Consider the following 44,586-nt stretch of genomic DNA (forward strand, 5'->3'; position numbering starts at 1 on the left):
ACTTACTTAGGTGCTGAACGCGCTATACCTAACTATAATGTAATGGGGCTTGCTAAAGCGTCTTTAGAAGCGAATGTGAGATACATGGCAAATGCAATGGGTCCTCAAAGTATTCGTGTTAACGGGATCTCTGCAGGACCAATTAGAACTCTTGCTGCATCAGGAATTAAAGATTTCCGTAAGATGCTCTCTCATTGTGAATCTGTCACGCCTATCCGCCGCACAGTAACTATTGAAGACGTAGGTAACTCTGCTGCTTTTTTATGTTCTGATCTAGCAGCTGGTGTAACAGGCGAAATATTACATGTTGATGGTGGATTTAGTATCGCGGCAATGAATGAACTTGAACTGAAATAAGTTTTAGTTAGATTATTGCTATATGATATCAAACCGATAGAAACAGTAAGTTGACTATCGGTTTTTTTGTTTATTCATTTGCATTTGTCTCATGACTTCAGTTAAATACTCTTAATAATAGGTTCTTATGTTTCAAAATAATCCTCTGCTCGCACAATTAAAACAACAGTTGCATGTTTCTACGCCTATGGTCGAAGGAATCGTTAAAAGTACTTCTAAGGCCTTTGGTTTTTTAGAAGTAGATGCCCAGACAAGCTACTTCATCCCTCCGCCACAAATGAAAAAAGTCCTACATGGAGATAAGGTAAGTGCAAAAATAGAGACCGAAAATGGAAAAGAATTTGCAAAATTAGAAGCGCTTATACAACCCTCATTAACTCGTTTTATTGCAAGAGTACAATTTGAAAACCAAAGATTAGCAATTATTCCTGATCATCCCCAGCTTAACACCCCTATCAACGCAAAATTAGCTTTAACAGGTAAAAATAGCTTTGAGATGGCTTGTCATGAAAAATCCATAGATCCTACTAAAACTCAATTAAAAAATGGTGACTGGGTGGTAGCAACCTTGGTCGGGCATCCCCTAGGGCTAATATATGATAGTGATTCTCCTGCCCAAAATAAAAATAAACAACTGTTTTTCTTTGCAGAAATTACAGAATTTATCACATTCAGTGACGATCCTCTTGCACCATGGTGGGTCACTTTAGCTGAACAGGATTTGCCAAGAACTGCACCTATCTTACCTGATGATATTCATAGTCTGTTGTCAGAAGAAAGAAGTCTTGACGCACTATTGAATAATGGACAATTTGAAGATTTAAGTAATGACTGTTTTTTTACAATTGATAGTGAATCCACCGTCGATATGGATGATGCCCTTTTTGTAACGAATGTAGATAATATTTTAAAACTCACTGTCGCCATTGCAAACCCGACTGAATTTATTCCATCGGGATCAGCTATAGATGAAATCGCTAAGCAAAGAGGTTTTACCTGTTATTTGCCAGGTTTTAATGTCCCTATGCTACCAAGAGAACTTTCTGATAACCTCTGCTCTCTCATACCAAATAAAATGAGACGCGTACTCGCTTGTGAAATGAGTATTGACGAATCTGGCGACATCACAGATTATCGTTTTTTTAATGCCGTCATTGAATCTAAACATAAACTAAGTTATACCAACGTCTCTGATTATCTTGAAATGCAAGGTGATTGGAAACCAAGCAACTTAGTATTACAAAAACAAATAAGTCAATTAGCAGAATTTGCCAAGCGCCGCCAAGCATGGCGTGAAAAAAACGCACTCATTTTTAATGATAAACCAGAATATAAATTTATTCTCGGTGACGATGGAACAGTATTAAGCATTGAAATTGATGAACGTCGTATTGCCAATAAAATGGTTGAAGAGTCTATGCTCGCAGCAAACTTATGTGGTGCAGATTTTCTAGAATCTAAACTCGGATACGGTCTTTTTAATGTCCATGAAGGGTTTGATAAAGAACATATTGAAGCCGCAGTAAAAACTTTGGCCAATTATAATATTACTTGTGAATGCGATTCGTTATTAACACTGAACGGTTTTTGTGACTTGAAAAGAAAACTCGCTTTGGAACCAACTGAATTTATTGATAGCCGGTTAAGACGTTTTCAAACCATGGCGGAAATAAGATTACAGCCTGGCCCTCATTTCGGATTAGGATTTAAAGGTTATGCAACTTGGACATCACCTATTCGTAAATATTCAGATATTATTAATCATCGATTAATTAAATCTATATTAGCACAGGAAAAACCGGATGCTATAGAGGAGAGTCTATGTGATCATCTGATGATCAGAAGAAAAATCTCTAGACAAGCCGAGAGATTTATTGCTAATTGGTTGTATGCGATTTATCTTGAACCTTTTGCTGGTAAAGATGAGCTTTTTAAAGGAGAAATTATTGATATTAACCGTGCAGGTATGCGTGTTAAATTAATTGATAATGGTGCCGTTGGCTTCATTCCAAACTCGTTCCTTCATTCGAATAGGGATGAAATTGCTTCTCTAGTAGAAGATGGCTATATAGAAATAAAAGGCGAAAAAGTATTTACTAGTGGACAATCTATAGAGGTAAAAATTCACGAAGTACGCAAAGAGACACGTTCAATAATATTTTCAACCCAAACGAAATTTTCATAACAAAAAAACAACAATCATCTGTGGATGCAACATTTAACTCTCAGATGATTGTTGGAATAAATAAAAATTTAAATAACTTAAAAAAAGTACTTTCTTCGTAACCTATCACTTACTTCCACTGGATTTAGAAACAAACATAAAACAATTTCTTAAGCTTAAGAAAAATTCAATGGACAACAATCCATCCTTTTATCATCAATATTTTAATTACTCAATATCTAATTACTTAAATTGTTAATAATCTAAACCTCATGCGAAAATTCAGTTTATTTTCCCTTTGACATAGGACCATCTGCTGTTGGAAATGGACAAGTAAAATCATAATCATCACAAAGAGTATATTTTAATAATTCTTCATTTCGTTTTTGAGTTATTTTAGTTAAGCATTCGGAATATATCACAGGTTCTATAGATCCTCCATAAACGCTATGTGCTGCAATCTTACATTCAGCATCGCGAAACTGAATCCAAAGACGCTGCGATTTTTTTAATTTATCGAGCAGGCTTACGTCTGCCATGCCACGGTTATGTTCGTTATCCTGCATGGCATCTGACGTCTTTAACCTTGAAACGATAATACTATACAATTGATTAAGTTCAGCATCTGCCTCTTTAAATTGCATATTAGCACATTCATTCATGTAAATTGGTTTGGTGTCGTCGTCACAGTTTATCTCGGCTTGTACATTCAAAGAAGATAAGAAAAGCAGCGCTATCAGAAAATAAAATGTTTTACATTTAAGTTTTTGCAATTTATTCATTAAAGTTGTCATTTGTCCTTTGTCATTTGTCGTAGTATATCTTGGCTTAAATCCCCTTTGATAGTACAAATAAATGAAATTTTATTTGTATTCTATTAAGTAATAATTTTCACGGTTTTTATTTAAAAGCAATGATTAGATAATACCAAAAAGAGATTTGAATTATTCTAAAGATAAAAGTGATGTCATAACTCGAAGCATTGTAATATCTTTAAGAGGCTAAAAAAATAGTAGTAGCTTTGCAAGCTTCTTAAATCCTCGCACTTATCGCACAAGGATTTTAAAATTTAATACGAAAAACCACCATCATTTAAGACTTAACGATGTGCGTTCCGGTTTCTTCTTTAAGTGCAGGAAGTAATTTTTCAGGTAAGGTAATAATAGCCGCTTTACCACCTGACTGCACAAAACTGATTGCCGCATCAATCTTTGGTAGCATGCTTCCTGCTGGAAAATGCCCCTCTGATTTGTATTGTTCTACTTCAGCTATCGTTACTTTATCTAGGCTCTTTTGTGTAGGCTTACCAAAGTTAACAGCGACTTTCTCAACACCTGTTGTAATCAACAAAATATCAGCATGCAAGGTTCTTGCCAAAAGTTCAGTAGATAAATCTTTGTCAATGACCGCATCAACCCCTTTAATTCTTCCTGGATTTGCTGAATCTTTAATAACAGGAATGCCACCACCACCAATTGCAATTACAACGATATCCTTTTGAATTAAACTCATAATAGAGTTGAGTTCAATTATACCTTGAGGTTTAGGTGAAGGAACTACTCTTCTATACCCTCTGCCTGAATCTTCAACAAATTGCCACGTTGGATTTTGTTTAACTAATTCATCTTTTTCAGCTTCTGTAAAAAATGAACCAATTGGTTTACTTGGCGCCTTGAATGAAACATCATTTTCATCCACTTCAACTTGAGTAAGTACTGTAACAACGTCACGCGCAACATTTCTTTCTGCCAATTCATTTTGCAAACACTGCTGTATTAGATAACCAATACCACCTTGAGTATTAGCAACACAATTGACTAACTCAAGAGGCGGAACGTTCGCTTGTGCTTGTGCAATTTCAGAACGTTGCAATTCTAATCCAACCTGAGGACCGTTACCATGGGTTAACACCACGTTATATCCTTGCTCGATTATATCTACAATAGGTTTAACCATGTTTTGTATTGCTAATAACTGGTGTCCAACACTTTGCGAAGCATTATCCGTAATAATACTATTACCACCAATTGCTACAACAACGGTTTCTTTCTTAGCTACAGTCATGAAAACTCCTTCCTAAATAAAGTTAAACATAAAACACGTTAAATTTTGGTATAACGTTTTGAAATTTCGTTTGCCGCTTCTTTTACAGAATGTATTGCAAGATTTGTCTTTTCATCATTCATTCTAATCAACGGGCCTGAAACAGAAATAGCTGCAATGATTTGATGATTTTCATCATATACAGCAGAAGCAACGCATCTGAGGGATAAAAATTGCTCCTCATTATCCATTGCATACTGCAAATTTTTGACTTTTCTTATTTCATCAATCAACTCAGGCACAGTCTGCAATGTATTACTTGTATACTTTTCAAGAGTATATTTTTCACCGAATACTCCCTTCAACTCTTCATCTCGATAATTAGACAATAATATTTTGCCTGCTGCCGAGGCATGTATAGGCAGTTTTGAGCCTATAGGAGAAACCATTCTCATAATTTCTAAACACTGAACTTGCCCAACTAATACAGCTTCAAGTACACTGTCATCCATAACACATATATTGACAGTTTCTCCCATACGAAGCATCAAGTGCTTCATAACAGGAGTTGCAATTTCAAGAAGATCTCTTGTCCTTGCAAATGCACTTCCAAGATGAAAAAGTTTACCACTAACCAACCAACGCTCATTAGCTAAATCTTGGTAAATTAGTCCCTCTAATTCTATTGTCTTTAATAAACGGTGTGTTGTTGAATTTGCTAGTCCAACTTTATTTGCAAGTTCTGTAAGTGTTAATCCATGATTTGAACGCGCTATGGCTTCAATGAGTTGAATTCCTCTTGATAAAGATTGTACCATCGACTGACTTACTCCCTTGTTCAGTTTGATTAATATTCATCTATCACCATACTAGTTAAAAATCATAAAAGGAGTAGCAATAATTATTTACTTAAAATCTCTTTTTACTCTTTTTTTAGCTTGCTTTTAAATAGCGGGCGATTAAATCCAATGAGTAAAGCACAAATAAATAAAAAATAACCAATTGAGATCCATATGCCCGATTGATATAAAAGTATAGCACTTATGCTAAGGAGTAAAATAGCAATAAGTCTTCTTATTGCGACTATATTCACATGATTCAATTTCAAATGATCACCTTATAAATAATTTTGAATAGAACACTAAAATTTCTTACTCACGCAAAAATTCGTGTAAGTATACCGATGATAATCACTAAAAAAACTATAAAAGGCAACAATTTTTTTATGATATTACCCTCTTGTCCTAGAATACCTGCTGTTGTTACTCCAAGCAATAAATTTGAAGGTGAAATCATAGTCCCCACCGCACCACCACCTGTTTGTGCTGCGAGCAACAGAGCAACATTTTTACCCGTAATTTCAGCCATTGAGGATTGAAATTCAGCAAATAAAATATTTGAGCTCACATTACTAGATGACATAAAAGTTCCTATCATACCAACAAGTGGTGTAAAGTAAGTATAATAGCCACCAGTAACAGTAGCAGTGCCTAGGGCGAGAACCCCAATTTGATTACTTCCATTCATGACTTTACTCATTATCAATAATAACATAATTGATAAGGCAGGAGGTACGGACTTTTCAATCGTTACCCTGAGCATTTTTGATGTTTCTGCCTTTTTAATCAAACCTTTTGCATAAAAAAATATATAAGTAATCAAAGCAGATACCAACAAAAAAAATCCGGAATGGGTAAACCAAGCTACCTGCCCATAAATCTCTATTGCGGGATTTTCAAATCCATACCCTGTAGTCGTTCTTGCAAAGGACAGACTCATGGTAAATTGTCCTAAATATTTTTTTATCGAAGGAACAATTAATACAATCGCTGAGAGAAAAACTAACACAAGATAAGGTAATAATGCCTCAAAAAAACTAATTGAGGTCGATTTTGTATCATTATTTGTTGCAAAAGTACGGTCACTAGCCACATTCTCTATGCGGCATGGTATTGATTTCCCTTGATAGCAAGGAAGTTTTGCTATCAAAAAAATCACGCCCAGTGCTATAGTACTAGGTACAACAGCACTCAAAGCGCTAAAGTAATGGGAGGTGATCATTTGTCCTACAAAAAAAACACATCCCAAGATCACTATGGCAGGAAACCCATGTTTTATTGCCCTCATTCCGCCATAAATATAAGCAATAAGAAATCCAGAAAATGACACTACAATTCCGGTAAATAGCGTAGTCCAAAGTGCTGTCTCTAGATATAAAGGGCTTGTTGGATTTATTCCTATTTGTTGCATCAATGCCTGCCAGCCTAATCCTAAGGTGCCAAAAGTACCCGCCCAAGAATGTCCTATCAAAGGAATAGCGACTGCATAAAAAGGTCTAATACCAATGCCTATAAGTATCGGAGCTGTCACTGCAATAGGCACACCAAATCCTGAGGGCCCCTGTAGAAAACTGGCAAAACACCAGCCAATGGCTAGCACTTGTAGAAACCTATCTGGGATCATTTGTGTAAGAGCTTGCTGAATCGATTTAAAGGCATTAACTTTAAGACTTAATTCATATAAAAAAATGGCTGGAATAATCACCGCGATAATAGAGAGACTGTTCCATACCCCTTTCGTTATTTCGACGCTCAATGTCAAAATCGGTGCTTTAAAAACAAAAAAAGCGGTTATTAACGTCGTTATTAGCCCAAAGATAGCAGCATCTACTACTGCCCACTGTCGGATAATGAGCAGATAAAGCAACAACACGATCGGCAAAATAGCCGCCGACCATGTTAATAAACTGACAGGGGTCGTCATTTAAGATACCTTGCTGCGAATGCTTTAAGTGCACTAACCATGATAGCCATAGGCGGTGTCACTATACCAGCTCCGACTTGCCCAACACCCGCCATTTTATGTGCTACTCCCGTATTGATGATAGGTAATAATCCTGTAGCTACCACCTTACGTATATCGATACCAAGTGCTACTCCTGCAAAATCCATAGTCGGTATGGGTAAATCATTATTAAGTCCCGTCGCTATTTCTCGCATTGATTCAGTGTATTTAAAGGCTTCATAGACACTTTCTGCCCCTACAAAGCGTACTACAGCTGGCGCAGCTCCCATTGCCATTCCCCCTATGCCATAACACTCAACAATAGCAGAATCACCCATATCAGGGTTCGCATCTGCTTCACTATACCCTGGAAAATAAAGTGCATTAGGTTTAAGACATGGCGCTTCGAACCATTCTTTACCCAGACTACTGACGTTAATACCAAAATTGACGCCATTACGGCTCATTGCAGTTAATACTGTACAATATGGAATATCTCTTACAGTATCTGCAATTGCTTTAGTTGCAGCCATAGCAAGATTTAGGAAAAATTGTTCATTTTTTTTAGCAACGAATTCCACAATATCTTTTGCATGTTCATTACCCTGGGTTGCTTCAGTTAATTCCCCACTGATTTGACGATAAAAAAGCAAACTTGCAGCGACATTACGTTGATGCATCTCATCTCCCATCGTCAATGCTTGAGACATTATATTTTTAAGGTTTATACCACCAGAAGCTATTAATGCTTTATCTAAAGCAGGTGCTAATACTTTTTCTAACCAATGTAAGCGTTCAATGACTTCAGTTCCATTCGCACCAAAACGCATTACTTTACCAATGCCCTCATTAATAGTGGAATAGGCCTTATTGCCATAGGTTTCATTTTCAACTTCAAAGAGCGGCATAGAATAAGATATCATGCCTGTCATCGGACCTACACATTGATTGTAATGATTAGGACCATAAGTGATTTCTCCACTTTGCATTAATTTAATGGCTTCGTCATCAGTCTTTGCTAAACCCTCATACTTTAAAGCTCCAATAAAGGCGCCCTGCATCGGACCACACATCTCCTCCCATGCAATCGGTGGTCCAGCGTGATAAATGCTCTTTTTAGTCATTCCTGGGATGACTTCATGTGCATAACGAATTCTCTTGAGCACTGGCTGGCCTGCTCTCATTTTATCAAATGCTTCGTTATTGGCTTTATCAATGAGACTGTCACCTTTTTCATCCACCAGTTCAGTGGCTAAACGGAATAAAATATTTATCAATTCCGTGTCACCTTGCGCAGGAGGTTTCCAATCTAAATTAACATGAGGTATTTCATTTTTTTCAAACGCGTGTAAAAAACTATCAACCCCTAGATTTATGACATTTTGTCCAGACATGTTCTATACTCCTTTATTATTTATTTACAACTACACGACAAGCCCAAGTCGCAGCAATAGCATTACTTTCAAATACACGAACTCCTGCATCGGCAAGCTGATTGGCTACGGTTTGACGTGCTGGAATATCCTTTTCTGTTCCACATACCGAAACTACAACTATTTTTTCATCACTTTTCCCTTTCGACAGCTTTTTAGCTCTTTCTAAGGCTTTAACAAATGCCTCAGCTTGCCCTTCTGCAGCCCCAAAACCAATCACTAAATCAGCAATAACAACAGCAACATCTTCATCTAATAAAGTGTTTACTAAATGTTCCATTCTCAGTTCAGGTGCCATCATAGGGTGAGGTCTACCTACAGTAAATTCATCATCTCCAAAGTCCCAAAAACAGTTACCTACACTCGGCATAGAGGCCGTAACCGTATTAAATCCTGCGACTGAAAGGTTGGAATAAAGTTCTTTTCCAATAATTTTACCTGCTATTTCAGCCGATTCTTGGCATAAGGTACCACCACTGAAAAGTCCTCGAATATACTTACCTTTGGGTTTTGCTAAATCAGGTAAAAGGCTGAATTTTTCTTTGGTATTCAAACCATGATGAGCAAGCTCTGCGAGTAAACAAGCAAAATCAGTTAGGTTCTCAGCATAAGGAACGTTTGCAGCTTTTTCAGTATCGTAATTTTCAGCACCTAAAAAATGAACTGCTACTTTTTTACTCGCTTTGCTCGCAAGCTCAATTAAACGCGTACGGGTTTTAGCTCCGGGAGGCTTACCAACAATACCGATAATTTTAGTTGTTTCATCTGCAATTAAACGCTCAAACGCACTTATGGCGGTTATTCCTCCAATTTCGTCTTTGAGATCTCGTCCGCCTGTTCCATACGCTTGGCTAATACCTACTCCCAACCTATCTAACAAACATGTCACTTCTTGTAGTCCAGTTCCAGATGCTCCAATTACCCCGACTGGTCCTTTACCGATGGTATTAGCAAATGCATATGGCACTCCATCAATAATAGCAGTCCCACAATCAGGTCCCATTACTAAGCACCCTTTACTTTTAGCCAATTGCTTCAAGGCTAGTTCATTTTCAAGTGAAATATTATCACTATATAAAACAACATCGCAGCCTTTTACGACAGCTGTCGCTGCTTCATACTGTGCGTAATCGCCAGCACAACTAATAAGTACCGTTGTTTTGCCTTCGAGCTCATTTAAAGCCTTGGTAATGGTAGTGGGAATTTCTTTACCTGCTTGCCCTTGTTTTTTAGGAGCTGCATCAAGTAATTCCTGAACTTTTGCAAGACAAGTTTCGATGATGTCCTCTTTCGCTCTCACAGCAATCGCTAGATCATCAGCTTTGGCTTGGTTTATTTCATCAGTCAACAACCCTGATGTTTTATATAAATCCTTATTTCTATCTGTGGCCATCATTGCTGAAATTTGCTCTGCTCCACTTTCTTCTTTTGCTTGTACAGATAATTTCATTAAAAATACAGAATCTCTGTAGGTATCCTTAAGGACAATTGATTTGACAACTGACATTTAAATCCCTCTCTAATATCAACTAATGAACCGTATCAACTTGATGTTAATACTTTTATTGCCACTCCTGTAGCAAATAACGTGAAACTTATCTAAACAAGATAAATCCTACAAAAAAATTGAAATACCTTTTTAATTATTTATTACCTTAATTATTACCTTTTTAGTTATTGCCTTTTTAGTTATTGCCTTTTAATGACTAAAGTGGCAAACCACGTCCCAACCAAAGCATCTATTCCAGAGCTATGCCCAATTTTTTGTAAAACGACTAATGATGCAATAAATTCTTCTTGTTCATTCATTTTGTTAAGTGTGAGTTTTACACCTTCTACTTGTGCAGCTGTTTTCAGTAATCGAGCGAAATTGCTCATGCAATCAGTTAAGGCAACGGAGAAATATCCCTCTAATGCACTATTCAAGAAGGCTTGGCTAATACGATTTGTATTTTCTTTAATATTATGAGTTATAGATACCGTCATATCTAATAACTCTGTTTGCCCAAAGTAGCGTAAACCTGCTATAAAGCCTACAATAAAATCATCTCCAGCAGGAGTTAACCCTTCACCATGCCCTATTAATTGGTTTAATCCTGTTGAAATGTAGGGTTCATGTTTCAATATTGCCCCCAAATACAACCACCGTAGTGCACTTAAGATCTCAATTAAATAAGCACTGTTCAGGCTATCATGCTGATAATTTTTCCTTGTAAAATTAATGAATCTATTCTCTAAAGCTAGATCTATAAGGGCATCAAAATAGCGGGCAACGCTTGCTCTTGCAGTAGTAATATTTAGAGTACCCTTCGCAAAGCGATCAAATAAAGGTGCATTAATCAGAATGGGAAGTAACTTTCCAAGGCCTATAGTTGAAATTCTATTCATTTCATCACTCAGCTCATCACTGTATATTGCTGTTGGAAATTCTGAAAATATATTAATGTGCCAACGGTTTCCCAACGATAAAAAACAGTCCTTCGTTTTCATCTCACTAGTCTGCAAGCTAATCCTTCGATCTAATTTGCATGTTGTGTCTACCAATTCTAATGAAATCAAAATATTTTCATGCATTTTTTCAGTACAATAAGCCAAAAGTGTATCAAAGTCAGAAATCCGGATAGATAAACTACTCAATGAAATTCTATCAGGTGTGAAGCAAATGATTTTTTTATTGCCAGAAACTTCCATGCAATATATCGCTTTAGAAAAACAAGCCAAAACTTTTAATTGTTTAAACTCACTCAAGTTTACATAATTGGATATATCAACAATTCTCATTTACTCACACCTTACTTTAAATAGTTAGATAACTTAGTTATTTGTAAGTTATACCACTATTGCTGGTGTTTTAAAATAAAACGACCTTGAGTATTTTCAATTACTCCACGATAAATGTCATAAATAACCTCGCCACGTCGAATTGTTTTGATAATTTGGGCATTGATGGTTCTGCCTACATAAGGACTTAACTTATGACGATATTCTAAATCTTCATGCTTCAGTGTGTAGGAGGAATTAGGTGCTATGATTGCAATATCTGCATCTTTACCTAATGCGATACTGCCTTTATTTCTGAGCTTAAATCTGTTAGCTGCATTTGTCGCCATGAGCTTTGAAAAATGGACTAGTGACATACCTCTTTTTTGTACCGCTTCATCAAACATTAAATCTAGACTATTTTGAACACCTGCAATGCCACCCCATGCTTCCATCATATTTCCCTCCTTCATATGAGGTAGGCAAGGAGAGTGATCTGAGCCCAAAAAGTCTATTTCTCCTGCAAATAATTTATCCCATAACCGCTTTTGATTATTTTTGTCTCTTAAAGGAGGAGAACATTTAGCGAGTGTGCCTATCTGTGCAAATTCTTCAGTACTGATTGTAAAATAGTGCGGACAAGATTCGCAAGTTGCGTCCTGACCTTGCGCACGTGCTTTAGTTACTTCCTCAACTCCCTCGGGGCTACTAACATGACAAATATGGATAGCACAATTGGCTATTTTTGCAAGATATAAAACCCTTCGTATCGCTTCGACTTCTGCAAATACAGGTCTTGAATTAACGTAATCTTTTGCTGTCAGTCTTTTTTCTACTATCGCTTCACGTCCTAACCCATCGCAAATAGCTGCATTTTCGGCATGAACTGCTATCAAACTATTAAACTCAGCGATTTGTGAAACCCCTTTAAAAAAGTCATAATCATTTACTTCACTAAAATCATTATCGAGTGTTTTGTCTCCACACGTTGCGACAAAACATTTATAAGCAACAACCCCACCTTCTTCTAATTCATGCAATTTATCTAAATTATTTTGAACAAGTCCGCCAAAAAGTGCAATATCCACGGTTAGCTTATTATTTGCTGCCTCGAATTTAGCAGCCAAAGAGGGGCCATCTACGGTTGCAGGTAGTTGGTTTAAAGGCATTTCGATTAAGGTTGTTACCCCTCCTTTTGCTGCAGCTCTACCCGCAGTCTTATACCCTTCCCACTCCGTTCTGCCTGGTTCAGAAATATGCATGTGAGGATCGACCATTCCTGGCATGACTATCTGTCCTGATGCATCGATGGTTTGCCTAGCATCGCCTAACTCATGCCCTAATGCGACAATTTTACCTTGTTTAATTGCAATATCTAATTTGAGCGCATCATTTTCTAAAACGACCATTCCATTTTTTATCAACATATCATATTTCATAACATATCCTTGTTCATATAGATGACAAAACTTCAATATTAAAATCAGGCCTTAACTTGTTAATCTATAATCTAAACTTTATAGACTTGAGACGTTTACATTCCTATTAATGCAGCCCTATTAATGCACCTACTCTTTAATCATTGCTTTCATATAGAACATTATTAATAGTTATTTTTTGCTGATCAAGCAATACGATTAAATTTTAATGATGTACGGCTTGATCTTTCTTGCTTTTTAAATTACCAACTAAAATCACTCTACAGGCTTACCAAATGTTTCTTGCGCAAAAAGCACTGAGGTAAATAAAATGACGTAAAATATTGCAATCATGGTAAACATACCAGGTATTCCACCATATGCCCCATCAAATTTTAATATTTTTCCAGCAAAAATTGGCGCTAAAGAACCAGCACAAGATCCTAGCGCTAGAATAAATGCGGTACCAAACCCCCTAAATTTTGTTGGATATAACTCAGGCGCATACATCCATAACGTTGTGTTTAGTAGTAACACACTGAACTGAAAAAATGCACCAAACAATATGACTTGAAACATAGAATTCGCTACAAAAGCAAAACATAGCGCCATAGCTGTTGCAAGTGTAGCTCCTAGCATAAGTACCCTTTTACGTGGAACATAGTAACCCAACCAAGCGGCAGTAATGGCACCTAATAAGCTACCTGTTTGCATAATGATAGTAAAAGTGAAGCTTTTTTCAATTGTTAACCCTTTTTCAACCAGAATTGTAGGCATAAGGCTTAAAACTGAAATTTGAGAACCATAAGCCATACTGACGGCAATACCAATGATTATGGTACGTATTAATAATTTACCTTGGAAGATCCCTTTCCATATCATTAAGCGACTTTCCATTTCAATTTTTGGAACTTGAGCAGTAATGTATGGCGTCGTATTACCTTGATATGAGAGTTTACCTGACGATAAAATACTTAAGACTTTATTGGTCTCTTCTACCTTGCCCTTAGATAATAGATATCTTGGTGACTCCGGTATATATTTTCTAAAGTAGAAGATAATGAGTGTAGGCACAAAAAGTGTGACATAAAGATAGCGCCAATTTCCTTCTGTGGGTATTAAAGTAAATACACCTAATGCAATAGCTGGAGCAAGCATATTAGCAAGTCCACCACCCCCTACATTTACCAATCCAACCGCTGTACCTCTGAACCGTGTTGAACAAAATTCAGAAAGAATAGTGACAGCAGTAGATATTTCTCCCCCTAGACCAAATCCGACCACCGCACGACTAAAGAGTAAGAATCCGTAATTCGGAGAAATTGCACAAAGTACACTCCCGATGGCAAAAAATCCAATATTAAAACGTAGCATCACACGTCGACCATATAAATCAGAAAAATAACCTGAAGTAATACGCCCAATAGCTGCAAAGATAAAGGTTACAGTATTTAATAACCCAATTTTTTCTGGTGTAATACCCCAGTACTCTTTAAGTAAAGGACCGATTAAACCGATTGTATTTTGTTCAAATACATCAAACATGACCCCTGCTAAAATCAATATTAGAATGACTTTGTGGGATTTAGTTACGCCAATTGTATCAAGAGAATTTTCTAATTGTTCTTGACCTTGTTTTTGAGCATCCTTACTCATATAGCCTCCAAAAATTAAACTAGTTTTCTTTTAGTAATTTTTTCATATGTGAAACAGCGGATTTAATAGGCGCAATCACTGGTTGATTGAGCTCTTGACATATTTCGGCAGCAATTTCTGCAAATGGGCCTCCTCCAATAATTGCCGCCTTGGCTCCATCCTTTTCGAATGAGTGCTCGCAGGTCTCTTTTAAGGCATTTTTCAATAAAAGTGGATCTTCGGTAATTTTTTTCAAATCTCCTTGAGGTATTTTGACCCCTATGAAATATTCTTCAAACCCATGTCGATGTACTTTTTTGTTAAGATTATCAACTAATGAGCTTGTTGTTGTGACAATTACAAAAGGCTTCGGTGGATCTTGACTAACCACTTCAACCATACTCGCATAACCAATTCCGGTAATTGGTAACGAGAAAGTCCCTTGTAATTCTTCAAGTCCAGGATCACTATAAGCGGCAATAATCACTCCTCTATATTCCCCCGATTGCTCTGCTTGCTTAGCTATTCTCACCACTTCTAAAGCAGCTAGTCGTTGATCTTCATCAGTGGTTAAAAGCTTTGGTACGCCTTTAGCTGCTTCACCTATTACCTGAAATTCTCCATCGGCATGTCCATTTGCAATATTGACCATCATGTTCAGAGTCTCAATAGAGCTATTTGGATTGATTAATAGGACTTTTGTCATATTTAACACTCCTTATTAAAAATTGATTGCTTAACATAAAATTTATTTTCTAGAACTACAAACAATCAAATGAAAAAGCGTTTTACAAGATAAAAAATAATTATTTTAATTAATCGGCTAAGAATCAAATTCGTTCTAAATTCTTAATGAAATTTATTTCTATTAAAAGCCATTATCTAAAGTATAAATTGCCTTATTAATAATTAAGTAAAAGGAATTTTATGTGTATATATCAACCATCAATTCGATTTTACTCATTAAATAACTGAGCCAGTTTAATACAATAGATATATAATGATGGTATATACCGTACCACTATGAATTAATTTACTCAGCAAAAGGACTTTTATGATCATACCTATTATTATGAATGACATCTGAGACTAAGTAGTTGTATATATCATCAACGATTTCAATCCCATCTCTTTCGTAAGCCGCTACACGTTTAGCACTTGATTGCCCAGGCACTAAAACTTTATCAAAACCTTCTGCTGGCTTCATATCATTAATTTCACGTATTGTATCTGCAATCCCTTGTGTAAATTTTTCAAAGGCGCCAAAGCGTGCTGGATCAAATACAATATGTAATTGCCCTAACTCTCTTCCTGTAGATAAAGAGTGGTACATTGAACTGACGTGCTTACCGTGTGGTTGCCCTACCAATATTCCGGATAAAATATCTATCACCATGCCTAATCCATAACCTTTCGCGCCAGCGATTGCTAACAGTGCGTTGACTTTATGCGGATCGGTAGTCTCATTACCATTTTCATCGACGGCCCAACCTTCCGGTATTTGTTCATTTTTAGAGCGCGCATGCAAAATTCTGCCCCAAACACCTACTGTCGTTCCCATATCAAATACTATGTTTTCATTATTCCTGCCGGGTATACCAAATCCTATAGGGTTGGTGCCATAATATTTTTCTGTACCACCAAAAGGAACAACCATAGGGTCTGACTGGCACATAGTAATACCTATTAACCCAGCTTCAGCTGCTTTTCGAACATAATATGAAAGATCTCCACTATGTCCTAACCTGCGAATACCAATAATTGCAGCGCCATTTTGCTTAGCCATTTTGATGGCTTCATCCATAGCAAGATTAGCGACCACATGACCCGCTGCATTATCCCCATCAAAGACCCCTGTACAAGGACCAGTGGTTTTGAAATCAAATTTAGGATCACAGTTTGTTCCACCCTTATTAATTCTTTCAGCATAATACTCAACTCTCATAGCACCATGCGAATGCAATCCTCTTGCATCAGAATAGGCTAATACATCGGCAACCATATCAGCATGTTCACTAGTTAATCCAGCTCGGTGCAACTTAGTTGATATGAGTTTTTTTAATTCATTTTTTGTAACGCGCATATTGACTCCATTTAATTAACGATAGCTTAATTTTGGATGACGATTAACATCTTTATATAATAAATAACGAAAATCACCAGGTCCACCGGCATAACATGCTTGAGGACAAAATGCTCTGAGCCACATATAGTCACCCGCTTCAACTTCTACCCAATCTTTATTTAACAAGTAATTACCTTTTCCTTCTATCACATAAAGTCCATGTTCCATAACATGAGTCTCTGGAAAAGGAATTGTTGATCCTGGTTTTAATGTCACAATAGTAATGTGCATATCATGCCTTAAATCCTCAGGATCCATAAAACGTGTGGTTGCCCATCGACCATCTGTACCTGGCATTTGAGCTGGTTCTATCTCTGCATCATTTTTTATAATAGGATCAGGATAATCAATTCCGTCAATTTTTTCATAAGCTTTTCTCCACCAATGGAAATTTGCAATAGACGTGCCTTTATTTTTTATTGTCCACTGTTTATTGGCTGGAATATAAATAAATGTGCCTTTAGAAGCCTTGATATTTTTACCATCAAAATTAATCTCAACTTCTCCATCAACTACAAATATTGCAGATTGGGCTAATGCATCAGGTTCAGGAGATTGACTGCCTCCTCCTGGAGCGACTTCCATTATGTAATGAGAGAAGGTTTCAGAAAAACCAGAAAGGGGTCTTGCTAAAATCCAACAGCGTGTTTTTTCCCATAAGGGCAAAAGACTGGCCACGATATCCATCATTGTGCCTTTAGGGATTACTGCATATGCTGTTGTAAAAATAGCTCTTGTCGTTGTGATTTGTGTTTCGGGCGGATGTCCACCTTTTAGAACAAAATAATCCTTTTGATTTGACATATAAAATCCTTTTTATTTGCTGAAAATACGAGGGAAAATTTATCCATTCCACTTGATACAATTATAATGATAATTTAAACGGGCGAGATAATTTAATCACGTCACAATTATCAGGTCCTGCTCTGTCTACAATCAACATATCCGTTATGTCATCAAGAGCTAGTATAGGAAAATGCCAAATACCTGCATGATAATTGACTCCTTGCTGGCCATTTGTTACGAAAAGTTCAATATTTTCTTCTTGTATCTCATCTCCACCTTTGGCGACAGCAACTAAAAATTTTCGTTGATGGATAGGAATGAATGCTTGGCTAGCAAAAGGATGTCTTTCAAGCATATCAATTGTGACAGGCAACTTAATAGGTTTTGATCTAACTAAACTAATATAGGGCGAAGACTCATCTTTTATGTCCACTTTTCCGATGTTATGGTATCTTTCACATAATCCATCATTAATATGAAAAAAATCAGTCCCATCAAATTCAATAACATCCCCATAGGGGGCAAATGCACTCTTAGTTAGGGGTCGTGCAATTTTCAGTTCCATACTTCCTCCTTAAAGAATGATAACCGCTCTAAAATCATTAACATTCGTCCTTGTCGGCCCTGTGATAACTTGATCACCGAGTTTTTCAAAAAATCCATGGGCATTATTATTATCCAATTCAGCACAGGGATTCATTCCTAATTCAAATGCTCTTATCAACGTATCTGGACTAATTACCGCACCAGCTATCTCTTCTTGACCATCGACTCCATCGGTATCTGCGGCTAAACCATACATATCCTTTCTGCCTTGTAGGCCTATTGCTAAAGAGAGTAAAAATTCCACATTTCTGCCACCCCTTCCGCTACCTTTTATAGTCACAGAGGTCTCCCCTCCTGACAAAATGACGCAAGGAGGAGAAATCGGTTCACCATGATTCGCAATTGAGTGAGCAATTCCGGCGACAATTGTTCCGAGTGATCTAGATTCTCCCTCAATACTGTCACCTAAAATCAAGGGAGTAATTCCAGCCTTTTTAGCCACTTGAGCTGCTACTTGTAGGGACATTCGTGGTGTTGCTATCAAATGAAAACTTGCTTTTGTCAATCTTTTGTCATGTGGTTTAATGCTTTCGCTTATTTCATCATGTAATGCATCTTTTACTGAGGGGGGTAAGTTGATTTTATAACGTGCGAGAATGTTACTGGCATCTTTTAGCGTGGTATTATCCGCAACGGTAGGTCCTGATGCAATATCCATAGGATTATCTCCAGGTACATCCGATATTGCGAGCGTTATCACCTGAGAAGGATAACATCGAGCAGCCAGTCTTCCTCCTTTTATATCGGAGAGATGGCGTCGGACACAATTCATTTCACTTATCGTTGCCCCAGATTTTAATAATTGCTGACTGATATTTTGTTTATCCTGTAAAGTAATATTTTTAGTAGGCAAAGGCAATAGCGCTGATCCACCGCCTGATATAAGACAAATCACTAAATCATCTTCTTTTAAGTCACTGACTAAGGACAACATTTTTTGACTGGCTAAAATTCCATTTTCATCGGGTACAGGATGACTGGCGCTCATAATGTTAATTCGGTTGCAATCAGCCTCATAACCATAACGTGTTACAACTAGACTATCATCGATTTCACCTTGGTAAAGTGTTTCAAATGCTTGTGCCATAAGTGCTGAGGCTTTGCCTGCACCTATCACGATGACTTTTCCTTTCTTTTCTTTAGGGAGTTTATCTATAAAGGGTTGTATACAATGAATAGGCTGCGCAACTTGTACTGCACTGAGAAACATTTCCTTAAGTAGATTGAGTGCCTTTGGCTTATCCATTCGTCCTCCTAAAATAGAATTTGTAGTAAACATCATGACACTGTCCCTACTTGGCTCAAGGTTGAGACAGTGTTATTTTGCGTTAAGCTTTTATTTCGTAATTTGCCATAAACTCAAGCGCTTTAATCATGGAGGAGTGATCGAGCCCTGCTCCTCCATGCGCACTACAGCTATTAAATAGCTCCTGCGCCGTTGACGTATTAGGTAAAGAGAGACCTAATTGTTTTGCTGTATCTAACGCAATGCTTAAATCTTTTTGATGCAGCTCCACTCTAAAACCTGGATTAAATGTTCTTTCAATCATTCTTTGAGCATGTACTTCTAAAATCTTAGAAGATGCAAAACCGCCCATTAGTGCTTCTCTTACTTTAGCAGGATCTGCACCTGCTTTAGCTGCAAACAATAATGCTTCAGCACAAGCTTCTATATTTAAAGCAACAATGATTTGATTGGCTACTTTAGCTGTTTGTCCTGCCCCATAATGCCCTACAAGAGTAATATTTTTGCCCATCACATCAAAAAGAGGTTTGGCCCTATTAAAAGATGATTCCTTTCCGCCTACCATAATAGAGAGTGTTCCTGCTTTAGCTCCCACTTCTCCCCCAGATACAGGGGCATCCAGATAATCAGAGCCTAGGCTTTCAATTTTTTGGGCAAATTGCTTTGTTTCTATTGGTGATATAGAACTCATATCGATAACTAATTTTCCTGCACTTAACCCTGAAGCCACACCATTGTCATTAAATAACACTAATTCAACGTCTTTCGTATTCGGCACCATTGTAATAATGATGTCCGCTTTAGAAGCGACCTCTTTAGGTGAACTGCAAGCAATTCCACCGGCTTCTAATAGCTCTTTATTTATTTGAGAGCGCGTGTTTAAAAATACCTGATGACCTGCTTTAATGAGATTAAGCGCCATTGGTGCGCCCATGATCCCTAATCCGATAAACCCTACATTTAAACTCATTACAGACTCCTTTATCATGCCGTTATAAATAGAACTAACGCGTGGCCTTAAACCAACCAAGTCCTTCTTCTGTTGTATTTGCTGGATTATATTCAGCACCTACCCAACCGCTATACCCCATTTCGTCTAAGGATTTAAATAAGAATGGATAATTAATCTCTCCAGTACCGGGCTCATGTCTGCCTGGATTATCCGCTATTTGGATATGAGCAATCTGAGCCAGATTATTTTTAATGGTTTGGGTTAATTCCCCTTCCATGCGCTGCATATGATAGACATCATATTGTACAAACAGATTATCACTTCCTACTTCTTTGATAAGCTCTAGTGCTTGATTCGTGTGATTCACAAAAAATCCTGGCATATCAAAGGTATTGATAGGTTCAATTAATAACTTAATACCCACTTCTTTTAACTTTTTCGCTGCATATTTTAAATTGTTGACTAAAGTCTCGTGATGGACAGCTTGCTGAGAACTTTCTTTAGCGATTCCAGATAACACATTGACTTGCTTGCAATTTAATGCCGTTGCATATTCAATGGCTTTTTCCACCCCTTCTTGAAATTCATTAACTCTTTGTGGAAAAATCGCAATACCTCTGTCTCCACTAGCCCAATCGCCTGCGGGTAAATTATGTAATACTTGGGTCAACTGATTTTCTTTTAATAAATCAGCCAGTTGATTTTTGTCATACGCATAGGGAAATAGATATTCTACGCCTGTAAATCCGGCTTGCTTGGCTTTTTCAAACTTGGATAAAAAATCCACTTCGTTAAATAGCATTGTAAGATTGGCACAAAACTTTGGCATGTAGACTCCTTGTTGTTGATTTTATTGATGGCTCAACTGAGCGAGGTTATTTTTCCTTTCAGTTAAGCCATTTCTAGACCGCTGCCTATAAAGTTATTTAGCGTTTTGTAAAGCAGCTATAGACATAGGTGCATCGTCTAATGAGACACTCAGTGCTTCAAATTCATTAATATTATCAATTTCTGCGCCCATCGCAATATTCGTTACTCTTTCAAGAATAATTTCAACAACCACAGGAACTCTAAATTTTTCCATTAATTCTTTAGCTTCTATAAGTGCGTCATGTATTTGATTAGGATCTGTCACTCTAATAGCTTTACAGCCCAATCCTTCCACAACCGCTTTATGATCAACCCCATAACCATTGAGTTCTGTGTTATTGATATTGTCAAAAGCAAGTTGAACACAGTAATCAATATCAAATGCACGTTGAGCCTGTCTTATTAATCCTAAGTAACTGTTATTCACCAGAACATGTAGATAAGGGATATTAAATTGAGCACCAACCGCGAGCTCTTCAATTAAAAATTGAAAATCGTAGTCACCCGATAACCCAACAACCAATCCATCATAGCCTTTTGCCACTCCGAGTGCAGCAGGAAGTGTCCATCCTAAGGGACCCGCTTGCGCTGCATTTATCCAACGCCTTGGTTTATACACATTTAAAAATTGTGCCCCTGCTATTTGGGATAAGCCAATCGTTGTGACATAACACGCATCTTCTCCAAAAGCTCTATTCATCTCTTCATAGACACGTTGAGGTTTAATTGGTGAATCATCAAAATGTGTTTTACGCTGTAAGGTAATATCTAACTTACGACTTAAGCATGTATTTGCCCACTCTTTGCGTAACTCGGGTACTGACGCATTTTTGGCGAGTTTCACCAATCCGCTCAACGCTGCTTTTGCATCCGATGCGATGCCTAAATCGGGATTAAAGACTCTACCAATTTGTGTGGGCTCTATATCAATATGAATAAATTTTCTATCTTTTGTATAAACAGATAAGGAGCCTGTATGGCGATTTGCCCAGCGATTACCAATCCCTATGACTAAGTCAGAATCTAAGAAATTGGTATTACCATATTTATGCGAAGTTTGAATACCCACCATTCCAGCCATCAGTGGATGTGAATCAGGTATAGAACCCCATCCCATTAAAGTTGGGATCACTGGAATGTTGGTCAGTTCAGCAAATTCAATAAGCTCTTTTGACGCTTCAGCATTAATTATGCCACCACCCGCAATAATCACCGGCTTTTTCGCTTCTGCTATCATCTGCATTACTTTAGCTAACTGTTTCTCACTGGCACTTGGTCGATATATGGGTAACGGTTCATAACTGTCTATGTCAAATTCTATTTCAGCTAATTGAACATCGATAGGTAAATCAATTAATACCGGTCCGCGCCTACCTGATCTCATGACATGAAATGCTTGTTGAAATACTCGAGGAACTAAGCCTGGCTCTTTTACTGTAACAGCCCATTTGGCAATAGGTTTTGCGATGGCCTCAATATCTACTGCTTGAAAATCTTCTTTATGAAGTTTAGCAATAGGTGCTTGACCAGTGATACATAAAATAGGAATAGAATCAGCGACTGCTGCATATAATCCCGTTATCATGTCAGTGCCTGCAGGTCCTGAAGTACCGATGCATACACCAATTCTATCTAGCGCTGTTCGTGCATATCCATCAGCCATGTGAGATGCACCCTCAACATGACGTGCCAAAATATGCTCAATTCCTCCCTCCTTTTGCATTGCAGAATATAAAGGATTAATTGCTGCACCCGGTACACCAAAGACGGTTTCAATACCCTCTTTTTTCATTACGAGTACTGCAGCGTCAATTGCTCTCATTTTAGCCATTTAAACCTCCAAACTGTTGATAGCTACCATCCATTCTAGGATTTTTTTTATTCTTTGAAATTAGCTCTTTGCAATTTAATACATTGCTTAACTATATTCCTCCGGTGCTATTCAATCTTAGAAGAAAAGGTTACTTTAATCAATAAGATTATCGGAAATATATTCCAATAATATAATAAAAAGAAAAAATAACAAAAATAATAGATTTAAATCAAACTTTTATGAGATTAAAAGAAATAATAAATTACATATAATTACGACTAATTATTGAAATAGATAAAATGCAATAAATAGCTTTTTTAAATTTAAAAGAATTAATGTAAATATAATAGCGAGTTCAATTCAGTTATAAAAAAGAGTATAAAATTCTTTGCTGTGGTTCATTCCAAGAAATATTAAAAATATCAATTATAATTAAAACAACAATTAATCTAGATGATTAGTTCCTATCTTGTATAATAAGAAAACATTATTTAATAATCTAAAAATTCATTTAATATCAATACGTAATTATCGAAGCGTATGAAATATTTAAACGGTTGTAGCTTAGCAATCGTTTTTACATAGCATCTAAACGATAGATGCAATCATTTTTAATTATGACCGTCTCCACAATCATTTGGATGGTAAACTGTGCTTTGCACTGTAATAAATAAAAGAGATTTTAAAAAATTTATAAACGTTACTCTATAAATTAACAAATGATTTTTATATTCCCCTATTTAAAGCCCTAACTGAATGCTATAATTAGGTAAAGTTGGGATTAAATTAAGTGGCTTTTATCATCGATCAGCAAAATCCACTGAACTTATTTACAACAGATCAATAAACTTCCCATAAATAAAAAAATAGCACGTTTAGACTATTGTTTTTAAAGTCTACAAGATGACTTATTCATTCACCTGGTATTTTATACCTATTTAGGATCATACTTATGTTAGCTAAGAAATCAGCCAATACAAAATCTTCACCAGTTAGGGAACTACTTAAATTTAGTAAAATGCCTGAATTCATTTCATTGGCAGGCGGAATACCCGCAACTGACATGATTGATATGGATGGCATTGACGGAATTGTAAGTGAATTACTTCAATCAGATCATCGCCAAATGTTCCAATATAGCGTAACGGAAGGTGAGCTTGAATTTAGGGAAGAAATAGCCAAACTAAATGCACTTTTTCATTTGAAGACGCCCGCGGACCAAATATTGATAACTAATGGCTCACAACAAGCGATTGATTTATTAAATCGTGTTTTTCTAGAAAAAGATGACATTGTATTGGTAGAACGGCCTACGTATCTTGCTGCTTTGCAGCTATTTAGTTACACAGAAGCTATCGTTGAAGAAGTCGCTTATAACGAGCAGTCTATAGATTTAGAGGTGCTTGAATCTGTTTTCGCCCAAGGCAAAGTGAAAATGTTTTATGTTATTCCAAACTTTGCCAATCCTACTGGTCATACTCTCGACTATAGTACTCGATCCGCTATAGTCAATCTTGCACATAAATACGATGTGGTTATTGTTGAAGATGACCCGTATGGTCACCTCAGATTTGAAGGCGAAGCAGTTCCTTCACTATTTTCAATTGCGCAATCTCTCTATGGAGAAACACACAATGTATGCTATATGTCGAGTTTTTCAAAAATTTTCGCGCCAGGATTACGTTTAGGCTGGCTTGCTGCTCCGTTAAAATATTTAAGTGCAATCATCGTCGCTAAGCAGGCGCTTGATCTTCATACTTCCACTTTTAATCAGCATATTGCAGCAAGCTATTTAGCTTCTGGTAAGCTTGTAGAACGCCTTAAAGTACTGCAAACGACCTATAGACAGCGTCGCGATTTATTGATTGCTGCATTAGAAAAACACTTAGGCGGTATGATAACTTTCAACAAGCCTACTGGTGGAATGTTTTTATGGTGCCGTCTTAACGTCGAGGTTAAGGCCAGTGAACTTTTAAAAGCATGCATAGATGAAAAAGTTATTTTTGTACCTGGTGAAGTATTTTTCTCTAAAAATCCAGATCATTATACACTAAGATTATCTTATTCAATGCTTTCTGAGAATAGCGCTGACGAAGGTGTATCTAGGATTGCCAAGGCATTAAATAAATTACTCTAGTTCACTTAATTCTAACGAAAAAAATTTTTTTATGGCTCTTTCATATTTAGATATTTAATTTGATTAATCATTTGATGCCTAACAAGAGCCATTTATTTAAATTAATTTTATTCAAGCTTAAGCAATTAAAATAGGCGTTTACTTTAAAGGCACCGAAAAGCTTTATTACAGATGCCTCAGGTTGTGATCTGTCACTAATTTGAAAATGATTTAACAAATTAATTACTCTTGAGTATATTTTCACGAGTAATTTCCTTGGAAAATAGAAATATATAAGCTCAACAGTAACGAAAGAATATCAAATAAACCTATTAAGTTACATTCTAGTTTTTCAGTTTAGTTCACCATTTTGATGTGCTACACATCCATAATTAGCTCTCTTTTATTCAACATAAAATTAATTTATACCATTTTTTAAATTCCAATAAGCACTACAAATTATGCCTTTATACATTAAATAAGAGTATAATCTCATGAAAAATTATTTTTAGCTTGCAGAGGAAAATATGTATCAACTGAATATAGATTGGTCTGATTTTTTAAACAATTATTGGCAAAAAAAGCCCTTATTGATCAAAAATGCTTTTTCACAATTTGTTGATCCTATCAGTCCTGAGATATTGGCAGGATTGGCTATGGAAAGTGAGGTCGACTCACGAATTGTAACAAATCACAATCAGAACTGGTCTCTTCATACAGGACCTTTTGATAATTTTGATCTTTTGACAGATAGTCACTCTACCTTACTCGTTCAAGCTGTTAATCATTGGTATGCACCCGCCTCATCTTTATTAAATCCTTTTATGGCTATACCTCAATGGCGTTTAGATGATTTAATGATTTCCTATTCGACCCCCAAAGGAGGGGTTGGTCCTCATGTCGACCAATATGATGTGTTTATTCTTCAAGGGATGGGAAAAAGGCATTGGAAAGTAGGCTCAATCCAACCTGTTGAGTCAACTACACCACATCCTAGATTACTACAAATTAAGTCTTTTGAACCATTAATTGATGTGATTTTGGAACCTGGTGACATGCTTTATATCCCCCCTCAAGCACCTCATGAGGGCTATGCAATTGAACCATCATTAAATTACTCCATAGGGTTTCGCTCACCTAGTGCTAATGAATTACTAAGTGGTTTTGCTGATTATGTAATTGATAACAAACTTGGCACAAAGCGTTATTACGACGCATTCGCTTACCCAGCATCACTCAGTGAATTAAAGAGAAAAGAATTTAATCAAGTTTTACCCGATGAAATCGAAGCTCTTAAAAAGATGATGATTTCTTTAATTGAAGATAGTTCTCACTTTGAATCGTTCTTAGGTGGCTTCCTTTCACAATCTCGGCATGAATTAGATTTAATAGAGGATGATAGTATCACAAACTTTGATACCCTCTTAATGAGACTAAAGCAGGGGGAAGCATTAGTAAGGTTGCTAGGCATTCGTGTTTTAGATATTAACGGCCTCCTTTACATTAATGGGCAAGAGATAATCTGCCATAATAATTTGTTCAAACAGTTTTTAAAAAATGCTTTTCGAATGACAATTGATGATCTAAATAACCTGTCAATGGATAATGAATCCAAAAAGGTTTTATTACATCTGCTTCACGAAGGTTTTTGGCATTTTGAGTATGATGAAGAATCAGAGGATATGTTATGAATCATTTAACATCCAGTGAAAAATCAGCCATATTTAATTTACTTGACATTATGACAAGGCTCAGAGATAAAAATAATGGTTGCCCATGGGACATAAAACAGACTTTTGATAGTTTGATAGGTTGCACTATAGAAGAAGTTTATGAAGTGAAAGATGCAATAGAAAATAAAAACATGCATGAATTAAAAGAAGAGCTTGGCGATTTACTGTTTCAAATAGTTTTCTATGCTCAACTTGCAAAAGAATCTGGTGAGTTTAATTTCGAAGATATATGTCAAACAGTCGCTGAAAAATTGATAAGAAGACACCCACATATTTTTGATTCTAATGGAATTAGGACTGATGATCCTAACAATGTTGATTTGATAAAAGCCAGATGGGAAAATATTAAACAACATGAGCGCCAAAGTAAAAATTTAATGTCGCTAATGGATGATATTCCTAAAAGTCTTCCTTCGCTATTAAGAGCATACAAGATTCAAAAAAGATGCAAATCTGTTGGTTTCGATTGGACTCTTCTCAACGAGGTTTTTGCTAAAGTTGAAGAGGAACTTTTGGAGGTAAAAGAAACGATTCAACTAGAGTTAGGCTCAGATAGAATCGAAGAAGAATTAGGTGACTTACTATTTGCGATAGTTAATCTGACAAGGCATTTAGGATTTAACCCCGAACTTACGCTTGATAAAGCCAACCAAAAATTTATGCATCGTTTTAGGCAAGTAGAACAAATAATTTCACTATCACATGAATCAATTGACAAGGCTACATTACAAGAAATGGAAAAAGCATGGTCCCAGGTAAAACAAAATGAAAATTAAATTTAATTTAATTTAATTTAATTTAAAATTGGATGATTTCAATATATTAAATAAAAGTATTCTATCAATTAACCTTATAATTGAAACAACATATAATTCCGTGATTTGAATTTCACAAATTCCTTTTTTAAATTTACGGCCTATATTTTGAGGTAATATGAAAAAAACAATCAGAAAATTGAGTAGCAAAAAATCAATTGCCTTAATTGCACATGATAATCTTAAAGATAATTTAATCTCTTGGGTAAAGGACAATATCATTTTTTTACAAGAGCATACATTATATGCAACAGGAACGACTGGCAACTTATTAGAAAAAGAAGCATCACTTTGTATACATAAATTAATCAGTGGTCCATTAGGTGGTGATCAGCAAGTTGGTGCGCTGATTGCAGAACAAAAAATCGATATGATGATTTTCTTTTGGGATCCGCTCAATCCTGCTGCTCACGATCCTGATGTAAAAGCTTTATTAAGATTAGCTGCAGTTTGGAATATTCCCATTGCGACTAATGAAGTTACAGCAGATTTTCTAATATCTTCTCCATTATTTCATGGAGAAGTTGAAATTTTAATCCCAGATTATAATGAATATCTTAAAAATAGGCTTTAGCTTTTAAACTAACTAACAAGGCCCTCTAATTTGATGATGGATACGATTGCACAATACTTAACCCAATCTACTTTAATCGCAGCGTTGATTCTATTCTCTATTACTTTTTTGGAGTCTATTGCTGTTGTAGGACTATTGATTCCAAGCGCAGTTATTATGACAGCAATAGGAGTATTGATTGCTCAGGATTATTTAAACTTCTATCTTGCATGGTCCATGGCATTTCTTGGCTGCTTTTTAGGGGATGGTTTATCTTTTTTCCTTGGGGTAAAATTTAACCAGAAAATTATGCGTTGGTCTTGGCTCAAAAAACAAGAAAAAATCATTCAAAAGACCGAACGTTCACTGGTAGAAAATCGTTTTACCACCATAATTATTGGACGCTATGTAGGTATTCTAAGACCTTTAGTCCCTTTGTTGTCAGGATTATTAAATTTAAGTTTTAAAAAATATTGTATACCCAGTTTGATTGCTTGCATTACATGGCCCATTTTATATCTTATGCCAGGCATTATCGCAGGTGCTGCGACTGAATTTCCTGAGGAGAGCGAACCTAGAGGTTTTCAAATACTTTTAGCAAGTATCATTATACTTATATGGGCATCTTACTACTATGCATCGAAAATCAGAAATTTTCGTAAGAAGAACACTGATGGAATCATAAATGGTGCTAGTTTAATTTTATTTAATCGCCCTGCTGCAATTTATACAATCTTTGGATTTATGTTAATTTTTCTGTCGATTTTATTCTATTATATTATCCAAAATCCTCTTCTTGATGTCTATTTGACTATCCTAAAAAAGATTTTTATTAGTTCTCTTCATTAAATCTCTGATGTATTTTCCTATTGCATTGAGTAACTTATACCTTTGATTGGATGCGGTTACTCACTACTAAAAAGTCCTATAATGTAATAAGCATCCTAAGGGTACCTGTGAATAATTTCATTTAAACTCAAGTGCTTTAATTGCGTTTTTTTAAGCTATATCAATCGATGATATCACTTGCCTTATTCTTTTTTCGGATATTGGGTAGAGTGTACCTAATTGCTGCGCAAATAAACTTACTCTTAACTCCTCAAGCATCCAACGAACCGCAATCACATCAGGCGTATGTTTCAATTCTTCAGGCAATTTGCTAAACCATACTGCCCACTCTCCTTCTATAGACTGAACCCTCACCATCATAGCTCTATCTTTTAAAGAATCAACTTTCAATTTTTCTAAACGTTTTTCAATCGCTTGCAAATATCTCAATAGATCATTAAGTTTTGCATAGCCATGATTTAACACAAATTTTGCAAATATCAGTTTTTCTAACTGTTGTTTAATGTCAGCAAATGCATATGCACTTTGTATATCAATTTTGCCTTTAAGTTGTTTAGATAGTTCATAATGCAAAGATAAGATAACTTCCACTTTTTTGGCTATATCAACTACTAATGGATTTATCTCAGCCTTGACGAGTTCAATAAAATCATCAAATTCACTTTTTTGTAAAATAGGCTTACCATAATCCTCAGCTAATTTATCAATAGCAGCATAGATGCAATCATCAATCAATGAGAGTACTTTACCATAAGGATTAAAATAGAGCCCTAATTTTGCTTTGTTAGGTAAATTTTCGTGCAAGTATTTGATGGGTGAGGGTATTTTTAATAGCACCAAACGCCTCAATCCAGCTTGCATCGCTATTTTTTGTTGTAACGGCGAATCGAAATTTCTAATTAATACACTGTCTTTATTATCTACTAAGGCAGGATAAACTTTAACAGTATAGCCCTGCTTTCGTTCATTATACTGTTCAACTAAATCATCAAATGACCAATCGGTAAATGTAATCTGCTCCGTAGAATCAGACACATTACTAAGTAAGGCCTCAACCTTAGGTTTTAAAGCTTCTTTTAATGAAGATAATGATCTCCCCTTTTCAATTACTCTGTTATTTTCATCAAAAATCTTAAATGTAATTTTTAAATGAGAGGGAATAGAATCTAAATCAAAAGCTTCTAACGGAATAGTAAGCCCGGACATTTTTCTGAGTTCTCTTTCCACAGTGATAAGCAAGGGTAAACTAAAATCAGAAATTCTAGCAATCAGTGCATCTGCGTAATTAGGAGCAGGTACAAAATTACGGCGATAAGATTTAGGTAATGATTTGATTAATGCTACTAATAATTCATGCCGTAATCCAGGCACTAACCACTCAAATCCTTTATCTTCGACTTGATTTAAGAGGGCTAAAGGTAAATGTACAGTTATTCCATCATCAAATTCACCCGGTTCAAATTGATAAGTAAGTTTAAACTTATGTGGTTCTTGATGCCAAAATAGTGGAAAATCTAGTTGGCTGACTGCCTTAGCATCCTCTCTTATGAGCATTTGCTTTTCAAAACTTAATAAATCAGGACTTTTTTTAGATTCTATTTTCCACCATTTATCAAAATGCTTCGCTGAAACAGCTGATAAATCAACTCTTTCATGGTAAAATTCAAATAGTGTCTCATCATCTACCAAAATATCTCTTCGTCTAGCACGGTGTTCTAACGCTTCAACTTCAGAGAGTAATTTGCGATTTTCATGAAAAAATTTATGTTGAGTTATCCACTCACCTTCTACTAATGCATGGCGGATAAATAGCTCTCTCGAAAGTAAAGGATCTTTCTTTGCAAAATTCACTTTTCGTGAAGGAATAATAGGCAAACCTAAAAGCACCACTTTTTCATATGCCATCACTGCACCCTGCTTTTTCGACCAATGTGGTTCGCTGTGATGATACTTAATTAGATGAGGAGCGATAGGTTCAATCCATAAAGGATCAATCGATGCACAAATTCTTCCCCATAATCTACTGGTTTCCATTAGCTCTGCCACTAGAACCCATTTAGGTGGTTTTTTAAATAATCCAGAATTGGGGAACAGATGAAAGCGACTATTTCTGGCTCCTTGATATTCATGATTCTCTATATCTTTCATTCCAACTTGAGTCACAAGTCCTGTCAATAATGCAATATGAATAGCACGATAATCAGCTGGTAAATGATTATGTTGTAAATTTAATTCATTTGTCGCTATTTTCAATTGAGTGTAAATATCTTCCCACTCTCTTAATCTTAAATAATTCAAAAACTCTTTTTTACATAATCGCCTAAACTGGTTGTTAGTCAATTCGGCATCTTTTTCTTGAATATAGCGCCATAGATTCAAAAACGCTACAAAATCAGATTGTTCATCATGAAAACGTCGATGCATTTCATCTGCAGCTTGCTGCCTATCTTGAGGACGCTCTTTAGGATCTTGGATAGAAAGTGCTGAAGTAATAATTAATATCTCTTCTAGCGATCCTAATGATTCCGCAGCTATGATAATTCTCGCAAATTTAGGATCAACTGGTAATTTAGAAAGTTGTTTACCCAACTGACTGAGTCGATTCTCTTCAGTTAATGCACCTAACTCTTCGAGCAACCTTAAACCATCTTGTATTTGTTTACTCTCTGGAGGTTCAACGAACGGAAAAGATTCTATATCCCCCAATCCAAGCGCAAGCATTTGTAATATCACTGATGCAAGATGCGTACGTTTTATTTCCGGTGTAGTAAATTCAGGACGACTTAAAAAATCCTCTTCACTGTATAAGCGAATACAAATACCATCGCTTACACGACCGCAACGGCCTTTCCTTTGGTTTGCAGAGGCTTGGGAAATAGCTTCTATGGGCAAACGCTGGACTTTTGTACGATAACTATAACGACTTATCCTAGCAGTTCCTGTATCTATGACATATTTAATACCTGGTACAGTGAGTGAAGTTTCAGCCACATTTGTAGACAAAATGATTCTTCTACCTTGATGAGGTTGAAAAATTCTATTTTGTTCACTTTGTGAAAGTCTTGCGTAAAGCGGTAATATTTCTGTATGCCTAAAAAAACGATTATGAGCGCATTCTTTTTGTAAGGCTTCACTTACATCTCGTATCTCCCTTTCTCCAGTTAAAAAAACAAGGATATCACCAGGAACTTCAATACTTAGTTCATTTACTGCTTCAATGATGCCATCAATAAAATCTTTTTGAGAGTGAGTAGACGCTTCTTCATTATCATCAGTAGACAAATCACCAAGAGGACGATATCGGACTTCAACAGGATAGGTTCTCCCAGAGACTTCAATCATAGGAGCCATCTTTTCTTTGATAGAAAAATGTTTTGCAAATCGTTCAGGATCGATAGTCGCTGAAGTAATGATCACTTTTAAATCAGGGCGTTTAGGCAGGATTGAAGTTAAATATCCTAAAATAAAATCGATATTTAAGCTGCGTTCATGTGCCTCGTCTATAATGAGGGTATCATATTGCATTAAAAGTCGATCGTTTTGTATTTCAGCAAGTAAAATACCATCAGTCATCAATTTAACGAGTGTTTTAGGACTAACTTTATCAGAAAAACGAACTTTGAATCCGACGGTATCTCCAAGTATTCCTTTACCATCTGTACCTTCTTTAGAAGCCAGTTCATCAGCCAAACGCTGAGCTACCGCTCTTGCTGCAAGTCTTCTTGGTTGGGTATGACCAATTAAACCTTTGATTCCACGGCCTAACTCCAAACACATTTTAGGTATTTGTGTGGTTTTTCCAGAACCTGTTTCACCTGCAATAATGACAACTTGATTATTTTTGATTGCTTCTAGGATTTCTTCTCTTTTTTGACTGACAGGCAAAGCTTCAGGATATATAATCTTAGGACAACTTTCGATTCTATTTTTTACTTTTAGACTCAGCTTCTCTATTTCATTTTTTATACCTAAAAGGATTTTTTGCTGAGCATTTTTATCAGCTACTTTTTTTACCCCCAAAATTCTTCTTTTGATTTTTAATGCATCAAATAACATTAGTTTTTCAAGCTGAGAAATAAGGCCATGGATGGTTAATGGTTTGCTAATAAGGCTGTTATTTTGATTTTGCATAGAGTTGCTCACTAGAAGTTATCTTTCACAATTTATCAGACATAGCTATAGACTATTATTTTGATTTGAATTTACTTATTTATTTGCAAATTTTAGCACAAAAGTCGAATGCGCCCCAAATTTAAAAAACTTCTGGTACTGATATTCTTTTTTACGAAAATACTTCTTTAGTTTTTTTTGATTTAGCTCAAGTTATGCCGACTTATACCTGTTAACACATCACATTTTTACAATAAAAGGGTTGGTTTTTATTCAATAATTCCTTATTGTAATTAAGAAAATACTTTGACATATTTTTAAATAAAATACTTTATATTCCTTAAGTATTCTGATCAATTTTTGATGATATATTAAAAGGATGCTGTATGACTACCGCTAATACCCCTCTAAATAATAATGTAACACAACACACTGAAATAGGAATACAAGACTCCCTTGATGCCCGAAATAAAACAGTTAAAAAATCAAAGCAAATAAAACAGAAATATCCTATATCATCAAGGAATATCTCTCTTCTGATGGATGCGAATCATCCAGATCCTTTTAGTATATTAGGTTTACATCGTTGCATTGAAAAAGGTGAATTTTACATTAATGCGATTTTACCTACTGCTAGCAGTGTTACAGTTATTAATAAAACAACAAATAAGCCCGTTGCCCAATTAGATAAAATAGACAAAAGAGGACTATTTAGCGCTTATTTACCTGACGTTACTGATAGATTTATTTATCTTTTTGAGGTGATTTGGGATGACCCTCTACTTGAAAATAAACCCCATCGTATTGAAGACGCTTTTCGTTTTGGCGTCGTCATTCATGATATGGATTTGTGGCTTTTAAGTGAAGGCAGGCACCTAAGACCTTATGAACAATTAGGCGCTCACATCACCGAAATTGATAATGTACAAGGTGTCCACTTTGCGGTTTGGGCGCCAAATGCACAGCGTGTTTCTGTCGTTGGTAATTTTAATTTGTGGGATGGTAGACGTCATCCTATGCGTCTTTTACAAGATTCGGGTATTTATGAAATTTTTATTCCTCATGTTTCAGAAGGCGATATTTATAAATACGAAATAAAAGACTGCTATGGCAATATTTTAAATAAATCAGATCCCTATGCTTTTGGTGCTGAAATAAGACCTAATACAGCGTCTAAAGTGACTAATCTCCCAAATAAGGAACCGGCTCCTGCTTCTCGTTATCAAGCTAATAAATGGAATCAACCTATTTCAATTTACGAAGTTCATTTAGGATCTTGGAAAAAAAATATTGAAGATCAAAGTTTCTTAAGTTATGAACAGTTAGCGTTTGAACTAATCAATTATGTAGATTATATGGGATTCACCCACATAGAAATTATGCCTATCAGTGAATATCCTTTTGATGGAAGTTGGGGTTATCAACAAACGGGTTTATATGCGCCAACAAGCCGATTTGGTGATGCTAATGCGTTTTATCAATTGATAAAAGCTGCCCATGCAAAAAATATTGGGGTAATATTAGATTGGGTACCTGCACATTTCCCTACTGATGCACATGGTCTTATCAATTTCGATGGCACTGCACTATACGAGTATGCCGATCCGAAAGAAGGTTTTCATCAAGATTGGAATACTCATATCTATAATTTTGGTCGTCATGAGGTCAAAAATTTTCTTTCAGGTAATGCACTCTATTGGTTAGAACGCTTTAATGTAGATGGACTTAGAATGGATGCTGTATCCTCAATGATTTATAGAGATTATAGCCGACTCGAAGGAGAATGGATTCCTAATTACATGGGCGGAAGAGAAAACCTAGAAGCCATAAGTCTTTTACAAGAAACCAATCAGATAATTGGCCAGCATGCAATGCATTGTATCTCTATAGCAGAGGAATCTACTGATTTCTCTGGTGTTACAAGACCACCTGAACATGCGGGATTAGGATTTCATTATAAATGGAACATGGGCTGGATGCATGACACGCTGAGTTATATGTCTAAAGATCCGGTTTACCGAAAGCACCACCACCATCAAATGAGCTTTGCAATGATGTACCATTATACTGAAAACTTTATCCTACCTTTATCCCACGATGAAGTTGTTCATAATAAAGGGTCTTTACTCAGCAAAATGCCTGGTGATGAATGGCAAAAATTTGCCAATTTGCGTGCGTATTACGGTTTTATGTGGGGGCATCCGGGAAAAAAATTACTCTTCATGGGGGGAGAATTTGCACAAATCAATGAGTGGAATCACGATCAAAGTTTAGACTGGCACTTGTTAGATGATAAGTCTAATTACCACAACGGCATTCAAAATTTTGTCAAAGATTTGAATGCCGTGTACAAAAATAATCCTCCGCTCTATGAATTAGACTACCAGGTCGAAGGATTTGAATGGCTTGTTGTAGATGATAATGAAAACTCAGTATATGCGTTCGCTAGAAGAGATTCTAGAGGCAATGAAGTGATTATCATCAGCAATTTTACTCCTATCCCCAGATTTGATTATCAAATTGGTGTAAATCGAGAAGGAACCTATAAAGAGCTAATAAACAGCGATTCTTATTTCTATAATGGTTCGAATATTGGCAACAATGGATTCGTTTTTACCCAAGAAATTGAATATAAAAACAAGCCATTTTCAATTTTTGTCGCCCTCCCTCCAATGGCAACACTCATTTTGCAGTTTGAATCCAAAGAGATAGAGATGCTAAACGAAACGATGAATAATCAACAGCTCACTATAATCCCAAATGGAGAAAAAGATATTCAAAAAGAAACAATTAAAACCACTCAAAAAAAATCCTCCTCAACGAAAAAGTTGAGTAGTAAAACGCCATCTAAGAAAGTAATGTTTAACACCAAAAGTAAGCAAGAAAGTTCTGACGAAAAGAAAAACACCACTTTGCTAAAAGCAACTACTAGTAAAAAGAAATCTAGGTCTACTAAGGAAAGCAAATGATTAATCTAGCGCATTTATCTTTGCAAAAAGGAACAAATACACCTTTAGGTGCCACTATTGTTGAGGATGGGATAAATTTTGCTGTCTATTCAGCTAGTGCGCAATACATTGAACTTTGTCTATTTGATGAGCAACAAAGAGAAATACGGCTGCCTTTACTTCATAAAACGGGTGATATTTGGCATGGTTTTTTAGCAAAAAAACAGTTTGCTGGTGCACAAGCAGGGCTTCAATATGGTTTTCGTGCATTTGGTCCTTTTATTCCTCAAAATGGATTACGCTTTAATAGCCAAAAATTATTACTAGATCCCTACGCAAAAAAAATCAGTGGCATGACACAAGACAATGAAGCTTTATATGGAGGGGTGCACGATTTAAATCATATCAATAGTGCCCCATATATGCCAAAGTCTATTGTGATAGAGCCGATAAAATATCCTTTTAAAGCAGCTAAGCCTAACCACTCATGGGCCAAAACAATTCTTTATGAAGGCCATGTTAAAGGGTTAACTAAGCTTCATCCTAAAATTCCTAAGGTAATACAAGGAACTTATGCTGCTCTCGCACATCCTGATATGATAAAACATTATAAATCCCTTGGTATAACAGCTATTGAATTATTACCTATAATGCATCATGCCGATGAACCACGATTACAAGCTATGGGATTAAAAAACTATTGGGGCTATAACACACTGGGTTTTTTTGCACTTGATCCTTCTTATGCATCTAAGCAGGAAGGAACTTCTCCTGAAGAAGAACTATGTTCCACAATTGATACTCTCCATCAAGAAGGTATCGAGGTGATATTAGATGTGGTATTCAATCATACTGCTGAACTTGATGAGTATGGACCTACATTTTCATTTAAAGGATTAGATAATATCCATTCCTATTGGCTATTAAATAATGGTTCTTTTAATAACATAACTGGCTGTGGTAATACAACAAACCTCCAAAATCACGGTATGATGAACCTTGTACTAGATTCGCTGCGCTATTGGATAGAAACATTTAATATAGATGGCTTTCGCTTTGATTTAGCTACTGTGCTTGGTCGAACACCGGAATTTTCTCCTAATGCTCCTTTACTTGAGGCTATGAAAAACTGCCCTATTATCAGCCAAGTAAAGTTAATTTCTGAACCTTGGGATGTCGGATCTGGTGGTTATCAAGTAGGCCAGTTTCCAGCCCCCTTCAGTGATTGGAATGACAAATTCAGAGATAATATAAGACGTTTTTGGCTAAACCATCCGTTATCATTGGGGGAATTCGCCCAAGCTTTTGCAGGATCAAAACAACTTTTTAGTCAACGGGATAAACCCAGTGCTAGCATTAATTTTATAACAGCTCATGATGGATTTACCCTGAATGATTTGGTCTCCTACAATCAAAAATATAACATGGATAATGGAGAAAATAATCGTGATGGAACATCGAATAACTTTAGTTTCAACCATGGATATGAAGGTCATAGTTCAGACTTAGATGTTTTAACAAAACGGCAAGTGACCCAAAAATCACTTTTATTTACCCTCCTCTTGTCCCAAGGTACTCCCATGCTTTTAGCTGGAGATGAATTAAATAATTCTCAAAACGGAAACAATAATGCCTATTGTCAAGATAATGAGACAACTTGGTTAAGTTGGTCAACTCAGCATAGTGACCTAAGTGCATGGAGTAAAGCTTTAGTAAACTATCGCTTTGAAATAGAAGCAATCTATTCTGATTCATGGTGGGAAGAAGGAACCAAAGATGTTAATTGGTTAAATGCTGAAGCTAGATCACCAACCTTAGATGAATGGCAAAGTCATGATTATCCAATTCTACAAATCCAACTTAATCACCAATGGCTTTTGGTTTTTAACAGAAGCTTCAACACGCAATTTGTTTATTTACCAAACGGCGAATGGCATTTAAGGCTAGATTCTAATGGGCTTATTTACGATAAAAAGCAAGCAAATCATCATGCCAAAATTTTTTCAGAACGTGTGGAATTACCACGTGGGAGTTATTTATTTAAATTTAATCAATGAGCCATTTTATTATCAAAATGGATTTTATTAATGGTTGAGCGAATTGTTTTATTCCCAGTTAGCCTCACCCTAAACACTTTAACTTAATAGGAGTATTTATGGCTGTATTTAATCACCACGATCAACTGACACTAGCAAGACAGTTACCCTTAAAATCGGTTGCTTTAGTTCTTGCAGGAGGAAGGGGTTCTCGCCTAAAAGATATTACTAATAAGCGAGCAAAACCTGCTGTTCATTTTGGCGGTAAATTCAGAATTATCGATTTTGCAATGTCTAATTGTATCAACTCAGGCATTAGACGAATTGGTGTTATTACCCAATACCACTCCCATTCATTGGTTAAACACCTTCAGCGTGGATGGTCATTTTTAACGACTGAAATGAATGAATTTGTCGATCTGTTACCTGCTCAACAGCGATCAGATAGAGAGGAATGGTATTCAGGTACTGCGGATGCCGTATACCAGAATATTGATATCATTAAGCGTTATGACGCTAAATATGTTGTTATACTAGCAGGTGATCATATCTATAAAATGGATTACTCAAGGATGCTAATAGATCATTTGGAAAAAAACGCCCAAGTTTCTGTTGCTTGTATTCCTGTCCCAAGAACTGAGGCCACAGAATTTGGAGTAATGTCTGTCGATGAATCTCATAAGATCATTGATTTTCTTGAAAAACCTGCCAACCCTCCTGCTATGCCAGATGATGAATCTCGTTCTCTTGCCAGCATGGGAATTTATATATTCAATACAGAATATCTATTTCAATTACTCGAAGAAGATAGAGTCACTGAAGGCTCCAATCACGATTTTGGTAAAGATCTGATCCCTAAAGCTTGTCGTGAAGGTGTGGCTTATGCGCATCCATTTACCCTTTCTTGTGTTAATTCTAATAATGAAAGTGAACCATATTGGCGAGATGTAGGAACACTCGAAGCCTATTGGAAAGCCAACCTGGACTTAGCCAGTGTAACACCCGAACTAGATATCTATGATAAAACTTGGCCTATAAGAACTTATATTCCCTCATTGCCTCCAGCAAAATTTGTTCAAGATCGATCAGGCAGCCATGGCATGACCTTAAACTCTCTTGTAGCAGGTGGCTGTATTGTATCAGGCTCTGTTGTGAATCATTCAGTTCTATTTTCCAGGGTAAGAGTTAATTCCTTTTGTACTATCGACTCATGTGTCATTATGCCAGAAGTTAATATAGGCCGGTCATCAAGACTTAGAAATTGTATTATTGATAGAGGATGCATCTTACCTGAAGGAACTATTATCGGTGAGAATGCAGAAGAAGATATAAGACGTTTTCACAGAACGGATAATGGTATTGTTCTTGTAACAAAAGAAATGATTAATAAACTAAATGCTTAAGTAGAGGTTAATGTGCGTATTTTACATGTGTGCTCAGAATTTTATCCCTTATTAAAAACAGGTGGACTTGCAGATGTTCTAGGGGCTCTTCCACTTGCCCTCAAAAAAAAGGGAGTGGACAGTCGTATTTTAATCCCTGGTTTTCCTTCAGTGTTAAATGCTATCAAAGAAAAATCAGCATTACATGAAGTAAAGCAAATAGATACTTTTGCCGGCAATATAACTATTTTCTATGCTGTCTTTCAAAAATTGCCATTTTATATTATTGATGCACCGCACCTATATGCTCGTGAAGGCAGTCCTTATCATGATGAATACCAAAATGATTATCGTGATAATGCGATACGATTCGCCCTTCTCTCTTTTATTGGTGCAGAGCTTGCAAACAATCTAGACCCCTATTGGTCAGCAAGTATTGTCCACGCCCATGATTGGCATTCTGGTTTAACTCCTGCTTACCTTGCTCAAAATGGGTATCCTGCTAAGTCAGTTTTCACTATCCATAATCTGGCTTTTTCAGGATGTTTCCCTTATATCAGTGATGACGAACTCAGTGGATACCAACATATTTCGTTACTAGATAAAATTGGTTTAGATAACAGAATGTTTTCTATTGATGGACTTGAATTCCATGGGAAGGTATCCTTTTTGAAAGCTGGTCTTTATTATAGTTCGCATGTTACAACCGTGAGCCCAACTTATGCCCAGGAAATAACATTACCTGATTTTGGATGTGGTTTTGATGGACTATTAGCTTCAAAAAAACAGAGCGGAAAACTCACAGGTATATTAAATGGTGTAGATTATTCATTATGGAGTCCAAAAAAAGACCCTAATTTGAAGCACTCTTATGATGCAAGACAACTTAACAATAAAAGCCTTAATAAACTAGATCTTCAAGAGAATTATCATCTAACTAAAGATTCAACTATCCCTCTTTTTTCTGTCGTTAGCAGATTAAGTCATCAGAAGGGATTAGATCTCTTAATTGATGTCATTCCTTTTTTAATAGAAAAAAATGCACAATTATTCATCTTAGGCAGTGGTGATAAAGTATTAGAAGAGAAGTTTTTATCTTTAGCTAAAGAATATCCAAATCATATAGCTGTTAAGATTGGTTATGATGAGGAACTTGCTCATAATCTTACCGCTGCAAGTGATATCATGTTAATTCCAAGCCGATTTGAACCCTGTGGATTAACTCAACTTTATGCGATGAAATATGGTACCCTACCTTTAGTCAGGAATACTGGTGGACTTGCCGATACAGTAGTGGATATTACCCAAACAAACATTACTGAAAAATTAGCCACAGGAATAGTTTTTAATCAAGCAAACACGACTGAATTAATTGTTGCGCTAGAGAAGACTTTTTCCCTTTGGCAAAACAAAACTGCATGGAAGCAAGTTCAAAAAAATGCCATGAAAAGGGATTTTTCTTGGTCTTTAATTGCTGATGCTTATATCGCAATTTATCAATCACTATAAAAATTATTAAATAGTCGCAATTAAAATTAATAAAAATTAAATAGGACAATTCATGGACAAAGTACAATTCTCAGCGTCAAATTTTAACTATAATTCACCTGGCTATTCAACTGATTCCTTAAAACAGTCTATAGTTTATAAATTAATGTTTATTGTTGGTAAACATCCCGATGTAGCCACTAAACATGATTGGCTTAATGCAACCCTTTTTGCAGTGAGAGATAGGATAGTAGAACGTCAACTTAACTCTACTCAAGCACAAATAGATCAAGAATCTAGGCAAGTTTATTACCTCTCTATGGAATTTTTGATGGGAAGAACTTTATCGAACGTCCTTATTTCACTAGATATTTATAATGAAACTGCAGAAGCTCTTAAAAATATCGGTCTAGATATCGATGACATTATTAATGAAGAGGATGATGCTGGGCTAGGTAATGGAGGGCTTGGCAGATTAGCGGCATGCTTTTTGGATTCACTCACAACACTAGGCTTACCAGGAAGAGGATACGGCATACGTTACGATTATGGCATGTTTACTCAAAAAATTGTTGATGGTAAGCAGGTAGAAGTTCCTGACAACTGGCTTGAGGATGGTAATGCTTGGGAATTTAAACGTCATAATTTAAGATACAAAATTCACTTTGGTGGAAGAATTCAGCATGAAGGCGATGAAGTCAAATGGCTAGATACAGAACATATTCTTGCTTGCGCTTATGATCAACTTATTCCTGGTTATGATATTAATTTCACAAATACACTAAGACTTTGGAGTGCTCAAACAAGTAAAGAAATCAACTTAGGTAAATTCAATGAGGGTGATTATCTTGAAGCTGTTGCAGAAAAAAATAGTTCTGAAAATGTATCAAGAGTTCTTTATCCTAATGATTCTACAGACTCAGGTAAAGAATTACGTTTAAGACAAGAATATTTCTTAGTTTCAGCAACAATCCAAGACATTCTACGTCGCCATTTAAAATTGCATAAGTCCTTAGCAAATTTACATGAAAAAGTAGCTATTCACCTTAATGATACCCACCCTGTACTTGCAATTGCTGAATTAATTCGTATTTTGGTTGATGAAAATAAAATGACATTTAAAGCGGCTTGGGAAATGACTAAACAAATTTTTTCTTACACCAATCATACGTTAATGTCAGAAGCATTAGAAACATGGCCTGTTGATACCTTAGGTAGAATTTTACCAAGACATCTCCAGATTATTTTTGACATTAATGCCGTATTTTTAGACAGTGTCAAAGAAAGATTCCCTAATGATTTGGATTTATTAAGAAGAGTTTCAATCATTGATGAAGTACAAGGAAGAAGAGTCAGAATGGCTTGGCTTGCGGTAATTGCTAGCCACAAAATAAATGGAGTATCAGCGCTTCATTCTGAATTGATGAAAGAAGATATTTTTGCTGATTTTGCTAAAATATACCCAGAACGTTTTTGTAATATGACAAACGGCATTACACCAAGAAGATGGATTGCACTAGCGAATCCATCTTTAACAGAGATTTTAGATACTCGCATTAAGGGAAATTGGAGAAAAGATTTATCTTTGTTAAAACAACTGAACTCCATTAAATCAGATAAAACCTTACATGAGCAACTCGCAAAATCTAAATTAGAAAATAAAAAACGTCTAGCTCAATATATTTCTGAAGAATTAAATATTGTGGTGAATCCAAACAGTTTGTTTGATGTTCAAATTAAACGTATCCATGAATATAAAAGACAACTATTAAATGTTCTGCATGTTATCACCCAATATAATAAGATTATTGCTAATCCTGATGCAGATATTGTTCCGAGAGTCATCATTTTTGCCGGTAAAGCAGCGTCTTCTTACTATGTTGCCAAACACATCATCCATCTTATAAATGATGTGGCTCAAGTGATCAACAACGATTCTCGCGTCCATAAAAAATTGAAAGTAGTATTCATTCCCAACTATAGTGTAAGCCTAGCTCAGATGATTATTCCAGCAGCAGATCTTTCTGAACAAATTTCTCTTGCAGGTACTGAAGCTTCTGGTACCGGTAACATGAAATTTGCTTTAAATGGTGCACTTACTATAGGCACCCTTGATGGTGCAAACGTGGAAATGCTAGAAAATGTAGGTGAGGATAATATTTTTATTTTTGGAAACACAGCTGAGCAAGTGATTAAATTAAGACAAAAAGGCTATAATCCAAGAGAATTCTATGAAAATAACACTAAACTACGCCAGGTGCTAAATCAAATTGCTGATGGTACCTTTAGTCCCAATGAACCTCACCGTTATCGTGATTTATTTGATAATTTAGTTAATTTTGGTGACTATTACCAATTGCTTGCTGATTATCAAAGCTATGTTGATACTCAAAGTAAGGTTGATCTTCATTTTAAAAATCAAGATAACTGGCAAGAAAGTGTGGTTGCTAATATCGCTAATATGGGGTATTTTTCTTCAGATAGAACGATAGAGGAGTATGCTAAAACAATCTGGAAAATTGATCCTGTAAAATTATAATGATTTAGAGATTGCAAAAATATTATTTGTTAAAGTTGCCTAATACACAAGGCAGCTTTCATAAATTAGTCAATATATCCTGTCGCTTTTATCATCATACTGTTTACTTAAACCCATTTATTCCGATCATTTTTATTAACTAATAGCTTGTATGAAAATTAACTTAGTACTTTTATGTTAATTTATTTTTTGATTATATATCTTCTTTGTTAAAACCACCTAATATCTCCTTTTCATTCCTACACTTGCCGCTTTACTTTTAACAAATTCACTTTGACCTATTTAGCGATAACGCTTGCTGACCTAATTTGGTGAGTTTTTTATGTCTTAATCTCTATAACATTATATTTATCAGGTATTCAACTTTATAATGCAGTCTTAACTGTTGATGATCATAACACTTTTCATTTGGACTAATCTCTCTTTATTCCCACTCTCATACAAGTGTACGAATTCCCCTTTTTTTTGCACAGCAAAAAAAAGGGCCTAGTATTGCCTACTAGACCCTTTTTAATTTTATTTTATTTTATTTTATTTTGACGTTAAATCAAAATTAGATTACTGCAATACCTTGCTGAATCCAGATTTGCGCATCTTCCGTAGCATGCACGTAAACATTATATGTTTCGCCTCTGAATTGCTGCGCACCTAATGTCGACCATTCAGTGGCTGATAATTCTAAATCCACAGTATCTGTTGAGCCACCTTGGATTACCAGTAAATGATCATTTTCAGGTGTCATTGATAACACATCCTCGACAGAAATAGTCAGCTTATTTTTATACTCATCATTAAGATGTAGATACTCAATAGAATCTACTTTATTACTGATTTGTGCTAAATCTAAGTCATCGAAACTATTCCAAATCAATGTATCATTTCCTTGACCACCATTGACAAAAGCGAAATCTGTATCATAAATGATGATGTAGTCATTACCGCTTCCAGCATCAAAGGAATTAGCTCCATTTTTGCCGTCTAGAGTATTAACACCATCATTACCCACTAGTGCTCCTGTACCATCT

Annotated in this window: 30 protein-coding genes and 1 pseudogene (1 of these 31 only partly in view); 12 read left to right on the plus strand and 19 right to left on the minus strand. The window is 35.9% G+C overall.

Annotated elements, in window-relative coordinates:
- Together fabI and ACFFIT_RS02335 are read left to right on the plus strand one after the other, a co-directional pair.
- Positions 1 to 357, plus strand: partial view of an enoyl-ACP reductase FabI gene (gene fabI / locus ACFFIT_RS02330; RefSeq protein WP_385876018.1) — the 3' end only. The gene continues 432 nt to the left of window position 1, outside the view; 357 of the gene's 789 nt are visible here — the last part of the coding sequence; its start codon lies beyond the left edge, outside the window; it ends in the stop codon at positions 355 to 357.
- A gap of 127 nt (positions 358 to 484) precedes the next feature.
- Positions 485 to 2,542: an exoribonuclease II gene (locus ACFFIT_RS02335; protein ID WP_385876020.1), complete on the plus strand. Its 2,058-nt coding sequence runs from the start codon at positions 485 to 487 to the stop codon at positions 2,540 to 2,542.
- A 266-nt stretch (positions 2,543 to 2,808) separates the two neighbouring features.
- Here ACFFIT_RS02335 and ACFFIT_RS02340 read toward each other — a convergent pair whose 3' ends face one another.
- The 17 genes from ACFFIT_RS02340 to gcl all read right to left on the minus strand — a co-directional run bounded on the left by ACFFIT_RS02340 (position 2,809) and on the right by gcl (position 23,010).
- Positions 2,809 to 3,315 carry a lysozyme inhibitor LprI family protein gene (locus ACFFIT_RS02340; RefSeq protein WP_385876022.1) on the minus strand — a complete coding sequence of 169 codons (507 nt, stop codon included), beginning with the start codon at positions 3,313 to 3,315 and terminating at the stop codon, positions 2,809 to 2,811.
- Between the two features lie 298 nt (positions 3,316 to 3,613).
- Positions 3,614 to 4,585 (minus strand): carbamate kinase, encoded by a 972-nt coding sequence (gene arcC / locus ACFFIT_RS02345; RefSeq protein WP_385876024.1) that lies wholly within the window; start codon positions 4,583 to 4,585, stop codon positions 3,614 to 3,616.
- Between the two features lie 38 nt (positions 4,586 to 4,623).
- Positions 4,624 to 5,382 carry an IclR family transcriptional regulator domain-containing protein gene (locus tag ACFFIT_RS02350; RefSeq protein ID WP_385876026.1) on the minus strand — a complete coding sequence of 253 codons (759 nt, stop codon included), beginning with the start codon at positions 5,380 to 5,382 and terminating at the stop codon, positions 4,624 to 4,626.
- Between the two features lie 337 nt (positions 5,383 to 5,719).
- Positions 5,720 to 7,327, minus strand: a complete 1,608-nt coding sequence (locus ACFFIT_RS02355; RefSeq protein ID WP_385876028.1) for an L-lactate permease — start codon at positions 7,325 to 7,327, stop codon at positions 5,720 to 5,722.
- Entirely contained in the window at positions 7,324 to 8,742 is a 1,419-nt protein-coding gene (locus ACFFIT_RS02360) for a YlbE family protein (RefSeq protein ID WP_385876030.1), read from the minus strand. The genes ACFFIT_RS02355 and ACFFIT_RS02360 overlap by 4 nt, the downstream gene beginning before the upstream one ends.
- Before the next feature lie 16 nt (positions 8,743 to 8,758).
- Positions 8,759 to 10,288, minus strand: coding sequence for an AllF/FdrA family protein (locus ACFFIT_RS02365; RefSeq protein WP_385876032.1), 1,530 nt, complete (start codon positions 10,286 to 10,288; stop codon positions 8,759 to 8,761).
- A 182-nt stretch (positions 10,289 to 10,470) separates the two neighbouring features.
- Positions 10,471 to 11,562 (minus strand): oxamate carbamoyltransferase subunit AllH family protein, encoded by a 1,092-nt coding sequence (locus ACFFIT_RS02370; RefSeq protein ID WP_385876033.1) that lies wholly within the window; start codon positions 11,560 to 11,562, stop codon positions 10,471 to 10,473.
- Positions 11,563 to 11,618: 56 nt separating this feature from the next.
- Positions 11,619 to 12,980: an allantoinase AllB gene (gene allB / locus ACFFIT_RS02375; RefSeq protein WP_385876035.1), complete on the minus strand. Its 1,362-nt coding sequence runs from the start codon at positions 12,978 to 12,980 to the stop codon at positions 11,619 to 11,621.
- Between the two features lie 255 nt (positions 12,981 to 13,235).
- A complete protein-coding gene (locus ACFFIT_RS02380; protein WP_385876037.1) occupies positions 13,236 to 14,615 on the minus strand; it encodes an MFS transporter in 1,380 nt (459 codons plus the stop codon).
- A 19-nt stretch (positions 14,616 to 14,634) separates the two neighbouring features.
- A complete protein-coding gene (locus ACFFIT_RS02385) occupies positions 14,635 to 15,300 on the minus strand; it encodes an aspartate/glutamate racemase family protein (protein WP_385876039.1) in 666 nt (221 codons plus the stop codon).
- A gap of 327 nt (positions 15,301 to 15,627) precedes the next feature.
- Complete coding sequence (gene allD, locus ACFFIT_RS02390) at positions 15,628 to 16,677, minus strand: ureidoglycolate dehydrogenase (protein ID WP_385876041.1); 1,050 nt, start codon at positions 16,675 to 16,677, stop codon at positions 15,628 to 15,630.
- Between the two features lie 15 nt (positions 16,678 to 16,692).
- Complete coding sequence (locus tag ACFFIT_RS02395) at positions 16,693 to 17,523, minus strand: bifunctional allantoicase/(S)-ureidoglycine aminohydrolase (RefSeq protein ID WP_385876042.1); 831 nt, start codon at positions 17,521 to 17,523, stop codon at positions 16,693 to 16,695.
- A gap of 61 nt (positions 17,524 to 17,584) precedes the next feature.
- Entirely contained in the window at positions 17,585 to 18,070 is a 486-nt protein-coding gene (locus ACFFIT_RS02400) for an ureidoglycolate lyase (protein ID WP_385876043.1), read from the minus strand.
- 9 nt (positions 18,071 to 18,079) lie between these two features.
- Positions 18,080 to 19,357, minus strand: a complete 1,278-nt coding sequence (locus ACFFIT_RS02405) for a glycerate kinase type-2 family protein (protein WP_385876044.1) — start codon at positions 19,355 to 19,357, stop codon at positions 18,080 to 18,082.
- A gap of 82 nt (positions 19,358 to 19,439) precedes the next feature.
- Positions 19,440 to 20,345 carry a 2-hydroxy-3-oxopropionate reductase gene (locus ACFFIT_RS02410; RefSeq protein WP_385876064.1) on the minus strand — a complete coding sequence of 302 codons (906 nt, stop codon included), beginning with the start codon at positions 20,343 to 20,345 and terminating at the stop codon, positions 19,440 to 19,442.
- A 16-nt stretch (positions 20,346 to 20,361) separates the two neighbouring features.
- Entirely contained in the window at positions 20,362 to 21,138 is a 777-nt protein-coding gene (gene hyi / locus ACFFIT_RS02415; protein WP_385876045.1) for a hydroxypyruvate isomerase, read from the minus strand.
- Between the two features lie 93 nt (positions 21,139 to 21,231).
- A complete protein-coding gene (gcl, locus tag ACFFIT_RS02420; protein WP_385876046.1) occupies positions 21,232 to 23,010 on the minus strand; it encodes a glyoxylate carboligase in 1,779 nt (592 codons plus the stop codon).
- Between the two features lie 934 nt (positions 23,011 to 23,944).
- On the opposite strand from gcl, the gene ACFFIT_RS02425 reads away from it, so the two are divergent.
- The 5 genes from ACFFIT_RS02425 to ACFFIT_RS02445 all read left to right on the plus strand — a co-directional run bounded on the left by ACFFIT_RS02425 (position 23,945) and on the right by ACFFIT_RS02445 (position 29,058).
- A complete protein-coding gene (locus ACFFIT_RS02425) occupies positions 23,945 to 25,129 on the plus strand; it encodes an aminotransferase-like domain-containing protein (protein ID WP_385876047.1) in 1,185 nt (394 codons plus the stop codon).
- 506 nt (positions 25,130 to 25,635) lie between these two features.
- Complete coding sequence (locus tag ACFFIT_RS02430; RefSeq protein WP_385876048.1) at positions 25,636 to 26,799, plus strand: JmjC domain-containing protein; 1,164 nt, start codon at positions 25,636 to 25,638, stop codon at positions 26,797 to 26,799.
- The gene (gene mazG / locus ACFFIT_RS02435; protein WP_385876049.1) at positions 26,796 to 27,617 is read left to right on the plus strand and encodes a nucleoside triphosphate pyrophosphohydrolase; all 822 of its coding nucleotides are present in this window, start codon (positions 26,796 to 26,798) and stop codon (positions 27,615 to 27,617) included. The genes ACFFIT_RS02430 and mazG overlap by 4 nt, the downstream gene beginning before the upstream one ends.
- Positions 27,618 to 27,774: 157 nt before the next feature.
- A complete protein-coding gene (locus tag ACFFIT_RS02440; RefSeq protein ID WP_385876051.1) occupies positions 27,775 to 28,230 on the plus strand; it encodes a methylglyoxal synthase in 456 nt (151 codons plus the stop codon).
- A 33-nt stretch (positions 28,231 to 28,263) separates the two neighbouring features.
- Positions 28,264 to 29,058 (plus strand): DedA family protein, encoded by a 795-nt coding sequence (locus ACFFIT_RS02445; protein WP_385876052.1) that lies wholly within the window; start codon positions 28,264 to 28,266, stop codon positions 29,056 to 29,058.
- Between the two features lie 150 nt (positions 29,059 to 29,208).
- On the opposite strand, the gene hrpA is transcribed toward ACFFIT_RS02445, so the two are convergent.
- Positions 29,209 to 33,189, minus strand: a complete 3,981-nt coding sequence (hrpA, locus tag ACFFIT_RS02450; protein WP_385876053.1) for an ATP-dependent RNA helicase HrpA — start codon at positions 33,187 to 33,189, stop codon at positions 29,209 to 29,211.
- A gap of 365 nt (positions 33,190 to 33,554) precedes the next feature.
- On the opposite strand from hrpA, the pseudogene glgB reads away from it, so the two are divergent.
- From glgB to glgP, 5 genes and pseudogenes are all read left to right on the plus strand, one after another.
- Positions 33,555 to 35,873 (plus strand): annotated as a pseudogene (glgB, locus tag ACFFIT_RS02455) (1,4-alpha-glucan branching protein GlgB); the annotation flags it as partial.
- A gap of 260 nt (positions 35,874 to 36,133) precedes the next feature.
- Positions 36,134 to 38,173 (plus strand): glycogen debranching protein GlgX, encoded by a 2,040-nt coding sequence (glgX, locus tag ACFFIT_RS02460; RefSeq protein ID WP_385876054.1) that lies wholly within the window; start codon positions 36,134 to 36,136, stop codon positions 38,171 to 38,173.
- 98 nt (positions 38,174 to 38,271) lie between these two features.
- Positions 38,272 to 39,555, plus strand: a complete 1,284-nt coding sequence (gene glgC / locus ACFFIT_RS02465) for a glucose-1-phosphate adenylyltransferase (RefSeq protein ID WP_385876055.1) — start codon at positions 38,272 to 38,274, stop codon at positions 39,553 to 39,555.
- A gap of 12 nt (positions 39,556 to 39,567) precedes the next feature.
- Positions 39,568 to 41,043: a glycogen synthase GlgA gene (gene glgA, locus ACFFIT_RS02470; RefSeq protein WP_385876056.1), complete on the plus strand. Its 1,476-nt coding sequence runs from the start codon at positions 39,568 to 39,570 to the stop codon at positions 41,041 to 41,043.
- 52 nt (positions 41,044 to 41,095) lie between these two features.
- Entirely contained in the window at positions 41,096 to 43,561 is a 2,466-nt protein-coding gene (gene glgP / locus ACFFIT_RS02475) for a glycogen/starch/alpha-glucan family phosphorylase (protein ID WP_385876057.1), read from the plus strand.
- A gap of 553 nt (positions 43,562 to 44,114) precedes the next feature.
- Here the strand turns inward: glgP and ACFFIT_RS02480 are convergent.
- The coding region (locus ACFFIT_RS02480; protein ID WP_385876058.1) for a hypothetical protein at positions 44,115 to 44,586 on the minus strand (472 nt) is incomplete at its 5' end.

This window comes from Thorsellia kenyensis (genome assembly GCF_042432445.1).
GTDB classification, from domain to species: domain Bacteria; phylum Pseudomonadota; class Gammaproteobacteria; order Enterobacterales; family Thorselliaceae; genus Thorsellia; species Thorsellia kenyensis.

Excerpts from the sequence above, each read along its gene's own strand:
- allD (WP_385876041.1), bottom strand. The coding sequence starts at position 16,677 with ATGCGCGTTACAAAAAATGAATTAAAAAAACTCATATCAACTAAGTTG.
- ACFFIT_RS02355 (WP_385876028.1), bottom strand. The coding sequence starts at position 7,327 with ATGACGACCCCTGTCAGTTTATTAACATGGTCGGCGGCTATTTTGCCG.
- ACFFIT_RS02400 (WP_385876043.1), bottom strand. The coding sequence starts at position 18,070 with ATGGAACTGAAAATTGCACGACCCCTAACTAAGAGTGCATTTGCCCCC.
- mazG (WP_385876049.1), top strand. The coding sequence starts at position 26,796 with ATGAATCATTTAACATCCAGTGAAAAATCAGCCATATTTAATTTACTT.
- ACFFIT_RS02335 (WP_385876020.1), top strand. The coding sequence starts at position 485 with ATGTTTCAAAATAATCCTCTGCTCGCACAATTAAAACAACAGTTGCAT.
- gcl (WP_385876046.1), bottom strand. The coding sequence starts at position 23,010 with ATGGCTAAAATGAGAGCAATTGACGCTGCAGTACTCGTAATGAAAAAA.
- ACFFIT_RS02370 (WP_385876033.1), bottom strand. The coding sequence starts at position 11,562 with ATGAGAATTGTTGATATATCCAATTATGTAAACTTGAGTGAGTTTAAA.
- ACFFIT_RS02395 (WP_385876042.1), bottom strand. The coding sequence starts at position 17,523 with ATGTCAAATCAAAAGGATTATTTTGTTCTAAAAGGTGGACATCCGCCC.
- ACFFIT_RS02365 (WP_385876032.1), bottom strand. The coding sequence starts at position 10,288 with ATGTCAGTTGTCAAATCAATTGTCCTTAAGGATACCTACAGAGATTCT.
- ACFFIT_RS02405 (WP_385876044.1), bottom strand. The coding sequence starts at position 19,357 with ATGGATAAGCCAAAGGCACTCAATCTACTTAAGGAAATGTTTCTCAGT.
- glgP (WP_385876057.1), top strand. The coding sequence starts at position 41,096 with ATGGACAAAGTACAATTCTCAGCGTCAAATTTTAACTATAATTCACCT.
- ACFFIT_RS02440 (WP_385876051.1), top strand. The coding sequence starts at position 27,775 with ATGAAAAAAACAATCAGAAAATTGAGTAGCAAAAAATCAATTGCCTTA.
- arcC (WP_385876024.1), bottom strand. The coding sequence starts at position 4,585 with ATGACTGTAGCTAAGAAAGAAACCGTTGTTGTAGCAATTGGTGGTAAT.
- glgX (WP_385876054.1), top strand. The coding sequence starts at position 36,134 with ATGATTAATCTAGCGCATTTATCTTTGCAAAAAGGAACAAATACACCT.
- ACFFIT_RS02350 (WP_385876026.1), bottom strand. The coding sequence starts at position 5,382 with ATGGTACAATCTTTATCAAGAGGAATTCAACTCATTGAAGCCATAGCG.
- ACFFIT_RS02380 (WP_385876037.1), bottom strand. The coding sequence starts at position 14,615 with ATGAGTAAGGATGCTCAAAAACAAGGTCAAGAACAATTAGAAAATTCT.
- glgC (WP_385876055.1), top strand. The coding sequence starts at position 38,272 with ATGGCTGTATTTAATCACCACGATCAACTGACACTAGCAAGACAGTTA.
- ACFFIT_RS02445 (WP_385876052.1), top strand. The coding sequence starts at position 28,264 with ATGATGGATACGATTGCACAATACTTAACCCAATCTACTTTAATCGCA.
- hrpA (WP_385876053.1), bottom strand. The coding sequence starts at position 33,189 with ATGCAAAATCAAAATAACAGCCTTATTAGCAAACCATTAACCATCCAT.
- ACFFIT_RS02385 (WP_385876039.1), bottom strand. The coding sequence starts at position 15,300 with ATGACAAAAGTCCTATTAATCAATCCAAATAGCTCTATTGAGACTCTG.
- ACFFIT_RS02430 (WP_385876048.1), top strand. The coding sequence starts at position 25,636 with ATGTATCAACTGAATATAGATTGGTCTGATTTTTTAAACAATTATTGG.
- hyi (WP_385876045.1), bottom strand. The coding sequence starts at position 21,138 with ATGCCAAAGTTTTGTGCCAATCTTACAATGCTATTTAACGAAGTGGAT.
- ACFFIT_RS02340 (WP_385876022.1), bottom strand. The coding sequence starts at position 3,315 with ATGACAACTTTAATGAATAAATTGCAAAAACTTAAATGTAAAACATTT.
- ACFFIT_RS02360 (WP_385876030.1), bottom strand. The coding sequence starts at position 8,742 with ATGTCTGGACAAAATGTCATAAATCTAGGGGTTGATAGTTTTTTACAC.
- allB (WP_385876035.1), bottom strand. The coding sequence starts at position 12,980 with ATGAAATATGATATGTTGATAAAAAATGGAATGGTCGTTTTAGAAAAT.
- ACFFIT_RS02425 (WP_385876047.1), top strand. The coding sequence starts at position 23,945 with ATGTTAGCTAAGAAATCAGCCAATACAAAATCTTCACCAGTTAGGGAA.
- ACFFIT_RS02410 (WP_385876064.1), bottom strand. The coding sequence starts at position 20,345 with ATGATAAAGGAGTCTGTAATGAGTTTAAATGTAGGGTTTATCGGATTA.